Below are 46,137 nucleotides of genomic sequence, written 5' to 3'. Positions count from 1 at the left end.
CGGCGGCATTGCACCGCCGGGCGTCAGGGTCTATGACTCGTCAATCGTCTGACCATCCGGCCAGGCATGGACGACTGCTTTGATTAACGTCGCCAGCGGAATAGCAAAGAATACGCCCCAGAATCCCCACAGCCCGCCAAAAATCACCACCGACAGAATAATCACCAGTGGATGCAGGTTTACGGCTTCGGAGAACAGCACTGGGACCAACAGATTGCCATCCAGCGCCTGAATGATCAGGTACACGGCAAAGCAGCTCCAGAACTCGGTCCCGAGACCAAACTGGAACAGCGCCACGCCCACCACCGGGATGGTCACCACAAAGGCACCGATATACGGGATCAGGACTGAAAAACCGACCAGTACAGCCAGCAGCAAGGAGTAGTTGAGGCCAAACAGCAGGAAGCCCAGCCAGGTGGCGACGCCTACCACCACCATTTCCAGCACTTTGCCGCGAATATAGTTGGTGATTTGCTGGTTCATCTCTTTCCAGACCTGCCCGGCCAGTCCACGATTACGCGGAAGTACCCGACGTACGGCATTCAGCATCTGGCTTTTGTCTTTCACCAGGAAGAACACCATTAGCGGAACGAGAACCAGATACACCGCCAGCGTCAGCAATCCGACCAGCGAAGCCAGCGAATATTTCACCACGGAATCACCCATATTGAGCATTCGCGCGCGCATATTCTCTGCCATCGCATCAATGATGCCGGCATCCATCAGCGCCGGATACCGTCGCGGCAAGGTAGCGGCAAAATCAGACAGCTTGTTAAGCATGCCGGGCATATCGCGAATCAGGTAGATCCCCTGCTGCCACGCGACCGGCATTACCACAAACGCCATCAGCAGCAGAATACCGACGAACACCACCAGTACAATGGATGTCGCCCAACGCCTTGAACAGCCGATATTTTCCAGCCGCACGGTGGGCCATTCCAGCAGATAAGCCAGCACAATGGCAACCAGCAGCGGCGCTAACAGCCCACTAAAGAAGAAAAGGATGCCAAAACCGGCAACCAGAATAATCAGCAAGGCAATAGCCTCAGGGTCGCTAAAGCGGCGGCGATACCATTGCATCAACATTTCGAGCATAAAACCCTTCCATGAACCTCAATAGCGGGATTGCGATCCCGAATTGTATCGAAATGTCACAAAAAAGACTTCGCTTTTTATAGCGGTTTACGCAAAGTGAAAAGACATTTTTCCTGGGTGTTCATCGTCGAATTTCGCAGTTACACTCCCAAAGCTGTCTGAGGGTGAACGATACTTCACAGCATGGGTCAAATGGCTATCTTAAAAAAAGAATACAGGACAGAGGTTATGTTCAGGCAGTTGAAAAAAAACCTGGTTGCTACCCTCATTGCTGCACTGGCCATCGGTCAGGTCGCGCCCGCATTTGCTGACACTGCGGACACCCTACCGGATATGGGAACCTCAGCAGGGAGCACGCTTTCCATCGGGCAGGAAATGCAGATGGGTGACTATTACGTACGCCAGCTGCGCGGCAGTGCGCCGTTAATTAACGACCCTTTGCTGACCCAATACATTAATTCTCTGGGGATGCGTCTGGTCTCACACGCGGACTCCGTCAAAACCCCCTTCCATTTCTTTTTGATTAATAACGATGAAATAAACGCCTTTGCCTTCTTTGGCGGCAACGTTGTGCTGCACTCTGCGCTTTTCCGCTATTCCGATAACGAAAGCCAGCTGGCATCGGTGATGGCGCACGAAATTTCTCACGTCACGCAGCGCCACCTGGCGCGCGCCATGGAAGACCAAAAGCGCTCTGCCCCGCTGACCTGGGTGGGGGCTCTGGGTTCTATTCTGTTGGCGATGGCCAGTCCGCAGGCGGGGATGGCAGCACTGACCGGTACGCTGGCCGGCACCCGTCAGGGGATGATCAGCTTTACGCAGCAAAATGAACAGGAAGCGGACCGTATCGGTATTCAGGTCCTGCAACGCTCAGGATTTGATCCGCAGGCCATGCCGACGTTTCTGGAAAAACTGCTCGACCAGGCGCGCTATTCCACGCGCCCGCCTGAAATTCTGCTGACACACCCCCTGCCAGAAAGCCGTCTGGCGGATGCGCGTAACCGTGCTAACCAGATGCGACCGACGGTGGTGCAATCCTCGGAAGATTTTTACCTGGCAAAAGCGCGAACCCTCGGCATGTATAACTCGGGTCGCAACCAGTTGAGCAGCGACCTGCTGGATAACTGGGCAAAAGGCAACGTCCGTGAGCAACGGGCGGCGCAATATGGCCGCGCGTTACAAGCAATGGAAGACAGTAAATACGACGAGGCGCGTAAAGCGCTACAGCCGCTGCTGTCTGCCGATCCGAACAATGCCTGGTATCTCGACCTGGCGACCGATATCGATCTCGGTCAGAAGAAAACCGGCGATGCAATTAATCGCCTGAAAAATGCCCGCGACCTGCGCGTTAATCCGGTATTGCAGCTTAACCTGGCGAATGCCTATTTACAGGCCGGTCAGGCCAAAGAGGCCGCTACCATCCTGAATCGTTATACGTTTAATCATAAGGATGACGGCAATGGCTGGGATCTGTTAGCACAAACGGAAGCAACGCTGAATAACCGCGATCAGGAACTGGCGGCACGCGCAGAAGGCTATGCGCTGGCGGGACGTCTTGACCAGGCCATTTCTATGCTCAGCAGCGCAAGTTCACAGGTGAAGCTGGGAAGCCAGCAGCAGGCAAGATACGATGCCCGTATTGACCAGCTACGCCAGCTGCAAGAGCGCTTTAAACCGTACACGAAGATGTAACTATTGAATACTTACCGGATGGTGACGCTGTTGCGTCTTATCCGCCATCCGGCAGTTTTGCTATGCAAGGAGAAGTCATGTCAGACGCGATTAAAATCTACCATAACCCACGTTGCTCAAAGAGCCGTGAGACACTGGAATTACTGAAGTCCAACGGCGTGGAGCCGGAAGTAGTACTGTATCTCGACACTCCCGCAGACGCAGCAACTTTGCGTAATCTGCTGCAGATGCTGGGCATGTCCAGCGCGCGTGAGCTGATGCGCCAGAAAGAAGATCTCTATAAATCGCTCAACCTGGCGGACGAGACTCTGAGTGAAGAGGCGCTGATTCAGGCGATGGTGGAAAACCCGAAACTGATGGAACGTCCGATTGTGGTGGCCAACGGTCAAGCGCGAATTGGGCGTCCGCCGGAGCAGGTGCTGGATATCGTCGGCTAATGTGATGCACCGCAGTCTTTTCGGCTGCGGTGCTTACAGCTTCAGAATCTCTTTGACGAACGGAATGGTCAGCTTGCGCTGAGCGGTGATCGACGCATGATCCAGCTCATCCAGGGTCATAAACAACGTGCGCATTTCGCGATCCAGACGCTTTAGCAGGAAGCGGCCCACGTCCTCCGGCAGTTCGAATCCGCGCAATCTGGCGCGTAATTGCAATGCCTGAAGCTTATCTTCATCCGAGAGCGGCTGAAGTTTGTAGATTTGCCCCCAATCCAGACGAGAAGCCAGATCCGGCAGTCCGAGATTAAGCTGTCTTGGTGGACGATCGCCAGTGATCAGCAGGCGCGTTTTCCCTGATTCCAGAATGCGGTTGTAGAGATCGAAGATCGCCATTTCCCACAGGGAATCCCCGGCCACGCATTCAATGTTATCAATGCACACCAGCGAGAGATGTTCCATGCCATCAAGCACTTCCGGTACGAACCACGTACGTTTATCCAGCGGGACATAGCCGACGGCATCCCCGCGCTGAGAAAGCTCGGCACAGGCTGCGTGCAGCAAATGACTACGGCCCGCGCCTTCACGCGACCAGAGATAGATATACCCGCTATGTTCCTGACGCAGCACGTTTTGCAGCGCGGCCAGTAAAGAGGAGTTATCCCCCGGCCAGAAACTTGCGAAGGTTTCATCGTCAGGAAGATAAAGTGGCAAAGAGAGTTGTGCCGGTGTGTTCAGAGATACCTCAACCCAGGATTTCATAAAATCGCGTTGAGTTTACCACAGAAATACGTCGCGATAGAACCGGGCAGCGATGCCGCCCGGTCAGAGACTTAGTGTTGCGGTCTGTCAGCATCTTCAGCGTCAAGGACAACTTCTTCCGGACGCAGCAAGCTAATCACTTTGAAGATCAGGCTCAGGGCAACGCCGACAATGGTCGCCAGCGCCATGCCTTTCAGCTCAGCCGCACCAATGTGAACCTTCGCACCGCTCACGCCGATGATCAGAATCACCGAGGTCAGGATCAGGTTTTGTGCTTTGTTGTAATCAACTTTTGATTCGATCAACACGCGGATACCGGACGCACCAATCACCCCGTACAACAGCAGTGAGACACCGCCCATAACCGGCAGCGGGATTATCTGAATCGCGGCGGCCAGTTTGCCCACACATGAAAGCAGAATAGCAAAAATTGCCGCCCCGCCAATGACCCAGGTACTGTACACGCGGGTAATAGCCATGACGCCGATGTTCTCACCATAAGTGGTGTTAGGCGTGGAACCAAAGAAGCCGGAGATCACCGTCGAGAGGCCGTTGGCGAACATCGAGCGGTGCAAGCCGGGATCGCGAATTAAATCTTTCTTCACGATATTGGCGGTCACCACCAGGTGTCCTACGTGTTCGGCAATCACCACCAGCGCCGCAGGCAGGATGGTCAGAATAGCCACCCATTCAAAACGCGGCGTGTAGAAGGTCGGCAGAGCAAACCAGTGGGCTTCGGCAATGGGTGTGGTATCCACAACGCCCATCACGAACGAGAGCGCATAACCCGCCAGCACACCAATCAGAATCGGGATAATCGCCATAAAGCCGCGGAACAGTACCGAACCAAATACCGTTACGCCCAGCGTCACCATCGAAATGATAATGGTTTTAGAATCCGGCATTTGTCCTTCAGCTGGCAGCAAGCCTGCCATCCCCGCAGCAACACCAGCCAGCTCAAGGCCGATGACGGCAACGATTGCGCCCATAGCCGCAGGCGGGAACATCACATCCAGCCAACCGGTACCTGCTTTCTTCACGATGAAAGAAACCAGACAGAACAGCACGCCACACATGATAAAACCGCCGAGCGCCACTTCATACCCTAACGGCAGTAGCAGCAATACCGGAGAGATAAAGGCAAAGCTGGACCCCAGATAAGCTGGGATTTTCCCCTTACAGATAAAGAGATACAGCAGCGTACCAATGCCGTTAAACAGCAGGACGGTGGCTGGGTTGATATGAAACAGGACTGGCACCAGTACCGTGGCTCCAAACATGGCGAACAGGTGCTGCAAACTAAGCGGGATTGTCTGTAAAAGCGGCGGTCTTTCACTCACCCCGATAGCACGGCGCGTCATAGTGTTTTCCTCTGAGTATTGTGTTTGAGTAGCGATGGGTTGTTTTATTCAAAAAAAAGCCGACTCTTAAAGTCGGCTTCTTTTTATTTATTCATTTACTTGGTACCAAAAATCTTATCGCCGGCATCGCCGAGTCCCGGAATAATGTATCCGTGCTCGTTCAACCCCTGGTCGATAGATGCGGTATACAGCTCAACATCCGGGTGCGCTTTTTCCAGCGCAGCGATACCTTCTGGCGCAGCAACCAGCACCAGCACTTTAATGCTGCTGCAGCCCGCGTTTTTCAGCAGGTCGATGGTAGCAATAACGGAACCACCGGTGGCCAGCATCGGGTCAACGATCAGCGCCATGCGCTCGTCAATGTTAGACACCAGTTTCTGGAAGTACGGTACCGGCTCCAGCGTCTCTTCGTTACGGTACATGCCCACCACGCTGATACGCGCGCTCGGGACGTTTTCCAGTACGCCTTCCATCATACCCAGGCCCGCACGCAGGATTGGCACAACGGTGATTTTTTTACCTTTGATTTGGTCGACTTCAACCGGGCCGTTCCAGCCTTCAATGGTCACCTTTTCGGTTTCCAGACCAGCGGTTGCTTCATAAGTCAGCAGGCTGCCAACTTCCGAGGCGAGTTCACGAAAGCGTTTAGTGCTGATGTCGTTTTCACGCATCAATCCCAGCTTGTGTTTGACGAGTGGGTGTTTGACTTCCACGATCTTCATACTCTTCTCCTTTCCTCAGACGAGTGGCAACCACAAAAAAAATCGCCGGATTATACCGCTTTTCCTCTCTGGCGCAACACTGCATACGCTTGATATGGATCAACCAAAGTCATTTACGTCTGAAAAATGAGTATAAGACACGCCCCGCACGCTGGGCGGGGCCGAGCATCAATCCATTGAATTCTATAAAAATTCAGCATTGGTCTGAATGACGTGCTGGTACCATGAAAAAGATTTCTTAGGCGAGCGTGCTAATGTCCCACTACCGTCATTATTTTTATCGACGTAGATAAAACCATAGCGTTTTTTCATTTCGCCCGTCCCGGCGGACACTAAATCAATACACCCCCACGGCGTATAGCCCATTAAATCGACGCCATCTTCCACCACGGCTTTTTTCATCTCACTGATGTGGGCCGCCAGGTAGTCAATGCGGTATTGATCGTTCACCGTCCCATCGCTTTCCAGCACATCGATGGCACCAAATCCGTTTTCTACGATAAACAGCGGGAGTTGATAATGATCCCAGAACCAGTTTAGCGAGTAGCGCAGGCCGACCGGATCAATCTGCCAGCCCCAGTCCGATTTTTGCACATAGGGGTTGGAGACCAGGCTTTTCGTTTCGTCATAATCCAGTTGCGGATTCTCCGCTGAAGCCTGCGTAGCAAAGGACATGTAATAACTGAAACCAATATAGTCAACACAGCCCTGAGTCAGCGCCTGACGGTCCTCCTCGGTAATATCCAGCTCAAATCCCCGACGTTCAAAGTAGTTGAGAATATGCTGCGGATATTTGCCACGCACATGGACATCGGTAAACCAGTACCGGCGATGCATGGCGTTCATCGCCATCATTATATCGTCAGGCGCACAGGTCAGCGGGTAAATCGGGCACATGGCAATCATGCAGCCAATTTGCAGCGTGGGATTAATCTCACGCGCCGCTTTTACCGCCAGTGCACTCGCCACCAGTTCGTAGTGTGCAGCCTGATACATTACCGGCTCACGGTCTTCGCCTGGCTGGTACTTCAAGCCGGAGTTGGTAAACGGTGCAAAATCTTCGTGGAAATTAGCCTGGTTATTGATCTCATTGAACGTCATCCAGTACTTCACTTTATGCTGGAAGCGGGTGAAGACCACCTCGGCAAAACGGACAAAGAAATCAATCAACTTACGATTACGCCAGCCGCCATATTCCTTCACCAGATGGTACGGCATCTCAAAATGCGACAGCGTAACCACCGGTTCAATACCGTATTTCAGGCATTCATCGAACAGATCGTCATAGAATTGCAGGCCAGCTTCATTTGGCTGCGTTTCATCACCCTGTGGGAAAATACGGGTCCAGGCAATTGACGTGCGAAAGCAGGTAAACCCCATTTCGGCAAACAGCTTAATGTCATCCTGGTAGCGATGGTAAAAATCAATAGCCTCATGGTTGGGGTAATTTTTCCCTGGTAGCACGCCATCGGTAATTTCGCGAGCGACACCATTTGCCCCCGCCGTCATCACATCAGCAACGCTAATCCCCTTTCCCCCTTCCTGCCAGCCGCCTTCCAGTTGGTGAGCAGCAACCGCGCCACCCCACATGAAATTTGCTTTAAATCCAGACATGTTAGCTCCTATACCGTTCTGTTTTGCTGATTGAAATGGTAAACGGCACCGTACAACCCGGCGTCGTTGCCGTGGCTGACGATATCGATATATTCCGCAATACCGAACCAGGCCAAATGATGACGCAACAGCGACAGGAATCCAGGGCGTTCAACAATGCCGCCACCGATGAATATCACCTGCGGATCGAACACATTAACGAGGTTATAAAGACCCGTGCCGAGGTCGTTAAAAAACTCAGTGACTAAACGCTGGCAGACAGGGTCACCGTCGTCGTAGCGATCAAAAACATCTTCGCCCGAGACGTCTTCCAGTGCGCTCCCGATATGTTCCGCATAGCGATGACGTAAAACGCGCAGGGTGCAATTTTCATTCATCGAATAGCGTCTGACATCACGTGTTCCGGGTCGGGCGGTTTGCATATAACCAAATTCACCAGCACGAAAACGCGCGCCATGCACCAGTTGGTTGTTGCAGAAAATCGCCCCGCCGATCCCGGTCCCGATGGTCAGAACAAGGAAATTTTCGATACCGGCTACTTTCCCCTGCCAACGCTCAGCAAGCGCGACACAGTTCGCATCATTTTCAACCGTCACCGGCAACCCGGTACGCTCTTCCAGCCATGCTTTGAGTGCAAAATGGTCAAACTGGCGAATCGCTCCGCCCATTTCGATATAGCCGGTAGTCGGATTGACATAACCCGGTGCGCTAATGGCGATGCCCTCGCAGTCAGGATGGGCTGAAGCCCAGTCCAGCATGCCCTGCAAAATTTTGTCTCCATCGCAGTCAGGCACTGACAGCTTGCCCTTTTCCCGCAATTCGCCCTGTTCACTAATCACGCCCATTTTTAATGCCGTACCACCAATATCGAATGCTGCGATATTCATTAATGATCCTTCCTTTTGACGTGTGGTCACCGTTAATTTCATCACTGCTGATAAAAACAGAAACCGGTTTCAGTAAGATACTGTGCATTACGTCATCCGGTTTCAAGCACCAGGCTGAACCCGGTTTCATTTTCGTGGCTCAGGTCAAATAAAGACGTATGTGAATGTAAATCGCTGAAAAAAACGGCAGAAAAAAGCCGATGCAGAGCAGACTCGCAAACGTTTGCTTTCCCTGTTAGAATTGCGCCGAATTTAACTTTTACTGCAAGTAAACACGTGGGGAACCAGGCAGTGACCGATAAAACCTCTCTTAGCTACAAAGATGCCGGTGTTGATATTGACGCAGGGAATGCTCTGGTCGATCGAATCAAAGGCGTAGTAAAGAAAACCCGTCGCCCGGAAGTAATGGGTGGTTTGGGTGGCTTCGGTGCGCTGTGCGCATTGCCGCAAAAATATCGTGAACCGGTACTGGTTTCCGGCACTGACGGCGTAGGTACAAAACTGCGTCTGGCGATGGATCTGAAGCGCCACGACACCATCGGTATTGACCTGGTGGCGATGTGCGTCAACGACCTCGTGGTACAGGGCGCTGAACCGCTGTTTTTCCTCGACTACTATGCCACGGGTAAGCTGGACGTCGATACCGCTGCCAGCGTGATCGCCGGTATTGCCGAAGGTTGCCTGCAGTCCGGCTGTGCGCTGGTCGGGGGTGAAACCGCTGAAATGCCGGGGATGTATCACGGTGAAGATTACGATGTGGCCGGTTTCTGCGTAGGCGTGGTTGAGAAATCAGAAATCATCGACGGCTCAAAAGTGGCTGATGGCGATGTGCTGATTGCGCTTGGCTCCAGCGGCCCGCATTCCAATGGTTATTCCCTGGTGCGTAAAATTGTCGAAGTCAGCGGCTGTGACCCGGAAACAACCGAACTGGAAGGCAAATCACTGGCCGATCATCTGCTGGCGCCTACCCGCATTTATGTGAAATCCATTCTGGAGCTGATTGAGAAGGTTGACGTGCACGCAATTGCCCACCTGACCGGCGGCGGTTTCTGGGAAAATATCCCACGCGTCTTGCCTGACAACACCCAGGCCGTAATCGATGAATCCTCCTGGCAATGGCCAGCCGTCTTTAACTGGCTGCAAACAGCGGGTAACGTCAGTCAGCACGAGATGTATCGCACCTTCAACTGCGGCGTAGGCATGGTTATCGCTCTGCCAGAAGCTGAAGTGGACAATGCTCTTGCGCTGCTGAACGAAAAAGGTGAAAACGCGTGGAGAATCGGTATCATCAAAGCGTCCGATTCCGAACAGCGTGTGGTCATTGAATGAAAAACATAGTGGTGCTCATTTCCGGTAACGGAAGCAATTTGCAGGCGATCATTGACGCCTGCAAACAGAAAAAAATCAAGGGCACCCTACGTGCAGTATTCAGTAATAAGGCCGACGCGTTCGGCCTTGAACGTGCACGCGAAGCAGGCATTCCGGCTCATTCGCTGGAGGCAAGCCAGTTTGCCAGCCGTGAAGCCTTTGATCGCCAGCTAATACAAGAGATCGATGCCTATGCGCCGGACGTCGTGGTACTGGCCGGGTATATGCGTATCCTCAGCCCGGCGTTTGTCGCCCACTATGCCGAACGCTTGCTGAATATCCACCCTTCTCTGTTGCCCAAATATCCCGGCCTGCATACACATCGTCAGGTGCTGGAAAACGGTGATGAAGAACACGGAACCTCCGTTCATTTTGTCACTGACGAACTGGACGGTGGGCCGGTTATTCTGCAGGCGAAAGTGCCGGTGTTTGACGGCGACAGCGAAGATGACGTGACGGCACGCGTTCAGGCCCAGGAACATGCCATCTATCCGCTGGTGGTCGGTTGGTTTGTCGATGGTCGTCTGCAAATGCGCGATAACGCAGCCTGGCTGGACGGCATTCGCCTTCCACCACAAGGCTACGCAGCCGACGAAGCATAAAATAGCCTCCCAGCCTCGTAGGTCGGATAAGGCATTCACACCACCATCCGGCACTCATGTGGGCTTTTATGCCGGATGGTGACGCTAAAGCGTCTTATCCGGCCTACATCCTGCAATTCCCCTCATTTTTTCTGGCACATGCCAGTCGTGCTCGCCATAATGATCACGTAGTGTCCCGTGAATGAAACGGAGTAAAAGTATTAATGGGTCAGGAAAAGCTATACATCGAGAAAGAGCTTAGTTGGTTAGCGTTCAACGAACGCGTCCTGCAGGAAGCTGCTGATAAGTCAAACCCGTTGATTGAACGGATGCGTTTTCTGGGCATCTATTCCAATAACCTCGACGAGTTTTATAAAGTTCGTTTTGCCGAACTAAAACGCCGCATCATTATTAGCGAAGAGCAGGGTTCTAACTCTCACTCCCGCCATCTGTTAGGCAAAATCCAGGCCCGCGTACTGAAAGCCGATCAGGAGTTCGATGGCCTGTACAATGAATTACTGCTGGAGATGGCGCGCAATCAGATATTCTTAATCAATGAGCGCCAACTGTCAGCCAATCAGCAGAGCTGGTTGCGTCATTACTTCAAGCAATATCTTCGCCAGCACATTACGCCGATCCTGATTAACCGCGAGACAGATTTAGTCCAGTTTCTGAAGGACGACTATACCTATCTGGCCGTAGAGATCATCCGTGGTGATACCATTCGCTATGCGCTACTGGAAATTCCGTCTGACAAGGTTCCCCGCTTTGTAAATCTGCCGCCGGAAACGCCCCGTCGTCGCAAGCCCATGATCCTGCTAGACAACATCCTGCGTTATTGCCTTGATGACATTTTCAAAGGGTTCTTTGATTACGATACGCTGAATGCCTATTCGATGAAAATGACCCGCGACGCTGAATACGATTTGGTTCACGAGATGGAATCCAGCCTGATGGAGCTGATGTCGTCCAGCCTGAAGCAACGTCTGACCGCAGAGCCTGTGCGCTTTGTCTATCAGCGTGATATGCCCAATGCGCTGGTCGAAATCCTGCGTGAAAAACTGACGATCTCTCGCTACGATTCGATCGTCCCCGGCGGGCGTTACCATAACTTTAAAGACTTTATTAATTTCCCCAACGTTGGCAAAGCTAATCTGGTGAACAAGCCGCTGCCTCGCCTGCGCCATATCTGGTTTGATAACGAAAAGTTCCGTAACGGATTTGATGCCATCCGCGAACGCGATGTGCTGCTCTATTATCCGTATCATACTTTTGAGCACGTCCTTGAACTGCTGCGCCAGGCCTCGTTTGACCCGAGCGTGCTGGCTATAAAGATCAATATCTACCGCGTGGCAAAAGACTCCCGCATCATCGACGCAATGATCCATGCGGCCCACAACAGTAAAAAAGTGACCGTGGTCGTCGAGTTACAGGCACGCTTTGATGAAGAAGCCAACATTCATTGGGCCAAGCGTCTGACCGAAGCCGGCGTGCACGTCATCTTCTCCGCACCGGGACTGAAAATTCACGCCAAGCTGTTCCTTATCTCACGTAAAGAAGGCGACGAGGTGGTGCGCTACGCCCATATCGGGACCGGGAACTTCAACGAAAAAACGGCGCGACTGTATACCGACTACTCTTTGCTGACCGCCGATTCGCGCATTACCAACGAAGTGCGTCGGGTGTTCAACTTTATCGAAAATCCGTATCGTCCGGTGACCTTTGATTATCTATTGGTTTCCCCGCAGAACTCGCGACGTCTGCTGTACGCGATGATCGACAAAGAGATCGCCAATGCACAGCAGGGGCGCTCTTCCGGCATTACGCTAAAACTGAACAACCTGGTCGATAAGGGCCTCGTTGATCGACTCTATGCGGCGTCCAGTTCGGGCGTACCGGTTAATTTGCTGATCCGCGGAATGTGCTCCCTGATCCCGAATCTGGAAGGCATCAGTGATAATATTCGCGTGATTAGCATCGTTGACCGCTATCTTGAACATGACCGGGTCTATATCTTCGAGAATGGCGGCGATAAACAGGTATACCTGTCCTCGGCGGACTGGATGACAAGAAACATCGATTATCGTATCGAAGTCGCCACGCCGCTGCTGGATCCACACCTCAAGCAGCGCGTGCTGGATATTATCGAGATCCTGTTCAGCGATACGGTAAAAGCCCGTTACATTGATAAAGAACTGAGTAATCGCTACGTGCCACGTGGAAACCGACGTAAGGTTCAGTCGCAGTTGGCGATTTATGACTACATCAAATCACTCGAGCAACCTGACACTAGCCTAAATAATTCAAGTTGTGGGAAGGCGGAAAATGAGAGAATCCCCGGGAACTTACGCCAGTAAGTGACTGGGGTGAACGAATGCAGCCAACACATACACAACTTGAAGTATGACGGATAAACGCTATGCCAATACACGACAAGTCACCACGACCGCAGGAATTTGCTGCGGTCGACCTGGGTTCAAACAGTTTCCATATGGTTATTGCCCGCGTAGTTGACGGAGCGATGCAAATTATAGGGCGACTAAAACAACGCGTACATCTGGCGGATGGACTCGGCGAAGACAATAAGCTGAGCGAAGAAGCCATGGAGCGTGGATTAAGCTGTTTGTCATTATTCGCGGAACGACTGCAGGGCTTCCCCCCATCAAGCGTCTGTATTGTGGGGACCCATACGCTGCGTCAGGCGCTAAATGCCCCTGATTTTCTCAAGCGCGCAGAAAAGGTCATCCCCTACCCGATCGAAATTATTTCCGGTAACGAAGAAGCCCGACTGATTTTTATGGGCGTGGAACATACGCAGCCGGAGAAAGGCCGTAAGCTGGTGATAGACATCGGCGGCGGTTCTACCGAACTGGTGATCGGTGAAGATTTCGAGCCTAAACTGGTCGAGAGCCGTCGGATGGGCTGCGTCAGCTTTGCCCAGATGTATTTCCCAGGCGGCATTATCACTCGGGAAAACTTCCAGCGCGCCCGCATGGCGGCAGCGCAAAAACTGGAAACCTTAACCTGGCAGTTTCGAATTCAAGGTTGGAACGTGGCGCTGGGTGCCTCAGGCACCATTAAAGCGGCGCACGAGGTGCTGCTGGAGATGGGTGAAAAAGATGGCTTTATTACCCCCGAACGCCTGGAAATGCTGACCAGTGAAGTCCTGAAGCACACCTCTTTTTCAGCACTCAGTATGCCAGGGCTGTCCGAGGAGCGGAAAGCGGTTTTTGTCCCCGGACTGGCTATCCTGTGCGGCGTTTTTGATGCGCTGGCAATACGTGAGCTGCGCCTTTCTGATGGTGCGCTTCGGGAAGGCGTACTGTATGAAATGGAAGGTCGCTTCCGCCATCAGGATGTACGCAGCCGTACTGCCAGCAGCCTGGCAAACCAGTACAACATCGACAGCGAACAGGCGCGCCGCGTGCTGGAAACCACTATGCAAATGTATGAGCAGTGGCATGCGCAGCAGCCTAAGCTGGCGAACCCGCAGCTGGAAGCATTACTCAGATGGGCCGCCATGCTGCATGAGGTGGGATTGAACATCAACCACAGTGGCCTGCACCGCCACTCGGCTTACATTCTGCAAAACAGTGACCTACCGGGTTTTAACCAGGAACAGCAGTTGATGATGGCGACATTGGTTCGCTACCATCGCAAAGCCGTTAAGCTGGACGATCTGCCACGCTTTGCGTTATTTAAGAAGAAACAGTTCCTGCCGCTTATCCAGCTGCTACGTCTGGGTGTCTTGCTGAACAACCAGCGCCAGGCGACGACCACGCCGCCGACGCTGACGCTTATCACCGACGAGAACCACTGGACATTGCGCTTCCCGCATGACTGGTTCAGCCAGAACGCGCTGGTTTTGCTCGATCTGGAAAAAGAGCAGCAATACTGGGAAGCCGTAACGGGCTGGCGGCTTAAAATTGAAGAAGAACGCTCACCCGATATCGCCGCATAACGCTTCTACAGGTGCCAGAATTTCTGGCACCTGTTCTTGCAAAATCTCATGCAGCGGCTGCGGTTTACCGATCAGATAGCCCTGCATATAATCAATTCCTAAAGAAACCACCGCGCTGCGTATTTCTTCGCTTTCAACATACTCCGCCACCACCATCATTTTTTTCATTCGCGCCAGGTGACAAATCGATGCCACAATTTGGTAGTCGAGGCTATTCGAAACAATATTGCGAATAAAGCTGCCGTCAATTTTCAGGATATCGGCGCTCACATTTTTCAGTCGCGCATAGCTGGCATAGCCAGTGCCAAAATCATCAATCGCTATCTGACAGCCAAGTAACTGCAATTGCAGCAGCGTTGCCTGCGCTTGCTCGGCATTGGTTAAGGCATTGCTTTCCGTTACCTCAAAGACCAGTTGCCAGGCCTCAATCTTATATTTCACCAGCAATTGCGCGATATCGGTCGGAAGTCGGGCGCGACACACCGAGGTAGGCGATAAATTAATAGCAAAGCGACGGGCTGGCATTATCTCCCGATTCTGAGCCATAAATTTCAACGTGTTTTCAATCACCCACAGATCGATGCTGGAGGACAAACCGAACTCATGCGCGACGGGTAAGAAACAATCCGGCGTAACGATTTCATCGTCATCCCCTTTCAGACGCAGTAGGATTTCATGGTACACATCGCCACGCACACCATAAATAGGCTGTGCCATCAGGAAAAAGCGGTTGTGCTCCAGCGCCTGCTGTAGCCGATTCATCATCGCCACTTTATCTTTCAGGTCCCGCTGCAGGTGCATTGCACCACGACGTTGCAAATTTTCAGGCGTATTGGTGGCAAGGGAAAGTTCGGCAATGGTGCTAAGTTCGCCCAATAACAGGTAGATATGATTAACCGGAGAGCGAACATAGCAATAACTGATCCCCACCTGTGGCTGTAAAGGCATACCATCCCAGACAAAGCGGAATTGCTTGATGTGCTGATCCAATGCCTCAATGCGCTGCTGGTGGGACTCGGTGTTAAACCGCAGGACAAGGTCATTACCCGATAGCTGAAAGACGTACTCATCCTGTTCCAGAAAGGGCGCTATCCAGTGAGCGATTCTTTGCTTGTACTGGATACGTAGCATGATCCCATAATTTTTGACCAGCGGTTCCATGCCTGGGATCCGCAAGAAACAGAGCACGGACCAAGGCGACTTCTTCAGCTCCCGGTTCAACGCGCGCAGATTTGGAAGATGCACCATAGGATCAAAATACGCCAGACGATATGTACGTCGGGTAACGGCTCTCTGACGCGTTGCCAGCACGGCGATGTAATTTACGATAAAGGAGAAAACAAGATAGCTCGACGAGGTGATCGCCAGCTGCGTATCGTAACCTGAGTACCAGGGCATGTAGCTCTGATAATGATGTATTCCCGTAATGAGTATGACCGCCCACATCAGTGAAATAAGTCGATAGCCGTAACGCATTGCCCCCCACAGCATGACGGGCAATAACAGGGATAAGGTATAATTCGTACTGAAAATCGAGCTATTTTCATTTAACGGCATACACAACAGCGTCATCAACGTCGTCAATACTATCAACCACGCTGCAAACTCCGTCTTCGAGACTTTATTATCAAACTGCTGTTTTAACTGAGAAAAATAGCCGCGCAGGTGAAAAGGGTTCCGTATTGCCCGAATGATAAAATAACATAGCGGAATACCCACGAGGTTTCCCGTCAGTAGGGCCTGATAATTGATCAACGTGCCGGTATTGAAAGGCATGACGCCCATCATCCCTGATTTGCTCGCATACACGCCAACAAACGCGGCAAACTGAAAGAGTACCAGAAACAGCGTTGCCGGACAGAAAACCTGCCAAAATATACGCTGAAACATCAGATGCGAGTCACCATGAGCCACGTTGTTCCGTCGGGGGGCGAACACCCGATATCCACCCCAACTGAGGACAATCGTTACGACAAAGTGTGCAATGATTGACACTGTTTCAAACACGCCAACCTGTGGGAGTTTATACCAGCTGATCGCAATGATAATGCCCGGTAATGCGGCCCAGCCAAAAAAGAGCATCAGGCTAATCATCAGCGCTAAAGGTAGATAAAAAAGAACGACGTTCCCCGTACTAATATGCGCGTAGGTGTTCACACAACTCAGTAAAGGCAACAACAGGGAGGGTAAGATGAGAGGTAATGCCCACCATTGGTCTCTAATAACAATATACTTTTTATTGATTTTCATAGATGCTCAGTAGAGTCCCTCACATCCTGAAGGGGTATTCAGACAGGTATCCCACCTGACTTTAAAACAATGATGTACAACACATCATAATGACTCATCAATTTTAGTTATCACCTGAATAGGGCGTTTGACATATATCAAGGAAAACAGGACCCATTAATCATTTATTACCTTTTTCCTCTTTTGTTATCGTTAATTCATTATTAATGCAAATAATAAAATTATCTTTCATAACATAAGAAGATAAAACAACTGATGCATTTTTACATAATGATGAATTGACCATTCCCTCACAGTGTGCCTTAATGTAAGCATCGCCCATTGTTGGGTACACTTTAAGGAACCCTTTGTGAGCCAGGTTACCAGCCTACGAAAACGACACCGATTTAACAGTCGCATGATCCGGATCGTACTGCTTATCAGCTTCCTCTTCTTCTTTGGACGCTTCGTCTACTCTGCTATCGGTGCGTGGCACCACCATCAGAACAAGAAAGAATCCCAACAGAGCAGCCTGTCGCAACAGACTTCCCCTGTTCAAATCGATAAACATTAATCGCTTAAAGACCGCTTAAAGCTCTACGCCTCAAGATTCCTTACCGGATGGCTAATCGTCTGACAGTTAACCATCCGGTAAGGGATTTGTGTTCCCTCCTGTCACTATTTTTATAACGCCACACGTCACCCCAGCCAATCAATTTTGATTTCCGCACAATTACACTATCTTTTCGCTCCTCATCACCACACTATTCACGCTGATTTTCTATGTTTCTGTTTATTGGACATAATAAACGCAAATACAGCTCAAATAGCCACTAACCAATAGTGTTAATTAATATAACTGGCGTGCACATTTATATATCAAATGTAATTGAATATTTATATGAGCCTTTTTATTTTTATACATTCGACAGGGTAATACAATGCAGGGTTTTACATTATTTCCGAAAATACGAAGCGGTCTAGAGTGGATCACTGGGCACAGCGATGCAGTTATTCAATTTGGATGGAACATTGTTGCCGCCGTGATTTTACTGTTTATCGGTAAGTTCGTCTCACGGTTGCTTTCTCGCGGACTGGAGAAACTGCTGTTAAAGCGTAAAGTTGATATCACCATTATCCAGTTCTTCACTGCGTTAGTCCGCTACATCATCCTGGCATTTTTTGTCGTTGCGGCTTTGGGCCGTATCGGCATTGAAACGTCATCCATTATTGCCATCATTGGTGCCGCCGGGCTGGCCGTCGGTCTGGCGCTACAGGGATCGCTGTCCAACTTTGCGGCTGGCGTGCTGCTGGTCTCCCTGCGTCCATTTCGCGCCGGCGAGATCGTACAAATTGGTGCAGTCACCGGGACAGTCGAAAAAGTGCATCTTTTCTCAACGACCCTACTCACCGCTGATAGCAAAGAGGTGGTGATCCCTAACGGTAAAATCATCTCTGACAATATTATTAACTACTCTCGCCACCCGTTTCGTCGTATCGACCTGGTGATTGGCGTTGGCTATCAGAGTCGGATTGCAGAAGTGAAACGCGTCATTACTCATATCATCGAGCAGGACAAACGCGTTGATCAGAGTCGCGGCATAACCGTGCGTCTGGGCGAACTTGCCGCCTCATCGCTTAACTTCTACGTTCGCGTTTGGGTGCGTAACGGCGAATACTGGAACACGTATTACGATCTACTGGAAAACATCAAAGAAGCGATGGATGCCAACCATATCGACTTGCCCTATCCGCAGATGGATATCCGTGTTCAGAACGTCCCATCACAATCACAGCCGCACCTGCAGATTGTCGATTAAAATACGCTTACAGAGGGAATTTTATTCCCTCTGTTGGGCAGCATTAGCGTTGATTAATAGCTTAAACACCCGCCCTTAAATAAAACTGAAAAGTTAAATGCTAAAAAAGCAACCGCAAATATCATCATCGTTACATGTTTCCATGTCCCACATTGCAGACTAAGAAAAACAACCGCCCCCCGCCCAAACATATCTGTACAATACTCTCTATCGTTTTCTATGCTGTATTCATGATGAAGGAATCCATAAAAATGGAACAACCGGTCAAGTGTGACCCACATATCCTGTCTTTACTGAAAAATACCTCCCTCAATCACATTGACTATCTGGTCGACGTTCTGACAGACAACGGCAAGGGCCGGGTAGCATTATCATCGTCCGTTAAGGACTTACTACTCGAAGAGAAGGCTGAACGGGACTACAGCGAGCGTGGGTTACGGCATCTGCTTCATGAATTGCAGGAATATGGCGGACACTCGCTCGTCAATATTTTCCGCAGCGAGCCGCTGCCTTATTCTGAGTTATTAACCGATGTTCATAAAAAGCTCAATGGTAAAGACAGCAAGAAAAAAAATAAAGCCACAAAAGAGCGGGAAATCGTCCTGAGTTTGTTTGGTGATGACTGGCAGTCATTAGCCGATCATGAACGCTGGGAGCGCTGCACGGAAACGAAAGTTGTCTCCGGTTTTTTCAAGATGCAGGATAATCTGCGCATGAACGATAAAGGGGTTGTTATCGGCCTGTCAGCTGCGGCAAGCGTAGCGGCATTTGCCGCACTCCGGTTACATCCCGTCACCGCTATCGTCAGTACGATCGGCCTTGCTAACCAAACATTAGGGGAGGCATACCGGGTGACAATTCCGTTCATTGCCCATATCTCGATGCTAAACATGCTTTACTCGCCAAAAATAGCGCAGTAAAAATACCGTAACTAACCCAGCAGAATTCACCCTATGTCAACTTTAGCGAACAATAATCAGATACCTGAGCAAGAAGCTGCCTTCGAGGTGGACATCGTCGACGCGCAAAACAATGCCCTGGTGAAAATACACAGCCAGCCTGGATACTGGCAAGATATCGCGCAACAGGACTCGCAGATGGAACTTGAGCCCAGCAGCATTTCACTCTTTAACCACTGGCTCAGTAGCGTACCCACCGTCGCCACTGCCGTTGCGGGTAACTCTGCACAATTAATGACCTGCTCTTTTGAATACAGCCAACTGGTGCAAGCCAAAGATGGCAGCGGAGCAATCGGCGCGGTACTTAAGCCTGACAGCCATAAAATTGGCGCACAAGCCCGATTTCACGAAGCTGAAAACCTGAAGTCGCTGGTCAATGCCAGCCTGGTTTTTAATATCGCGTCACAACTTCTGGCCCAAAAACATCTTGCCGATATTAATGAGAGACTGCGGATCATCGAACAAAAGATCGATTCGATTAAAGGCCATCTTGAACAATCGCGCCTCGCGAAGATCCAGGCTTTCCATGAACATCTCAATATTATCGGTTTATTACTGAGTCGGGATGAAATTATCACCAAAGAGTCACTACTCAACTTGGCCAAAAGCGCGCAGGAAGTGCGCTCGCAGGTTAAGCATCTTGAAAAGGATATCACTCAGGCATATCGAGAAATTGAACAATTTGAGCCAACCAGTTGGTTTGGATCTGACGATCTCCGGGAAGCGCTCAAACTGAAAATCAGCAATGTTGAACGGTTGCAGCGTGAGTATCTGACGGGTATGCAATGTTTGCTGGTTGCTAATCTTATCCTGTTCATCAAGCATGATGGCAACCAGGAATTTGTCCTGACAAGCGAAGTATATTTAAAAGAACTTAATGCCAGCAACGGCATATTTCAGCAATGGGAAAAAATAAAACGTAAAGTCGCCCATCATCTCAGCAAGATGAAGCCAATATTTGAACGAACAAGCAGCACGCAGGCAAATGCATTACAGGTTGAACGTAAACTAAATCAAACGGATAATCTGCTGAGCACTGATAACGTTTTACTTGCACAACTCGGTGAACGCATTCAGGCCGCCCAATCACCACAGGTATTGTTAGAGATTGTCGATAATAAGGTGCTGAGAGGACGCTTTCTGCGTTAGCACACCACCGTTAAATAACTGTCTAAAATTGGTTGCATAGATATAAAACCACCTGCATCGCAGGTGGAATACATATTTAGAAAGCTATCAGGCCATTATCAGACGCCTTACAATACCACTTCAGCGCTTCTTGTTTATCAAGAGGAAAATTTTTACCATAATTGTAATGATAGCCAATGACGAAATAGGAAAAATTAGCTCCTTGCTTCGCTTTGCGCTCGGTCTCCTGGACGTACTGGCACTCCTCAGAGTTGGGAGGATATCGTTCCTGGCAGACTGCGGCATAACCCTTACTGGGGGGAAATAGATTAAATACGCCGATCAGCATTGCCATCTTGAAACTTAATGAAATTTACAATAACAATTCTTGTTGTTATAAATAATCTTATCCCTTGTTTTTTTAAAGAGTTATATCATATTGCCGTTCAGATAAAGATTTTATTATACGTAAAAGACACCCTTCACTACTGTTAGTGATTTACACTTTGTCCGTAAAAAAAACCCGCGATTGCGCGGGTTTAAGTCTTATCTATTTTTCAGCCATGCCTAACATAATCAGGTGGTGTATCATTCCCACTCAATCGTCGCTGGCGGCTTACCGCTGATGTCATACACCACGCGGGAAATACCGTTCACTTCGTTGATGATACGGTTGGACACGCGGCCCAGGAAGTCATACGGCAGGTGCGCCCAGTGAGCGGTCATAAAGTCGATAGTTTCAACAGCACGCAGGGAAACGACCCAGTCATACTTACGGCCATCACCCATTACACCAACGGAACGAACCGGCAGGAACACGGTGAACGCCTGGCTCACTTTATTGTACAGGTCAGCTTTGTGCAGCTCTTCAATGAAGATAGCGTCCGCACGACGCAGCAGGTCGCAGTACTCTTTCTTCACTTCGCCCAGCACGCGCACGCCTAAGCCTGGACCCGGGAACGGGTGACGGTACAGCATGTCGTACGGCAGGCCCAGCTCCAGACCAATTTTACGCACTTCATCTTTGAACAGCTCACGCAGCGGTTCAACCAGACCCATCTTCATCTCTTTCGGCAGGCCGCCGACGTTGTGGTGAGATTTGATGACGTGTGCTTTACCGGTTGCAGACGCGGCAGATTCAATCACGTCTGGGTAGATGGTGCCTTGCGCCAGCCACTTCACGTCCTGCAGTTTCAACGCTTCTTCGTCGAACACTTCAACGAACACGCGACCGATAATTTTACGTTTCGCTTCTGGATCGTTCTCGCCTTTCAGCGCGTCGAGGAAACGCTGTTCGCCTTTAACGTGAATGATGTTCAGACCGAAGTGGTCGCCGAACATATCCATAACCTGCTCTGCTTCGTTCAGGCGCAGTAGCCCGTTATCAACAAAGACGCAGGTCAGATTTTTACCGATAGCACGGTGCAGCAACATGGCAGTTACGGAAGAGTCAACGCCGCCGGACAGGCCGAGGATCACTTTATCGTCACCAACCTGCTCGCGAATACGGGCAACGGCGTCATCGATGATTTTTGCCGGTGTCCACAGCGCTTCACACTGGCAGATGTCACGCACAAAGCGCTCCAGCATACGCAGGCCCTGACGGGTGTGGGTTACTTCCGGGTGGAACTGCACGCCGTAGAAACGTTTTTCTTCGTGCGCCATAATGGCAAACGGGCAGCTTTCGGTGCTGGCAACGGTGACAAAGCCTTCCGGGATAGCGGTAACTTTGTCGCCATGGCTCATCCACACATCCAGCAACGGTTTGCCATCTGCGGTCAGTGAATCTTCGATGCCACGGATCAGTGCGCTGTCGGTCTGAACTTCAACCTGTGCGTAGCCGAATTCACGCTCGTGAGACCCTTCAACATGGCCACCCAACTGCATCGCCATGGTCTGCATACCATAGCAGACGCCGAATACTGGTACGCCTGCATTGAAGACGTACTCTGGTGCACGCGGGCTGTTCGCTTCGGTGGTGCTTTCCGGGCCACCGGAAAGAATAATACCGCTTGGGTTGAATTCGCGAATTTGTGCTTCCGTAACATCCCATGCCCACAGCTCACAGTAGACGCCCAGCTCACGTACGCGACGTGCCACCAGTTGCGTGTACTGCGATCCGAAATCGAGGATGAGAATGCGATGTTTATGAATATTGTCTGTCATTGACGCTAATTCCGAGGCAAGTGAAACAAATTCGCCCGGCATAGAAGCCGGGCGCGGAAACTGATCAGGAGCCCATACGGTAGTTAGGGGACTCTTTGGTAATGGTCACGTCGTGAACGTGACTTTCCTGAATACCCGCACCGCTGATGCGTACAAACTCTGCTTTCGTTCGCAGCGCGTCGATAGTACCACAGCCGGTCAGACCCATACAGGAGCGCAGGCCGCCCATCTGCTGGTGAATGATCTCTTTCAGGCGACCCTTATAGGCCACGCGGCCTTCGATACCTTCCGGTACCAATTTGTCAGCGGCGTTATCGCTCTGGAAGTAACGGTCAGAAGAGCCTTTGGACATCGCGCCCAGAGAACCCATACCACGGTAGGATTTATAAGAACGCCCCTGGTACAGTTCAATTTCACCCGGAGATTCTTCGGTACCGGCCAGCATAGAGCCCACCATTACCGCTGCCGCACCTGCCGCGATCGCTTTCGCGATGTCGCCAGAGAAACGAATACCGCCGTCAGCGATAACCGGAATACCCGTACCTTCCAGCGCTTCAACCGCGTCAGAAACGGCAGTGATCTGTGGAACACCCACACCGGTAACGATACGGGTCGTACAGATGGAACCAGGGCCGATACCCACTTTCACCGCACTGCAACCGGCTTCAGCCAGCGCACGAGCACCAGCGCCCGTTGCAACGTTACCACCGATGATTTGCAGATCCGGGTATTTCGCACGGGTATCACGGATACGCTGCAATACGCCTTCAGAATGGCCGTGAGAGGAGTCAATCAGCAGCACGTCAACACCGGCAGCAACCAGCGCGTCAACGCGCTCTTCATTACCCGCACCCGCACCGACTGCAGCGCCAACGCGCAGACGACCATGCTCGTCTTTACAGGCGTTAGGTTTACGCTCAGCTTTCTGGAAGTCTTTTACGGTGATCATGCCGCGCAGATGGAAGCCGTCATCAACAACCAGCGCTTTCTCAACGCGTTTTTCGTGCATTTTTGCCAGCACAACTTCACGCGCTTCGCCTTCACGTACGGTCACCAGACGCTCTTTCGGCGTCATGTATACGCTAACCGGCTGGCTGAGGTCGGTCACAAAACGCACGTCACGACCGGTGATGATACCCACCAGCTCGTTATCTTCTGTCACTACCGGGTAGCCCGCAAAACCGTTACGCTCGGTCAGTTCTTTTACTTCACGAAGGGTGGTAGTCGGCAGCACGGTCTGTGGGTCAGTAACCACGCCAGATTCGTGTTTCTTCACGCGGCGAACTTCTTCCGCCTGACGTTCAATAGACATGTTTTTGTGGATAAAACCGATGCCACCTTCCTGTGCCAGAGCAATGGCAAGGCGCGCTTCAGTCACAGTATCCATGGCTGCGGAGAGCATAGGAATGTTCAGACGGATCGTTTTCGTCAACTGCGTGCTGAGGTCAGCAGTATTCGGCAGAACGGTAGAATGAGCGGGAACGAGGAGGACGTCGTCAAACGTCAGGGCTTCTTTGGCAATACGTAGCATGGGCAATATCTCGACCAGATTGGTTAATAAATATTGCCGTGGCATTATACAGAGCGTAACCGATTGCATCCACACTTTTTTGCAAAAAAACCTTGCGATCCCCGGTAGGCGGGTTACTATCGATTGAATAACCTGCTGATTTAGAATTTGATCCCGCTCACATGTTATCCTCTCAAACCTCTTCAATTTTTACCGTAAGTCGCCTTAACCAGACGGTGCGCCTGCTGCTCGAGCAAGAGATGGGGCAAGTGTGGATCAGCGGCGAGATTTCTAACTTTACCCAGCCCTCTTCCGGTCATTGGTACTTCACCTTAAAAGACGATACCGCCCAGGTACGCTGCGCGATGTTTCGCAACAGCAACCGCCGCGTCACGTTCCGTCCGCAGCACGGACAACAAGTGCTGGTACGTGCCAATATTACGCTGTACGAACCGCGCGGTGATTATCAAATCATCGTCGAAAGCATGCAGCCAGCGGGTGAAGGTTTATTGCAGCAGAAGTATGAACAGCTCAAAGCCAAACTGCAGGCCGAAGGATTGTTCGATCAGCAGTTTAAACAATCGCTCCCAACGCCGGCTCATTGTGTCGGGGTGATCACCTCAAAAACCGGGGCGGCGCTGCACGATATTCTCCACGTACTCAAACGTCGCGACCCTTCCCTGCCGGTGATTATCTACCCGACAGCGGTACAGGGTGACGATGCACCGGGGCAAATCGTTCGCGCCATCGAACTGGCGAACGCCCGCAACGAGTGCGATGTGTTAATCGTTGGCCGTGGCGGCGGTTCGCTGGAAGATCTGTGGAGCTTTAACGACGAACGCGTGGCACGCGCCATTTTTGCCAGCCGCATTCCGGTGGTCAGCGCCGTCGGCCATGAAACCGATGTCACCATCGCCGATTTTGTCGGCGACCTGCGCGCGCCTACACCGTCTGCAGCAGCAGAGATTGTTAGCCGCAATCAGCAGGAATTATTACGCCAGATTCAGTCCGTTCAGCAGCGTCTGGGCATGGCGATGGACTACTACCTCGCCAACCGCAGTCGTCGCTTCACGCAGACTTTCCACCGTCTGCAACAGCAACACCCTCAGCTACGTCTGGCGCGTCAGCAAACTACGCTGGAACGACTTCGTCAGCGGATGAGCTTTGCGCTGGAAAACCAAATCAAACAGGCCAACCAGCGCCAGCAGCGCATACTGCATCGTCTGAACCAGCAAAACCCGCAGCCACGTATTCATCGTGCACAAACGCGCATTCAGCAACTGGAATATCGGCTGGCGGAAAATATTCGTACACGGCTTAGCGAGCAACGAGAACGTTTCGGGAATACAGTTACTCATCTGGAAGCCGTCAGCCCGCTGGCAACATTGGCACGCGGATATAGCGTTTCTACCGCCACCGGCGGCGGCGTGTTGAAAAAGGTCAAGCAGGTGAAAGCCGGCGATCTCATCACCACGCGGCTGGAAGACGGCTGGGTGGAGAGCGAGGTCACCACCGTGACCCCGCAGAAAAAAACGCGTTCGCGTAAAGCGCAGTAGCGGAGAGCTACTGCGCGCAGGTCGCGAACCCTGCCGTTTTACCCGCATCGATAGTGCAGTTTTCACCGCCAGCTGACAGGTTAAAGGCACAGTAATTTTTGGTCCCTTTTGTTTGAGACAAATAGCTGTAGCTGGACGTTGTTGGCCATCCGGTCTTATTGAAAACGGAATACAACGCTTCCAGATCATCCGCAGTCGGTGCTTTCTGTAAACTACCGCACTGGGCAGCCAGATCCCAGGTGCTGGAATCAATCGTGTGCGCCATCGTCCAATCCTCATTATTCATCATGATATGAAGCGGCGGTGTAACGCCAGAAGGAAGTTCCGCCAGCAACAGTGGGCGCTGGATAGTCTTGCCATTCAAGGCCATGGTCTCCTTCATATGCCCCCAGAATTGCGCTTTATTCGTATCCGGGCTCGTTAACACCGTAAAAATATTATCGAGCGTAGCGCTCGCCTGAGCGTTATTGGGCAACGCTGCCGTTAGCGCCGTTTTCAACCCCAGGCTCTTATCCTGACTCAGAGTAAAGGTCGCTATACCATCAGCCCCCGTGGTTCCGGTAAAGATGCTGGCGGTATTGCTCATGTCTATGGTCGAGCTGGATGGAGTGACCTCACGAAGAACTAAATCATCCGCCCCCATCTCCGCCTCAACGTCACCATCGGTTATTACCACGCCCGCCCGGTTTGTCGAATCGCCTCGTGAGAGAGTAAAGCTGGCATTAGCGACTGGATTACCGCTGGTATCTTTTACCGTAACGGTCAGCGGGATAGTCTTGCCTTTCTCCGCTACCGCCGACGCCTTCGCCGTATCCATCGCTGTCGAGGTCAGCGTAATAGCTGCCGCAGTAATTCGAGGTTCAACCAGACAAACCTGCGCACCTTTGGTACTTGATGAACTGGTAGATCCACCACCGCCAGTGCTCAGCATAATATATTGGTAGTTTCCGGTATTTGCCTGTTTATCTCCGGCCCACCAGGGTTCATTGGAGCCACTAGGCCAGCCGTAAACGGTACCGACACCACCTGAAACGCTAAGGTTATCGATAAATAACGTTTCCATGTCACTCTTCAGCGGTTGATACGCCTTATCGCAGCCTGTCGCACCTGCGATATCCGTATTTCCGGCGGTGACCAGAGGCCAGACTTCGTTGTTATAAGAATACGTGCTGCTGTACGATGCCATTTCAGCGGCGAGCAGCGGGCGTCGGAAGGCAACACCTGCACTGTTGGTCGCGGTTTCTGGCATATGGCCCCAGTACGCGGCTTTATCGGTATCCGGGCTGGTCACGACAGTAAATATCGTATCGAGGGCGGCCGTTGGCGTTGGATAAGTCCCTAATTTCGCCGTAATCGTGGTCTTAAGCCCCATAGCATCATCCTGGCTCAAACTAAATGTGGCGGTGCCGTCTGCCCCCGTCACGCCGCTATAGGTGCTGGCCTTAGTGCCCAGCACCGTGGTCGCAGGTGTTGGCGTCAGTTCCTCTAGCGCAAGATCGTCCGTCGCCCCTTTGTTATCGGTGGTCTTCACCAGGCCACTGCGCGATATGCCGTCGCTACGCGAAATGGTAAAGGCGGCATTCGCGGCTGGGCTGCCATTCACATCTTTCACCGTGACGGTCAGCGGGATGGTTTCGCCTTTTTTCACCTTAACGTACTGACCCGCTTCATCGAAAACACTGGATGTCAGTTCAATCGTTGCCGGTTGCGGCGCATGAGGCGTCGTTCGGCAGGCTTGCATCTGCATCGTGGTCGACGACGTCGTGGCATTACTCGTACCCGTGCTTAAATTAAGGCTTTGATATTGGCCTGTACTGGATAAGTCTACTGCCCACCAGTTTCTGCCCGACGACAGTGGCCAGCCATAGGTAGTTTCCAGTTCAGTGTTCGGGTATTTATTATACAGCGCCTGCAAATCGCTCAGCAGCGGTTGGTAGGTAGGATCACAGCCCGTTGCCCCTGCCGTTTGAGCTTGAACAGCCGTTGGATGCGCCCAATATTCATTGTTTTTATTATAGAAACCTACGCCTGATGGGACTTCTGACTGTAATTTTGGACGCGTATAGGTGACGCCGTCCGGCCCTTCAACCGTCTCCGGCATATGGCCCCAGCGGAAAGCCGTATCGACGTCCGGGCTGGTCAAGACGGTAAAGATACCGCCAACACCCTCGGTCGAGACATTGTTGTCCACAATCACTGCATAGAATTCGGTTTTCAACCCCGTCGTACTATCCTGGCTCACATTGAGCTGAACTTTACCGTTACTGTCAGTCGTGCCATACCAGTATGTCGGTGACAAATTGTATTTTTGCGTCACAGCATCCGACGCTGGCGAAACCGGTTCTAAAAGTGTGTAGGATTCCGCAAGCGTATCGTTTGTGGAGGAACCTGGTGCATTTCGAAAATTTGAAAGCCCACGGTAAAATTTAATACTCACACCCACCTGAGGCTGCCCAGCATTATCGGTGATGCTAATTGTCAGTGGGATTTTCTCACCTTTTTTCGCCAGGTATCCCGCTTTGTTCGCATCCCATGGCAAGCTGGAGGTTAGCGTAATATTCAGCGTTCTTGGCTCCACACGGCACAGTTGCAAGGTCGCCTGAGAACTCGCTTGTGTATTTTCACCCGAGAACAAATTAACGCTTTGCGAGATTACGCCGGTATGGGCAGCATTAACGATCAAATTGCCAGCCATCCACGGCAACGAAGTGCTGCTTACCGGCAAACCAAACTGTGTCATTAAACCACCGTTCGGGTGGTCGCTTTGCAGCGTCGCCAGATCGCTCGCTGAGGCGGTGCTCATCTGATCGCACTGTACTAAATACGCCATGTTCGTTGTTGAGTACCAGACTTCTCCGCCCCCGGTCAGCGAGTATGCTGTCGTGTTGCTTGTCGACGAGAGCTCTGCTCGCAGCAGCGGACGTTTAAATTCAACGTTTTTACTGTTGGTAAACGTCTCGGGCATATGACCCCAATATTTCGCGATGCTGGTATCCGGGCTAGTAATTACCGTGAAAATGGCATTTTTACTGTCCGTTACTTTACTGTCATCCGCCAGCGTCGCACTAATGGTTGTTTGCAGACCAGTAGTGCTATCTTGCGTGATGTTAAACGTCATGAGTCCTTGGGCATCTGTCTGTACGTAAAGGTATTTTTCTTTAGTATCCAGCAGAGTGCTGACCTGGCCTGAAGAAATATCACTCAGTGTGATATCGTCTGCGTTGTTAGTGGTATAAATCACGTTCGCACGGGTTTTGGCATCACTACGGGTAATCTTCACCAACGCATTGCTCACCGGTAGTCCGGTTGTATCGGTAACCATAACAGTCGCGGCAATCTTCTTGCCTTTTTTCGCTTTCGCGATGCCTGTCGTTTCATCTTCATTGGCAAGCGTCAGCGTTAGCTTGCTGGCAAGCTGGCGCGGTGAGGCAAGACAGGTTTGCATGTAATAGGTTGATGTACTGGTTGTGGATTTAATATCCGCAGCACTCAATAGATTGACTGCCGCATACTGTAACTGGCTAGCATCCTCAGACAACACAGAATCACCAGACCACCAGTACTGACTATCGCTGACGGCGCCGTTATTGCTCATCGGCCAACCGTTGATAGTACGCATTGCTCCGTCAGGATAGCGGGTGTACAGCGTCTGCAAATTCGCCGTGATTGGCAAATTGCTACGTCCGCAACCGTTAGTACCTTTCCAAGCCTCACTGGCGGTGAGCATTCCCCACGTTTCACCTTTATCATAACTGCCATTGACGATAGTCACCGTTTTACCCGGTGTAGCGCTAAACTCGCTCGACAACAGCGGGCGTTTATACACCAACCCTGCACTGTCAGTCACCGTTTCGGCCATATGCCCCCAATAGTTGGCTTTTGCCGTATCCGGGCTGGTCACTACGGTAAAAATCGCTGATAAAGACTGACTGGTGTTGGTGATATTCTCAATCGATGCCTGTAATGGCGTACTGAATCCCGCGCCATCGTCTTGGTTAATACTCAGCGTCACCGTCCCATCGTCACCGGTGGCCGTGTAGTACTCAACGCCGCTATCAATGCCAGTGCCCTGGTTAATCTGAATAGCTGCGGCTTCAGTCGCGTTAACGTCCTGATTACTGCGCCCCACGCTGTCACCGCGTGTAAAGATAACCGGCGTATTGCCCACCGGATTACCGCTGTCGTCGAGGGTGGTAATAACAATCGGGATGGTTTCACCTACTTTCGCTTTGGCGAAGCCGTCACTCTCTTTATAGAGCGTTGAGGTCAACGTCAGATGCGTTGCCGTAGAATGCGCACTCTGCAAACAGGAGAAATAGAGCTTTTCGCTCCACAATTGCGACGTGATGCCGTTATCGCGCAGGTTGAGCGATTTAACATAGCGATTATCCGTTGCGCGGCTGAGATCGGCGGTGCTGTTTTGGTAGTTTTTTCCATCCAGCGGCCAGCCCTGCTGTGTATTCATCGCTCCGCTCGGCCACCCCGAATATAGCGACTGCAGATCTGCCAGTGTCGGAACATAAGCCGCACCACAAGCAGTAGAAATCGAGTGGAAATCTACAGTTCCCCAAGCTTCATTATTTTCAGTTACGCTACCTGCGGTAACGCCGCTGGCAATTTCAGCCAACAACAGTGGTCGCTTAAATACTGCACCGTTCGCCGCCGTGACGGTTTCCGGCATATGCCCCCACATAGCGGCTTTATCGCTATCCGGGCTGGATACCACGGTGAAGATGGTGTCCAGACTGTCGCTCACACTGGCGTTGTCATACAACATGGCGGTTATCGCGACTTTGGTGCCATGGGTATCCGGACGGGTAACGCTAATCGTTTTGCTACCATCATCGCCAGTAATGCCGCCAATTTTTGTCACCGTATCATTCAGCGATTCACCATCAATCACCACGGGTGACACAATACCATCACCGCTACCGGCAATATGTTTGCTACCCTGGCGCGTATATCCATCGCCGCGACTCAACACAAACGGCACGCCAGGCAACGGATTACCGCTGGCATCTTTTACCGTCAACTTAAGCGCCAGCGTATCGCCCTTTTTCACCTTAGCCGCCTGCACAACATCGCTCCACTGCGCAGGGGTTACCGCCTCAATGGTAATAGTGGAGGCAACGGGGTTATCACTGGCAAGACAGCTGGTATAGACAGAGGCGTTACCGCCGGTACTTTCTGCGCCACTGGCTAGCGACATCATTTTCCACGTGGTCTCACTGGCAAACGTCGCCGACCAGTATGATTGAGCCACCGGCCAGCCTTGGACATTGTGCATAGCTCCACTGCTGTTGGCGTTATACAGCGCACTGAGTTGATCGGCGCGAGGCAAGCGGTTTGCCGCACATCCACCAGCCCCGGTACTGCCCGCCGCATCGGTATGCGTGATGCGCGCCCACGTTTCGTTATCTTCCTCCTGAGTTCGCGTTGCAGTGACCTCTGTTGCCAGCTTAGGCCGCTCAAATGTCAGGCCATCCGCGGTCACCGTATCCGCCATGTGGCCCCACATTTCCGCATTTGCCGTGTCCGGACTGGTCGGTACCGTAAACTTCACACTACGAGCTATCGGCGTTGTGATAAGCGAATTGACGGGGACAATGCTCAGTTGAGTCAGTAACCCAACTCCCTGCGGTTGCTCGATGATAAGCGTCGCGTTACCGCTGTCATCAGTCATTCCCTGATACGTCATAGAGGCCTGAGATGAGCCAAAAGACTCGCCGCCCATCACCAACGTACCATCAGTTGCATCGATATAACCTGCAGTCAGTCCGCTACGGTTTTTACCGTGTGCCATCGTGACGGTAAACGCCGCATTAGGGACAACCAGCCCGTTCAGCGCATTGACCGAGTGCACCGTCATGGTTATCTGCTCACCCACCTTCGCCACCGCCTGACGTAGATTGGCATCACCATTCATTGACACGTCTAGCTGTGTAACCAGTTCGTTGCCAGAGCAGCTGAGATAGTTGGGTTCTGTACCGCTAAACATCGCATCGGTGCCGTTCGCGAGATTGACGTGCGCAGTCTGAGTACCGTCGGTATCAGCGGAAATATAGCTATGGCTGGCAGTTGGCCAACCATAATTGGTCAGCATGGCGTTGCCAGAGTGGGCCGAATAGAGCGCATCCAGAATCACCTGCCCCGGCACTTGCCCCACACCACACTGTGCGGTCGCCGCAGTGACGGAATTAAAAGTCGCCCAGTCCTCATGATTCTCAACGGTTGAACTGGTATTTGCCGTTGCCTCACCCGCTAGCAGTGGTCGTTTGTAGATATTACCCGCCTCAACAACGCCCTGCATATGACCCCACATGCGTGCCTGCGTAACATCCGGACTTGTTACTACAGTAAAGATGACGTTAGCCGTGGATTCGGTGCCATCCGCCAGTACCACACGCAGCGGTGTCAGAACGCCTGCACCGTTGTTCTGCGTTAACTCCAACGACAGCTGGCCGTTGGCGTCGGTAATACCATGGTAATGATTCGGCGTACCGGAACCTTCAATGCCCACCAGCACCGGATTGTCATCCCAACCGTATTTAGCCCCTTCAGCCTGAGCCTCGGTATTGGTTTGCCCCTTACGGTTCTGCTCATCACCGACAAACAGATCAAAATAGCGATAAGGCAGTGCTGAACCGGTCTCTTTATCGGTAATGGTGATTCTCATACTGATAGAGTCCCCCACCGGCACCTTTGCAGCATTCAGACTGCTATCCATATTATCCAGCGTCAACGTCAACGCAGGCGTCACGTCCGGCGAGGCTTTATCGACACAGCTCACCACTGATGTTGTCGTATCGGGTTCTTCAACAACACGACGGCTGAACATATTGACACCTAAGTGATTCGTCGCCAGCGTCCCTGCCGACGATGACCAATACTCATTGGTACCCGCCACCGGCCAACCCAACTGGTTCGCCAGATCGCCGCGAGCAATTTTCAACCCCATTAACTGACGCGCATCGGGTAAAATGTCACAGTGTTCATCGGCACCACTCCAGTTAAATAGCGCCCAAGTCTCGTTATTTGCACTCACGGTCCCGCTTGTACCTTCTGCTTCTGCCGCGAGCTTCGGTCGAGTGAAGGTATAGGTTTCACCTTCCACATCCGCGCTGGAGGTTTCCGCCATATGCCCCCACATATTGGCATTGGTGCTATCCGGGCTGGTTAGTGTGGTGAAAATCACATCAACGCTAGCTTTCAACGTGGTGGCATTGGCCGGAGAAACCGTCAGCGGAGTTTTGACACCAGGGCCATTCGCCTGCGTGATTACAACGCTGGCGTTACCATTAGCATCAGTGGTGCCGTGATATTCCGTTGTCGTGGTGGTCAGTTCGGTGTCGCCAACATGCACGGGTGCAGTATTATTCACGGTATTCTGGCGGTTCAGTGCATCGCCACGGGTGATTACAAATGCCGTATTACCTACAGCATTACCCTGACAGTCATGCGTGGTGACCGCCAGCGTAATGCTCCCGCCCACATTCACCTTTGCAGCTTTCAGCGTTTCGTTGTAATTATCCGCCGTTACCTTCACTGGATCGCCAGCCGCGGCGGTAATCGTTACCGGAATCTTCTGCTCTAGCAGGGTGGTGGCATTGCTGAAGGGGGTACCCGTGATCGTTTGCAGATATAAAACAGCCGGCGTGGATGAATCATCGTTCTCAATTTTCGGCCAGATTACATAGCTTTTCCCGGCCATATTCTGCGCACAGAATGTTTGATTGGCGACAGGCTGCGGATTGAGTGGCTCATCCGGAGTCGCAGCATCGGCCCAGGTTAGGGCAACGTTCGGCGTTTTCTCTTCCCAACGAACAGGCGGTACCGCAAAAATATCGCCTTCGGTATCCAGAGGATTAACGAGCTGCAGCGCGCTAGCCGTATCGTCGGTGTTGAAGTCACGCGGCATAGCACTAAAATTAACGGTGTTGGTTTCATCTGACTTGAGCTGAATACTGCCCTGATAGACAGGGATCGTGACACCGTCGGCCAGCGGTACAGTACCGTTGATTGCATCGGTTGAGGTGTTCACTTCCTGCCAGGTACCGCTTTTCAACGCACCGGACACTGGCGCAGAAAAACTGCTGAACATTAACAGCATGATCAATAAAAAGTGGGAAATCCCTTCCCTGCGCAGACTGCCATCCATAAGCTATATCCACCTGTATTTGCTCTGTATTCAACATCTTTTGCTTAACCGTTAGCTAAGCAAAAGACGCGGAAAAGACCATCCCTTTGCAGGGATGGTCGGGTAAGTATTATTTGCGTTGATAATCGATAGACAGTCCGTAACCCTGCACGCCATCGTTGCCAAGGGTAACACCACCGCTTTCGCCGTTGTCGAAGGCACTCTTCGCTTCGGCATTGGTAACTGGAACCACCAGATCGGTGTTGTTATAGGTACCGCTGACAAGACCGCCCGCCGCGCCCAGTTGCTTACTGTTGCCGGTAAATTTCCAGCGGTAGTTGTAATCGCTGGTAACGTCTTCACCGGTATCGTAGGTGCCGTTACTGTTTTTATCTTTCCACAGCAGAACTTTATAGGTGGTATTGGTTTTAAGTGTAGTCGCCGTACCCAACAGGTTAGTCGTCGAACCTGACTCGTAAACCACCACTTTCACGTTTTCATCAACCACTGGACCTTCCGGAATATCATCATCGTCCGCACCGCCGCCCGCGTTGGTAGAAAGGTCACCGAGCAGCAGTACGGTGGCAGCGTTGGGATCCCCGGTGGTGGTGGTTGGTGTCATTTTGATACCGAGATAATAGTCGGCATCATCGGCCTGAATGGTGTAGCTATCCTGCCCAGTTGTTCCGCTAATCTCTGCCGCATCCGAACCATCCTGGTTCTTAGAACGCACCCAAACCATTGTCGCTTTGGTGGCGGTATTGTTGGCGTCAAGGTCACCTTCCGTATCGCCAATCGCCCAGTTGAGCGTCACCTTATCGCCCACGTGGAACTGCTTGTCACCTTCGCTGATGACCGTACGACTAGCGCGTTCGACAGTGACCGTCACATGATCTTTGTCGGTATCTGTAGTTTTATCTGCCGCGCGAGTGATCCACGGTACAGTCCCCTGAATCGTCCCCGTGCTGTCGGAAACAATCTGCCATTGTCCACTCTTAAGATTGCCATTTGCCGCCATAGCCGGAACGGAACAATATCCTGCGACTACCAGTGCCAGAGCGACCTTAGTTAGTCGACGTTTTACGATTTGCTGCATTAAGACTCTCCTTTTCTTTATGTTTCAGCGATTGGCCGCTCAGCCACTACGCTGTGCTATTTCTGGCTATACGAAACCCGTATGCCGTATCCCTGAACGCCATCCTGGACATTCGCGCCAAATTTCTGCGCGGCCTCTTTGTTGGTTGCAGGAAGAACTAGATCTTCATTGGTGGTATTTGACTCGGCGCCGGTATGCCCATGCGTGCTCTGCCCAGTGAACTCCCACTGGTAGTCATACTGCGCCATTTCTTCTTCCGTCAGCTGCTCTGACATCTGGAATACGCTATCGCTGTTGGCATCACGTCAAAGCGCGAAGCGGTAGGTATTATTGAGCGTGGGGTGTTGTTGTTCTTTGCCCATCAAATTGACCGGCTGTGCGGCTTTTACTTGATAGATGATACCGCTGACACCACCGGAGTCACTTCCCAGAAAGGTAACGTCAACATAGTTACTGTCGCCATAAACATCCGTATTTGCTTTCCAGCGGTAGGTTCCAGGCAACGTACTCGACAACGTAACCGTACCCGCCGTTTTGTCTCGATTAGCGATAAATACACAGGGGTTTTCTACAGTACACGCCGTCGTCGACAGCGCGACTTTTTTATCATTGCTGTCGTACAGCTCAGGGGTCATTACGTCATCAACCAGCTCGTTGCCATTACGGTCGGTGGTATCACCATTCGAATCGGTTAACAGCACGTCCAGCACCACGCCATCAGCACCATCAGCCTGTGCACTGGCAGCGTGGCTGTGATCGGTACGATCAGCATCAGCGATATTATCGACAACCAGCTCAATCCGGCGGTCCTGCTGCACGGTAATTTCCGCAATGCCCGAGTTCTGTTTGTTCCCCTTATCATCTTCCAGGGTGATGCGGACTTTCCAGGTATTCAACGTCGTGCGTTCTTCTTCTGTGCTGGCATTGATCCACGCTGGTAGCACCAAATTCCAGCGGTTATTGTTACCTTCTGTGAGCATGTTCGCTTTTACCACCGGCATCACCAGCGTGCGGTTGGCGTTGTTTTTCGCCTGCCATGAGGCTGTAATAATTTTATAGCGATGGTTAATGAGCGCGTTGATCGTCCATTTACATTTCTCCAGGCCAATACCGGCTTCCGGTTTGTCCTGAATGACACATTCTGGGTTTTCGTTGGTTTCATCGGCTTTCAGCCACAGAGTGACATCCAGCGGATCCTTTTCGCGGTATTCCAGAACGATAAAGTTATTACGATCGACAAAATCGGTGCGGCTTTCAGCCAACGAGTGCTGGGTTTTCACATTTTCGGGATCAAGCTGTGCTGCCAGCGGAGTACCAAACTGGTAGGTCATTGATGCCGTTACGCTTAAGTCAGTATTGTCTCCCGTACCAGCCTTATAATCTGCCGCCAGCGTAAGTAAAGGAACCGGTGTGTAACTCATTCCAACGGTCACAGCGTGCGGATTTTTTTGCAGGTTATCTGTCCCGAACAGCGCGACCTCATCACCATAATACTGCTCATAAATCAGTTTGCCGCCAAGCTGCGGATAGAATGGTAGCCACGCCTCTGTCCGCACGTCCCAGCCTTGAGCCGGACGTTCTTCGTAAAACTCAAAATCTTCGGAATCTTTCCAGTCCGACAGAGGATGGTAATAGTTTCCGGAAAAACGCAGAAAATCGGTCCACGCCTCGCCACCTAAACCCAGACGGCGGTGACCACGCGTAAAATCGTAGTCATAAAACACGTTGCTCCCCAGCAACCACGCCCCTACATTCTGACGCACGCCGAACCCCACGTTACCAATGGTACGATCTTCTTTTCGCTGGGCTGAAAACTGACTAAAAAACAATGTGCTTTGGGTATCGTACCAGGGAACAAAATAATCCAGCGAACTACCTTCCAGATCCCCCCCTTCACCAATTGCCAGGTTGGTACGCACTTTGCCATAGGGCGACATTAATGATTCAATTCCAGATTGTGCAGACGAAGTCATTTGCCCCTGAAAATAGCTACGGGCCTGAGATTCAAGCGCTTCTGGTGTTAGATTATCAAACCCTTGCGTGGCAGAATTAATAAAATAGTCAGCGCTTTTTTCTGTATATGATTTTCCGAGATTCTCTTGTTCTTTTTTTTGCGCTGAGTCACTGGCTAAATCAGGTAATGAGGTTTCACTCACTTTTTCAGCTACTGGAGATACACTGGTGCCTGAGGCTGAAACAACGCCACCATAAAGTAACACGAGTATGAGAATGCGCATCCATTGCGCCATACGACAACCATCCTTGAGTTTATCGCAATAACTAAAATATAATATTGTTTTATATCGAGAAATTCACTCCGGCTTACAATGTAAATATCAATTCATTACGCGAATGAATATATAAACATTCTAAATATTGCCTACTATCGATAATATCAGACATAAAAATAAGTAGGCAAATTAGAAACTCTAAATTTACTTTTAATTATTATTAATGAAAAATTCGACGCGTTTCTTCGAAATAAGTCCATGCCCATGCGGACAAAAGTAGTCCACAGCACCGCAGGCTTTTAATATCTGGAGTTGCTGATGACACTCCGGACAACGCGCTTCAAGCTGAATATCTTTATGACAGTTTTCGCAGTGCGCCGCTCCGTTTTGTGGCTCTACTGGTGTATGACAATCCGGGCAAGTAACCGACATGATAACTCCTTGAGATAATTTTCACTGTCTGGATTTTAACACGATTCACCGAATGAATGAGACCGACGCCGATGCGGACACCTCAAATGGTGCAAAGATGCGGTAGTGATAAACAGGGGATGGTGTGGTATGGGCTGGATTGCCGGGGCATAACGCCACCCCGGCGAAATGGAGGGATTACTTCGCGTTAGCTGCCGGTTTAGTCTGGGTATTTTCCAGCATACGGCGGATCGGAACAATGAGGACGATCAGGACCGCGGCGCAGATAAGCAGCGCAATGGAGCAACGCGCAAACAGGTCTGGCAGCATATCCAACTGGTCAGCCTTCACGTGACCACCAATCAGGCCTGCGGCCAGGTTACCCAGCGCGCTTGCACAGAACCACAGCCCCATCATCTGACCACGCATTCTTTCTGGCGCCAGCAGCGTCATGGTCGCCAGACCAATTGGGCTCAGGCACAGTTCGCCGAGCGTCAGCATCAGGATACTGCCCACCAGCCAGAATGGAGAAACGCCCGCGCCGCCATTTGTCAGCACATCCTGCGCTGCAAGCATCATTATGCCAAAGCCTGCCGCCGCACAGAGAATGCCGATAACAAACTTGGTGATACTGCTTGGGCGAATGTTCATGCTCGCAAGTTTAGGCCACGCCCAGCTGAATACCGGCGCCAGCAGAATGATAAACAGGGCGTTAATCGACTGGAACCACACGGCCGGGATTTCAAAGTCCCCGATCATACGGTTAGTGTAGTCGTTGGCAAACAGGTTAAACGAAGTCGGTTTCTGCTCAAACGCAGACCAGAAGAACGCCGCAGAAACCAGCAAGATAAAGCAGACCAGCAGTCTCGCGCGCTCTTTACGGTTCAGGCCCGCAAAGACAAACAGGTAGATGAAGTAACAGGCGACGGATGCCGCAATCACGTACACCAGCATGCTGGCTACCGCAACCGGGTTAATCACAATCACACCCTGCGCAATCAGCGTAACAACGACGGCCACACCTGCAGCCAGCGCGAGTAACCACGCACCGACACCGTTTTTCTTCGCTACCGGGTTGTTCCAGGTGGAGTCCAGCCCCACTTCGCTATCGTAACGTTTCATCGCCGGTACGGCAAAGATACGGAAGATAATCAAAGCTACCAGCATCCCGATACCGCCAATACCAAAACCCCAGTGCCAGCCATGCGTTTTAATCAGCCAACCGGAGATCAACGGTGCTATGAACGAACCGATGTTGATGCCCATATAGAACAGCGAGAAACCGCCGTCACGGCGCGCATCGCCTTTTTTATAAAGCGTACCGACCATGACTGAAATACAGGTCTTAAACAGACCAGAACCCAGCACGATGAACATCAGGCCGATAAAGAACAGGTTGTTACCCATGATGGCAGAGAGCGCAATCGACAGGTGGCCGAGCGCAATCAGAATAGAGCCATACCACACCGCTTTCTGCTGGCCGAGCCAGTTATCCGCCAGCCAGCCCCCCGGCAGTGCAGCGAGATACATGGTACCGGCAAAGATACCGACAATCGCAGAGGCATTTTCACGCGCCAGCCCCATTCCACCGTCATAAACGGTGGCCGCCATAAATAAGATCAGTAACGGACGGATGCCGTAAAACGAAAAACGCTCCCACATCTCCGTGAAAAATAGCGAGCCTAGCGGATAGGGATGGCCGAAGAACGTTCGGCTTTCTTGTGGTTGAGTAGACGGTTGCATAATTCTCCTGAAAAGATATGTGTTGTGCGAGTAAACACCACGCTGTACGCCGGCCAGTTATGTATCTGGTCGATTTTTTTACAGGTAGCGAAAAGTTAATTAGCCATTTGAGGGTCTGGAGCCAGTTTTGTCTAGTACCAACCCCTGCACTTTAAGATGAAAATTCGACAATTGTCTACTTTATTAGATTTAAACTTGGTCAAAAAAGAATAGTCATTGACATTGTACAGACACACAGGACTATAAACAGACGAAAAAAACCCGCGACAAGCGCGGGTTTTCATAATCAGCAAGGGTTACTTACTTTTTTTAATATGTTGAATCAAACGCTTACGCTTGCGCATTTGTGTTGGCGTCAACGTATTACGCTTATTCGCATACGGGTTTTCCCCTTCTTTGAACTGAATACGGATCGGCGTACCCATCACTTCCAGCGACTTACGGAAGTAGTTCATAAGATAACGTTTGTAGGAATCAGGCAGGTCTTTAACCTGGTTGCCGTGAATCACCACAATTGGTGGGTTATAGCCACCAGCATGCGCATATTTCAACTTCACACGACGACCGCGCACCAGCGGCGGCTGGTGATCTTCTGTCGCCATGGTCATGATGCGGGTCAGCATCGCGGTACTGACGCGGCGGGTTGAGCTGTCATACGCTTCACGCACTGACTCAAACAGATTACCCACACCACTGCCGTGCAGCGCAGAGATAAAGTGCACGCGGGCAAAATCGATAAAGCCCAGACGGAAGTCCAGCGTCTCTTTAACCTGCTCTTTCACTTCCTGGGTCAGGCCGTCCCACTTGTTGACGACGATGACAAGTGAGCGCCCACTATTGAGAATAAAGCCCAGTAGCGACAGATCCTGATCGGAAATACCTTCGCGGGCATCAATCACCAGCATCACCACGTTGGCGTCTTCAATCGCCTGCAGCGTCTTGATAACGGAGAATTTTTCTACCGCTTCGGTAATTTTTCCGCGCTTACGCACGCCTGCAGTGTCGATCAGCACATATTCGCGCCCATCACGTTCCATCGGGATATAAATACTGTCACGCGTGGTTCCCGGCATATCGTAAACCACCACGCGGTCTTCGCCGAGAATACGGTTAGTGAGTGTGGACTTACCGACGTTCGGACGCCCGACAATCGCCAGTTTGATTGGCAGATCCTGCGGATTGAAGTCGTCTTCAGGCTCTTCTTCACCGTTTTCTTCGGCTTCCAGCTTCGCCCAGTATTCCGCGTCTTCATCCACTTCTTCCTGCGGCGCTACGTCATCCATCCACGGCAGCAGAACGTGCTCCAGCAGGCTGAGAACACCACGACCGTGAGAAGCTGCGATCGGGTGAATTTCACCTAACCCCAGCGAATAAAAATCAACCACCGCCTGATCCGGATCGAGTCCGTCAGTTTTGTTGGCGACCAGGAAAGTCGGTTTTTGGCGCGAACGCAGATGTTTGGCGATGGCTTCATCTGCCGGCATCAGGCCAGCACGCGCATCAACCATGAACAGCACAACATCCGCTTCTTCGATGGCTAGCAGCGACTGTGCAGCCATGCGGGTTTCGACCCCGTCTTCGGTGCCATCAATACCGCCGGTATCAACACAGATAAACTCGCGTCCTTCAATCTCAGCACGACCGTACTTACGGTCACGAGTCAGACCCGGGAAATCCGCAACCAGCGCATCTCGGGTGCGAGTTAGACGGTTAAATAACGTGGATTTGCCAACGTTAGGGCGCCCGACAAGCGCGACCACAGGTACCATGTTTAAAGCCTCATTTAAAAAATCATCAGACAACGGACGTATTTTTACGCCATTGTTAAAAACAGGAAAACGGCCCCTGCACCAGGAGCCGTTTTTCAAAGCGAGCGGCAGGACGATTAACGCGTAATGGAATACAGCGTACCGTCTTTCGCCTGGATCAGCAGTTTACCATCAGCCGATACTGGCTCGGTCAGGAAACCGGAGCTGTCGACTTTCTGCTGGGCCACAAAGCGGCCATCATCAATGTTAATCCAGTGCAGATAGCCTTCGCTATCGCCAACAACCAGATTGCCATTATACAGCGCCGGAGACGTCAGCAGACGGTGAAGCAGATCGCTCTGCGTCCACAGCGTTACGCCGCCGTCAGTGGTTAACGCCAGCACGCGGTCATTCTGATCTACCAGATAGATACGGTTGCCATCGACGATGAAATCATTCACCGAGCCGAGTTCACGTTTCCACATAACCTGGCCGCTGCGCAGATCCAGCGCCGTCAGGTTACCATTATAAGCCAGGGCGTACACAACGCCATTAACGATAACCGGCGTGGTGTCAACATCACTCAGACGATCGATTTCTGTTGGACCGGTCGCCTGAGAAATACGTTGCTGCCAAATCATCTGGCCCTGTTGCATCAGCACGGCGCTCACGCGACCGTTATCACCGCCGACAATCGCCGCACCAAAAGCGCTAGCCGGGGCTGATTCGCCGCGTAACGAAAGCGATGGCATATCCAGGTTGACGGTCCATTTGACGGCACCGTCAGCTTCGTTTAACGCCTGCAGTTGACCGTTGCTGGTGTGAATCAATACCACACCATCACTCACCACCGGGCGAGACAGCGCTTCACCGGCAACACGAGTCTGCCAGGCAATAGTACCGTCGCTGGTATTAAGCGCATAAACCTGGGCTTTTTCGCTGCCGATATAGACGTGACCACCGGAAACCGTCACACCACCAGAAAGCTGTGCAGAGACTCTAGAGAACCAGCCGTCTTTTTCCGCCAGATTGACGGACCAGACTTCTTTGCCATCATCCGCGTTCAGAGCTTTAACGACGCCTGTACGATCCGCCGCATAGACAACGTTATCTGCCAGCGCAGGATGAAGATTGGAATAGAAATCACCAATACCGTTACCTACAGACGTGCTCCAGGCTGTAGACGGAGTAAACTGGTTTTCAACCACCGGTAATGGGGACATCTTAACGACATCTTCTTCGCCACCAAACAGTGAACAGCCGCTTAATAGGGTAACGGAAAGCAGCCCTGGCAGAAGTAATTTACGCAATTGCATCGGGTCCCTCTCAGATGGACAAATTATTGATTTTCATCTGCATCATTTCGCTCAGAGCAGGAGAGGCTTCGCTTTTTACACCCGCTTCCCATGCGCTACGCGCGCCTTGTTTATCGCCTTTGCTCAGCAACGCTTCGCCACGCAGATCGGCGACAATGGCCGCCCACCCTTCACCTTTAATGGTGTCGAGCGTTTTCAGCGCGGTATCCGCTTGTTTAAGCTGAACTTGCACACGCGCAAGACGCAGATTAATCACCGCTTTGAGATTCTCATCGCTGGTCGCCGCCAGTCCTTGTTGCAACTGGGTAGCGGCTTTCTCAAGTTCGTTTTGATCAACAAACTGCTGCGCCAGTTCCATCGACGCTAACGCGCCGTAGGTATTTTTGTTCTCTGCGGCAAATTTCTCTGCGGCAGGAATGCTGTCCTGCTTACCCGCACTGACCGCAGTCACTGTATTTTGATACGCCAGAGAAGCAGAGCGTGTGGACTCCGTCTGATGGCTGGTCCAGTAACGCCAGCCAACCAGTGCGCCAACCCCTAAAATAACCCCAACCACCAGCGCTTTGCCATTTTCGGCAAAGAAGCGTTTTACCGCATCAACCTGGTCGTTTTCGTTCTCGTAAATTTCCACGCTGTCCTTCTCCTTAGCAAGTCAAAGTGCGCAAATGCGCGGCAACGCTATCCTGCGCTACTGCCGTTTGCTCACCAGTGCGCAAATCCTTCACTACAACAGTACCGTCAGCCACTTCGGACTCACCCAGTACCAGTGCAACGCGAGCGCCCCACTTATCGGCGCGAGCAAACTGTTTCTTAAAGTTGCCGCCACCGTGGTTTGTCATCAGTTTTACGCCCGGAACTTCATCGCGCAGACGTTCAGCCAGCGCCATTGCCGCCGACTGCGTATCTGTACCTGAAGCGATCAGGTATATATCGACAACAGGAGAAGCAATAAATTCCGGATTAACTGCCTGAACTAACAAAACAAGTCGTTCCAGACCCATCGCGAAGCCAACCGCTGGCGTAGCACGACCGCCAAGTTGCTCGACCAGACCGTCATAACGACCGCCCGCACACACGGTACCCTGCGAGCCCAGGCTGCTGGTGACCCACTCAAATACGGTACGGTTGTAGTAGTCGAGACCACGAACCAGTCGTTGGTTAACGGTGTAAGCAATACCTGCTGACTCCAGCAGCGTACACAGACCGGCGAAATGCGCGCGTGAATCCTCATCCAGGTAGTCGCCCAGCGCCGGAGCGTCGTTGAGCAGCGCCTGCACTTCCGGATTTTTGGAATCGAGTACACGTAACGGGTTGGTATACATGCGACGCTTGCAGTCTTCGTCCAGTTTGTCTTTATGCTGTTCCAGGTACGCCACCAATGCATCTCGGTAGTTAGCACGGGCTTCCAGAGAACCGATGGAGTTCAGTTCAAGGCTAACATGCTGAGAAATACCCAGTGCACGCCACCAGCGAGCGGTCAGCATAATCAGCTCAGCATCAATGTCCGGGCCTTGCAGGCCAAACACTTCGACACCCAGCTGATGGAATTGGCGATAGCGACCTTTTTGCGGGCGCTCGTGGCGGAACATCGGTCCGATATACCACAAACGCTGTTCCTGATTGTACAGGAGACCATGTTCGATGCCGGCACGTACGCAGCCAGCCGTTCCTTCAGGACGCAAAGTCAGGCTATCGCCATTACGGTCCTCAAAGGTGTACATCTCTTTTTCAACCACGTCGGTCACTTCACCGATCGCGCGTTTGAATAACGGGGTCTGCTCTACAATCGGCAAGCGGATTTCACTGTAACCGTAGCTGCCGAGCACGTTTTTAAGAGTGCCTTCAATGCGCTGCCAGATGGCGGTTTCGCCAGGCAGATAATCGTTCATGCCGCGAATGGCTTGAATGTTTTTTGCCACGTTTATTCTCTTTATGGATATAAAAATGAACCCTCAGCGCTAACCCGAACAATGCGGGCGCCATGCGGGTTCAATCATACACGGGAAGCACGCCGCTTCCCATCACGTTGTTATTTTTCAACCTGCTGCACGTCAATTCGACGCGCTTCGTCCAGGATGCTGGCTTTGGCACGAATACGGGCTTCTAGCTGGGTAATCATATCGTCGTTATCGATACGATCCTTACGTACACCGTCTTCATACAGGCCGCTTTTCTTGTTGCCACCCGTCACGCCGAGCGTGGAAACCAACGCTTCACCAGGACCGTTTACCACACAGCCGATGATCGAAACGTCCATTGGCGTGATGATGTCTTCCAGACGTTGCTCCAGCGCGTTAACCGTGCCGATGACGTCAAACTCCTGACGAGAACAGGTTGGGCAGGCGATAAAGTTGATCCCACGCGCGCGAATGCGCAGCGATTTCAGAATATCGAAGCCTACTTTGATCTCTTCTACCGGATCGGCCGCCAGAGAAACGCGCAGCGTATCGCCGATCCCTTCTGACAACAGCAAACCCAGGCCAATCGCGGACTTCACCGATCCGCTGCGTGCGCCACCGGCTTCGGTGATCCCCAGATGCAGCGGCTGATCGATCTGTTTGGCTAACAGACGATAAGATTCAACGGCAAGGAACACATCAGAGGCTTTAACGCTCACTTTGAACTGGTCGAAGTTCAGACGATCGAGATGATCCACATGACGCATAGCTGATTCCAGCAGCGCCTGCGGCGTGGGTTCGCCGTATTTTTCCTGCAGATCTTTTTCCAGCGATCCGGCGTTAACGCCGATGCGGATAGGAATGTTGTTATCGCGAGCGCAGTCCACCACCATGCGAATACGCTCTTCATTACCGATATTGCCTGGGTTGATACGCAGACAGTCGACGCCGTATTCCGCTACTTTCAGCGCGATACGGTAGTCAAAGTGAATATCGGCAACCAGCGGGACTGTGACTTGCTGTTTGATAAGCTTGAACGCTTCTGCAGCATCCATTGTCGGTACAGAGACTCGGACAATGTCAGCCCCAACGCGTTCCAGCGCTTTGATTTGATTGACCGTCGCCGCCACATCCGTTGTCCGCGTATTGGTCATAGACTGTACGGCGATGGGCGCGCCATCACCAATCGGCACATTCCCAACGTAAATGCGTGTCGATTTTCTACGTTGAATTGGAGCCTGATTATGCATTAAAAAATCTCCCGCATTGCCGTCTGTTACTGAGCCGCTGGTTGTTCGGCATTTACGGTCAGACGCGCAACCTGGTTAGTTCTGATAAAACGACTCAGGTCGACAGGTTTACCCTGGAACTGAATCTGCACTGCTGCCGGTGCACCAATTTTCAGTTTGTACGGTGCCTGGCCGACAAGATTTAACGTGCCATCTTTACGCTGCATACCGCTAAACAGTTTTTTACCGGTCGCATCACTGACTTCCAGCCAGCAGTCGGCGGTAAAATTCATCACCAGCGCGTTAGGATCGGCGGCAAGTGTTGTCACACCCGCTTGATCGGTCGGCAAAGGTGCCGCCGTAGCCGGTGAGGTTGGCGCCGTTGTCGCTGTATCTACGTTGGCCTGAGACGGTGCCACTACCGCATTCTGTTGCGCATCTGCAGCAGCTGCTGGCACTGTGGCAGCGTCAGGTGCTGACGCT

The 46,137-nt window shown here is 51.7% G+C and carries 29 protein-coding genes and 3 pseudogenes; 11 read left to right on the top strand and 21 right to left on the bottom strand.

Features of this window, described 5'->3' with window-relative positions; translation table 11 throughout:
- Positions 1–30: 30 nt before the first annotated feature.
- Positions 31–1,095, bottom strand: a complete 1,065-nt coding sequence (locus FDX01_RS10755; protein WP_096756194.1) for an AI-2E family transporter — start codon at positions 1,093–1,095, stop codon at positions 31–33.
- Positions 1,096–1,323: 228 nt separating this feature from the next.
- Between FDX01_RS10755 and bepA the strand changes: the two genes are divergently transcribed.
- Together bepA and arsC are read left to right on the top strand one after the other, a co-directional pair.
- Positions 1,324–2,787 (top strand): beta-barrel assembly-enhancing protease, encoded by a 1,464-nt coding sequence (bepA, locus tag FDX01_RS10750; protein ID WP_115257799.1) that lies wholly within the window; start codon positions 1,324–1,326, stop codon positions 2,785–2,787.
- A gap of 77 nt (positions 2,788–2,864) precedes the next feature.
- The gene (arsC, locus tag FDX01_RS10745; RefSeq protein ID WP_096756192.1) at positions 2,865–3,224 is read left to right on the top strand and encodes an arsenate reductase (glutaredoxin); all 360 of its coding nucleotides are present in this window, start codon (positions 2,865–2,867) and stop codon (positions 3,222–3,224) included.
- Between the two features lie 33 nt (positions 3,225–3,257).
- On the opposite strand, the gene FDX01_RS10740 is transcribed toward arsC, so the two are convergent.
- The 5 genes from FDX01_RS10740 to bglK form a co-directional block, all read right to left on the bottom strand.
- Positions 3,258–3,959, bottom strand: coding sequence for a DnaA inactivator Hda (locus FDX01_RS10740; RefSeq protein ID WP_212726261.1), 702 nt, complete (start codon positions 3,957–3,959; stop codon positions 3,258–3,260).
- 95 nt (positions 3,960–4,054) lie between these two features.
- Positions 4,055–5,344 (bottom strand): uracil permease, encoded by a 1,290-nt coding sequence (uraA, locus tag FDX01_RS10735; RefSeq protein ID WP_096756190.1) that lies wholly within the window; start codon positions 5,342–5,344, stop codon positions 4,055–4,057.
- Between the two features lie 95 nt (positions 5,345–5,439).
- Positions 5,440–6,066, bottom strand: coding sequence for a uracil phosphoribosyltransferase (gene upp / locus FDX01_RS10730; RefSeq protein WP_096756189.1), 627 nt, complete (start codon positions 6,064–6,066; stop codon positions 5,440–5,442).
- A 183-nt stretch (positions 6,067–6,249) separates the two neighbouring features.
- Positions 6,250–7,680, bottom strand: a complete 1,431-nt coding sequence (locus FDX01_RS10725) for a 6-phospho-beta-glucosidase (protein WP_137399760.1) — start codon at positions 7,678–7,680, stop codon at positions 6,250–6,252.
- An 8-nt stretch (positions 7,681–7,688) separates the two neighbouring features.
- Positions 7,689–8,567: a beta-glucoside kinase BglK gene (gene bglK / locus FDX01_RS10720; RefSeq protein WP_137399759.1), complete on the bottom strand. Its 879-nt coding sequence runs from the start codon at positions 8,565–8,567 to the stop codon at positions 7,689–7,691.
- Between the two features lie 291 nt (positions 8,568–8,858).
- Here bglK and purM point away from each other — a divergent pair, with 291 nt between their 5' ends.
- From purM to ppx, 4 genes and pseudogenes are all read left to right on the top strand, one after another.
- Complete coding sequence (gene purM, locus FDX01_RS10715) at positions 8,859–9,896, top strand: phosphoribosylformylglycinamidine cyclo-ligase (RefSeq protein ID WP_096759359.1); 1,038 nt, start codon at positions 8,859–8,861, stop codon at positions 9,894–9,896.
- Complete coding sequence (gene purN / locus FDX01_RS10710) at positions 9,893–10,537, top strand: phosphoribosylglycinamide formyltransferase (RefSeq protein ID WP_096756186.1); 645 nt, start codon at positions 9,893–9,895, stop codon at positions 10,535–10,537. Before purM ends, purN begins: the two co-directional genes overlap by 4 nt.
- Positions 10,538–10,740: 203 nt before the next feature.
- Positions 10,741–12,804: pseudogene (ppk1, locus tag FDX01_RS10705) on the top strand (polyphosphate kinase 1); the annotation flags it as partial.
- A 131-nt stretch (positions 12,805–12,935) separates the two neighbouring features.
- A complete protein-coding gene (gene ppx, locus FDX01_RS10700; RefSeq protein WP_117343526.1) occupies positions 12,936–14,477 on the top strand; it encodes an exopolyphosphatase in 1,542 nt (513 codons plus the stop codon).
- On the opposite strand, the gene FDX01_RS10695 is transcribed toward ppx, so the two are convergent.
- Positions 14,457–16,727, bottom strand: a complete 2,271-nt coding sequence (locus FDX01_RS10695) for a sensor domain-containing phosphodiesterase (protein WP_137399758.1) — start codon at positions 16,725–16,727, stop codon at positions 14,457–14,459. The genes ppx and FDX01_RS10695 overlap by 21 nt on opposite strands.
- A gap of 349 nt (positions 16,728–17,076) precedes the next feature.
- Between FDX01_RS10695 and FDX01_RS10690 the strand changes: the two genes are divergently transcribed.
- From FDX01_RS10690 to FDX01_RS10675, 4 genes are all read left to right on the top strand, one after another.
- Positions 17,077–17,280 (top strand): YfgG family protein, encoded by a 204-nt coding sequence (locus FDX01_RS10690; protein WP_115257795.1) that lies wholly within the window; start codon positions 17,077–17,079, stop codon positions 17,278–17,280.
- Positions 17,281–17,647: 367 nt separating this feature from the next.
- On the top strand, positions 17,648–18,526 hold the full coding sequence (mscS, locus tag FDX01_RS10685) for a small-conductance mechanosensitive channel MscS (protein ID WP_137399757.1): 879 nt from the start codon (positions 17,648–17,650) through the stop codon (positions 18,524–18,526).
- Between the two features lie 230 nt (positions 18,527–18,756).
- Positions 18,757–19,446 (top strand): hypothetical protein, encoded by a 690-nt coding sequence (locus FDX01_RS10680; protein WP_137399756.1) that lies wholly within the window; start codon positions 18,757–18,759, stop codon positions 19,444–19,446.
- Between the two features lie 33 nt (positions 19,447–19,479).
- Positions 19,480–20,634 (top strand): hypothetical protein, encoded by a 1,155-nt coding sequence (locus tag FDX01_RS10675; protein WP_135911611.1) that lies wholly within the window; start codon positions 19,480–19,482, stop codon positions 20,632–20,634.
- A 91-nt stretch (positions 20,635–20,725) separates the two neighbouring features.
- Here FDX01_RS10675 and FDX01_RS10670 read toward each other — a convergent pair.
- The 3 genes and pseudogenes from FDX01_RS10670 to guaB all read right to left on the bottom strand — a co-directional run.
- Positions 20,726–20,968 (bottom strand): annotated as a pseudogene (locus FDX01_RS10670) (SEL1-like repeat protein); the annotation flags it as partial.
- Positions 20,969–21,201: 233 nt separating this feature from the next.
- The gene (gene guaA / locus FDX01_RS10665) at positions 21,202–22,779 is read right to left on the bottom strand and encodes a glutamine-hydrolyzing GMP synthase (protein ID WP_096759358.1); all 1,578 of its coding nucleotides are present in this window, start codon (positions 22,777–22,779) and stop codon (positions 21,202–21,204) included.
- A gap of 64 nt (positions 22,780–22,843) precedes the next feature.
- Positions 22,844–24,310, bottom strand: coding sequence for an IMP dehydrogenase (gene guaB, locus FDX01_RS10660; protein ID WP_115257794.1), 1,467 nt, complete (start codon positions 24,308–24,310; stop codon positions 22,844–22,846).
- Positions 24,311–24,471: 161 nt separating this feature from the next.
- On the opposite strand from guaB, the gene xseA reads away from it, so the two are divergent.
- A complete protein-coding gene (gene xseA, locus FDX01_RS10655) occupies positions 24,472–25,845 on the top strand; it encodes an exodeoxyribonuclease VII large subunit (protein ID WP_137399755.1) in 1,374 nt (457 codons plus the stop codon).
- Positions 25,846–25,852: 7 nt separating this feature from the next.
- Here xseA and FDX01_RS10650 read toward each other — a convergent pair whose 3' ends face one another.
- The 11 genes and pseudogenes from FDX01_RS10650 to rodZ form a co-directional block, all read right to left on the bottom strand.
- Positions 25,853–33,955 carry a DUF823 domain-containing adhesin gene (locus tag FDX01_RS10650; RefSeq protein WP_249360953.1) on the bottom strand — a complete coding sequence of 2,701 codons (8,103 nt, stop codon included), beginning with the start codon at positions 33,953–33,955 and terminating at the stop codon, positions 25,853–25,855.
- 157 nt (positions 33,956–34,112) lie between these two features.
- Positions 34,113–35,078, bottom strand: coding sequence for a SinI family autotransporter-associated protein (locus tag FDX01_RS10645; RefSeq protein WP_137399753.1), 966 nt, complete (start codon positions 35,076–35,078; stop codon positions 34,113–34,115).
- Between the two features lie 56 nt (positions 35,079–35,134).
- Positions 35,135–37,327 (bottom strand): annotated as a pseudogene (gene sinH, locus FDX01_RS10640) (intimin-like inverse autotransporter SinH).
- A 192-nt stretch (positions 37,328–37,519) separates the two neighbouring features.
- A complete protein-coding gene (locus FDX01_RS10635; RefSeq protein WP_115257789.1) occupies positions 37,520–37,741 on the bottom strand; it encodes a zinc ribbon domain-containing protein in 222 nt (73 codons plus the stop codon).
- 177 nt (positions 37,742–37,918) lie between these two features.
- Positions 37,919–39,463 (bottom strand): peptide MFS transporter, encoded by a 1,545-nt coding sequence (locus tag FDX01_RS10630; RefSeq protein ID WP_115257788.1) that lies wholly within the window; start codon positions 39,461–39,463, stop codon positions 37,919–37,921.
- A gap of 296 nt (positions 39,464–39,759) precedes the next feature.
- Positions 39,760–41,232 (bottom strand): ribosome biogenesis GTPase Der, encoded by a 1,473-nt coding sequence (gene der / locus FDX01_RS10625; protein WP_115257787.1) that lies wholly within the window; start codon positions 41,230–41,232, stop codon positions 39,760–39,762.
- Between the two features lie 116 nt (positions 41,233–41,348).
- On the bottom strand, positions 41,349–42,527 hold the full coding sequence (bamB, locus tag FDX01_RS10620; protein WP_096756176.1) for an outer membrane protein assembly factor BamB: 1,179 nt from the start codon (positions 42,525–42,527) through the stop codon (positions 41,349–41,351).
- Between the two features lie 10 nt (positions 42,528–42,537).
- Positions 42,538–43,158, bottom strand: a complete 621-nt coding sequence (locus FDX01_RS10615) for a YfgM family protein (protein ID WP_096756175.1) — start codon at positions 43,156–43,158, stop codon at positions 42,538–42,540.
- A gap of 13 nt (positions 43,159–43,171) precedes the next feature.
- Positions 43,172–44,446, bottom strand: coding sequence for a histidine--tRNA ligase (gene hisS / locus FDX01_RS10610; RefSeq protein ID WP_096756174.1), 1,275 nt, complete (start codon positions 44,444–44,446; stop codon positions 43,172–43,174).
- A 110-nt stretch (positions 44,447–44,556) separates the two neighbouring features.
- Entirely contained in the window at positions 44,557–45,675 is a 1,119-nt protein-coding gene (gene ispG / locus FDX01_RS10605) for a flavodoxin-dependent (E)-4-hydroxy-3-methylbut-2-enyl-diphosphate synthase (RefSeq protein ID WP_096756173.1), read from the bottom strand.
- Positions 45,676–45,701: 26 nt separating this feature from the next.
- Positions 45,702–46,137: cytoskeleton protein RodZ (gene rodZ / locus FDX01_RS23735; protein ID WP_249360942.1), on the bottom strand; the 436-nt coding region annotated here is incomplete at its 5' end.

The sequence above is a fragment of the Citrobacter sp. wls613 genome, from assembly GCF_005281195.1.
GTDB classification, from domain to species: domain Bacteria; phylum Pseudomonadota; class Gammaproteobacteria; order Enterobacterales; family Enterobacteriaceae; genus Citrobacter; species Citrobacter gillenii.
The sequence above is the reverse complement of the archived record's forward strand: the minus strand, read 5'-3'. Positions and strand labels throughout refer to the sequence as shown.

What these genes read in the sequence shown, in the direction of transcription:
- purN (WP_096756186.1), top strand. Translation starts at nt 9,893, where the DNA reads ATGAAAAACATAGTGGTGCTCATTTCCGGTAACGGAAGCAATTTGCAG.
- bamB (WP_096756176.1), bottom strand. Translation starts at nt 42,527, where the DNA reads ATGCAATTGCGTAAATTACTTCTGCCAGGGCTGCTTTCCGTTACCCTA.
- FDX01_RS10630 (WP_115257788.1), bottom strand. Translation starts at nt 39,463, where the DNA reads ATGCAACCGTCTACTCAACCACAAGAAAGCCGAACGTTCTTCGGCCAT.
- der (WP_115257787.1), bottom strand. Translation starts at nt 41,232, where the DNA reads ATGGTACCTGTGGTCGCGCTTGTCGGGCGCCCTAACGTTGGCAAATCC.
- FDX01_RS10755 (WP_096756194.1), bottom strand. Translation starts at nt 1,095, where the DNA reads ATGCTCGAAATGTTGATGCAATGGTATCGCCGCCGCTTTAGCGACCCT.
- FDX01_RS10725 (WP_137399760.1), bottom strand. Translation starts at nt 7,680, where the DNA reads ATGTCTGGATTTAAAGCAAATTTCATGTGGGGTGGCGCGGTTGCTGCT.
- xseA (WP_137399755.1), top strand. Translation starts at nt 24,472, where the DNA reads ATGTTATCCTCTCAAACCTCTTCAATTTTTACCGTAAGTCGCCTTAAC.
- FDX01_RS10695 (WP_137399758.1), bottom strand. Translation starts at nt 16,727, where the DNA reads ATGAAAATCAATAAAAAGTATATTGTTATTAGAGACCAATGGTGGGCA.
- guaA (WP_096759358.1), bottom strand. Translation starts at nt 22,779, where the DNA reads ATGACAGACAATATTCATAAACATCGCATTCTCATCCTCGATTTCGGA.
- arsC (WP_096756192.1), top strand. Translation starts at nt 2,865, where the DNA reads ATGTCAGACGCGATTAAAATCTACCATAACCCACGTTGCTCAAAGAGC.
- bglK (WP_137399759.1), bottom strand. Translation starts at nt 8,567, where the DNA reads ATGAATATCGCAGCATTCGATATTGGTGGTACGGCATTAAAAATGGGC.
- FDX01_RS10645 (WP_137399753.1), bottom strand. Translation starts at nt 35,078, where the DNA reads ATGCAGCAAATCGTAAAACGTCGACTAACTAAGGTCGCTCTGGCACTG.
- guaB (WP_115257794.1), bottom strand. Translation starts at nt 24,310, where the DNA reads ATGCTACGTATTGCCAAAGAAGCCCTGACGTTTGACGACGTCCTCCTC.
- FDX01_RS10635 (WP_115257789.1), bottom strand. Translation starts at nt 37,741, where the DNA reads ATGTCGGTTACTTGCCCGGATTGTCATACACCAGTAGAGCCACAAAAC.
- bepA (WP_115257799.1), top strand. Translation starts at nt 1,324, where the DNA reads ATGTTCAGGCAGTTGAAAAAAAACCTGGTTGCTACCCTCATTGCTGCA.
- ispG (WP_096756173.1), bottom strand. Translation starts at nt 45,675, where the DNA reads ATGCATAATCAGGCTCCAATTCAACGTAGAAAATCGACACGCATTTAC.
- upp (WP_096756189.1), bottom strand. Translation starts at nt 6,066, where the DNA reads ATGAAGATCGTGGAAGTCAAACACCCACTCGTCAAACACAAGCTGGGA.
- FDX01_RS10680 (WP_137399756.1), top strand. Translation starts at nt 18,757, where the DNA reads ATGATGAAGGAATCCATAAAAATGGAACAACCGGTCAAGTGTGACCCA.
- mscS (WP_137399757.1), top strand. Translation starts at nt 17,648, where the DNA reads ATGCAGGGTTTTACATTATTTCCGAAAATACGAAGCGGTCTAGAGTGG.
- FDX01_RS10650 (WP_249360953.1), bottom strand. Translation starts at nt 33,955, where the DNA reads ATGCTGTTAATGTTCAGCAGTTTTTCTGCGCCAGTGTCCGGTGCGTTG.
- uraA (WP_096756190.1), bottom strand. Translation starts at nt 5,344, where the DNA reads ATGACGCGCCGTGCTATCGGGGTGAGTGAAAGACCGCCGCTTTTACAG.
- ppx (WP_117343526.1), top strand. Translation starts at nt 12,936, where the DNA reads ATGCCAATACACGACAAGTCACCACGACCGCAGGAATTTGCTGCGGTC.
- FDX01_RS10675 (WP_135911611.1), top strand. Translation starts at nt 19,480, where the DNA reads ATGTCAACTTTAGCGAACAATAATCAGATACCTGAGCAAGAAGCTGCC.